We start from the raw sequence: 57,671 nt of genomic DNA, 5'->3' as shown, positions 1-57,671 counted from the left end.
AATATTCCCAGCTAATAAACGTGGTGCTGCCATGGGACTGGGTGGTCTAGTTATCGGATTAGCTCCAGCTATTGGACCTACACTTTCAGGTTTTATTATTGATAACTTCAACTGGCGTGCACTTTTTGGAATGATTATTCCAATCGTTATTTTAGTTTTGATTTTAGCATTTTTCTTCATGCGTCCAGTTATTCAGACACATCGTACTAAATTGGATGTTTTATCTTTGATTGAATCAACTGTCGGTTTTGGAGCAATCCTTTATGGATTCTCATCAGTTGGTGATGAAGGTTGGGGCTCAATGATTGTTATTGGCTCAATCGCAATCGGTGTTATTTTTATTTTATTGTTTGGTTATCGTCAACTACATATGGACAAGCCATTCTTGGAATTACGTGTTTTCAAAGAAAAGAAATTTGCCATCGCTGCCGCCTTGTCATCAGTTACTAATATGGCCATGGTTGGTGTTGAAATGGTTCTACCACTATACTTACAAATTGTTAAAGGCATGTCAGCTTTCCATTCTGGATTGACATTACTACCAGGTGCCTTGATGATTGGTGTTATGAGTCCTATCACTGGTAATGCTTTTGATAAGTATGGACCTAAAGATTTAGCTCGAATGGGAATGTTCTTATTAACTGCCGGAACAGTTCCTTTCCTATTCTTAACTAAGAGTACTCCAGTATTAGATATTGTAATTCTTTACATGATTCGTATGTTTGGTATTTCAATGGTCTTGATGCCTGTTACAACAGATGGTATGAACGCCTTACCATTCAATTTGATGAGTCACGGTACAGCTGTAAATAATACGGTTCGTCAAGTTTTCAGTTCAATGGGTACAGCTATCTTGATCAGTGTCTTGACTAACGTAACTAACAATCTAAAACCTGGTAAGTCACTCTTATCAGCTGCTCCACTTAAATATCAAGATAAGTTCTATGATGCTACCTTAAGTGGTTATCATGCAGCCTTTGCTGTAGCTATTGTCTTTTGTCTATTAGGCTTCTTCATCACATTTATGGTTAAGAATAGTTCTAAGTCAAAAGAAGTAGAATTAAAGAAGACAGAAATGGCAGGTGAAGCTTAATGATTTTAATCTCAATTTTAATTTTTGCCGGATTAGCTTATTTCTTCGCTGTCTTTTTGCAAAATAAAAAAGTTGGTTATAGTTTGTCCTTCACTTTTATTGCTTTGTTCTTAATCGCTTTGGTTATGTTGATTTCAAATGAATATAGTCATTTTGGAATGGAAAAGGTAACATCTGAAAAGACTTATCAAATCCAATCTGCTCAAAAGGGTACTAATTTGTTGCTTGAGAAAAAGCTAGGTAGCAACGGTAAAGAAAATGTCTACGTTTATCGAACACCTGAAACTGCTAAAGCTAAGAAACCTCAAACAACTAAAGCAGATTCTCATGTCAAAAATGTCGTCAAAACTGGTAATTATAAAAATGCCACATTAACGAAAAAGACAACTCGTTGGGAATATAAAAATGGTTTCTATTCATTCTTATTTGGAATCTCTGACAACAACAAAGAATTCGTTAAGCAAACAAATACCTTTAAAGTTGGAAATGATTGGTTAGTGTTGACAACAACGCAAGCTAAGCAGTTACAAAAGAAGATGAACAGTAAATCTTTCAAGGCTCAAATGAAGCAAGAGGGAGAAGCTTTTGTCAAAGCTGAAGTTACTAAAGCTATGACTCAAAACCCTGCTATGACAACTGCTCAACAAAAGCAAGTTACTAAGCAGGCTCAACAAGCTTTCCAAGCTCAAGCACAAGCTAAATTGATCCAAGAAATTAAAAATAAATAGTGATTTTTTATCACTCATAAAATTAACTAAAAAGCACAAATTCTGTTGTAGAGTTTGTGCTTTTTTTGATGTGTTCTTTTAAATTTCCATCTTAATTAATGATAAAAATCAAAATGTAAAAAAAATAATTAACCACTTTCATAAATATATTTTATATTTCATATTGATTAATAATTGTAACTATTCCATAATTATTCCTTGAAAGGGGAATGTTATGGGATTAAAGAGGAAAATGCTCTATGCCACGATTTTGGCCTCCAGTTGTTTGCTTTCAACCACAGTTGTCAAAGCCGACCAAGTCGATGCAAACCAAGAGCAAAATGTTAGTCAAAACGTTACGAACCAACCGAATAGTTCAGTAAGCGATAAGCCAATTAATAACGATTTAGACCAGACTGAAACACCAGACACAACGACTCCAAAAGAATCGACGACGATTCAAAATAAGAACCAAAATCAGAGTCAACTCAGTAATCAAAGCAATGTTCAGACCACTCAAGCCAATAGTCAAATTGCTTCTGATAAACAAATTGATGGTGTCTATACGGTAAATAATAATGGATATATTCCTTTGTATTATGCCGATGGATCAGTTGAAACTAATCGGGCTTTAGCTGCTAATAGTGCTTGGTATACAGATACTTATCATACTTTAGATAGTGGCAATAGTTATTACCGTGTTGCTACTAATGAATACGCCAGTGCTAAAGATGGTACTTATAAATCATATGTTCAACCATATTCTGGTAATGCGACAGTGGTTTATCAATCAGGTTCTAGTATTCATTCTTTCAAAGGTTATGGTAATCGTGCTGTTTATGAAGGTAATGATTTAAGTACTGGTACAAGTTGGAAAGTAAATAACCACGCCAATATTGGTGGTAAAGAATGGTATCAGATTGGTTCCGATACTTGGGTGCCACAAGATTATGTTGTCATTAATAATGGAAACTACAAAGAGGCAGATTGGATCTCAGGGGTTCCTTTGATTGCTCAAAGGCCAGAACTTCCTAATGGTTGCGAAATCACCGCGGTAACGATGATGTTGCAATACGCTGGTGCCAACGTCGATAAGATGCAAATGGCTAGAGAAATGCCACGTAGTAGTGATCCAAATTACGGTTATATTGGTCAACCTTGGGATGGAACGGGGATTACAATTTTTCCATCTGCTTTGATGAATTTGGTTGAAAAATATGCTGGTACGGCTAAGAATTTAACCGGTCAAAATTTTGATGCAATTAAATATCAAATTAATATCGGGCATCCGGTTGTTACTTGGAATACGCTTTATGGATTTCCATATCATGCATTAGTAGTTACTGGTTATGACAGCAATTACGTTTATTACAATGATTGTTGGACTGATCAGACTTTGCAAATGGGGATTACGCAATTTATCAATAATTGGAATACACAAAATAGACGTGCAATAAGTTATTAGGGGATAGAAAAATGAATAAAAAATCAAAAATGTTTTTTGTCTGTAGTTTTGCACTAGCAATGTTGGCTGTAACTACACAACAAAATGTAAAAGCTGATACAACAACTGACGCTTCAGTTGAAAATGTTCAACAACCAGTTGCTCAAGCTACACAAGAAGCAACCACACAAGCAAATTCACAAGAAGTTTTAGCACCAGAAAAGACAACACAAGCTGTTGACCAAACGCAAACAACAGATCAAAACCAAACACCAGTTGTCAATGATGCTGTAACAGAAGATGCTCAACCAGCTGCAGAAACTAAGACACAAGCTGACAGTACAGCATCCAATATTACTCAAATCAAAGGGGTCGTAACTACTGGAGACCAAATCACTTATCTTTATACACAAGATGGTCAAAAATTGACTAACCGTGCTTTAGGACCTAATACTCCTTGGTATACAGATCAAAGAATGGCTTACAATGGCGGAACATACTACCGTGTTGCTACTAACGAATTCGCTGACGGTCAAAACGTTACATTGTCATACGGAAGTGCTGCAAACGGAATCGTACGTGTTCAACCTTATGGTGCCGTAAACTATACACGTAATGACTCAGGCTTTGCTAGAAGTGGTCAACCTAACTTCGATGGAAACTCAGTTTGGAAATACAATCGTACTGATAACGCCAATGGTAAGACTTTCTATCAAATTGCCAGCAACGTTTGGGTCAACAGTGATGATGCAACAACAGCACCAGCTTACCAAAATCCAAATGGTTGGCTTCAAATTCATGATGAACAAATCAAACCCGTTGGTAATGTAGGTTATCCTTTGTACAATGGCGTTGAAGGAATCAAGACTTGGTTAGTAAGAAAGTACTTCGGTTATTCAAATGCTCACACAATCTATGATGGTAATGTTGCCAATAGTGTTAGAAGCCTTCAATCAAGAAAAGGCCTTCCTGTTACAGGTATCGTTGATTTAAATACTTGGAAAGCTATGGGCTTCACAGAAACTAGTTGGTATGGAATCGACTCATACGTTGCTCCACTAAGAACTAACATTACAAGTACTAGATCAGACCATATTGAAGCAATGATCAACGAAGCATACAGATACTTAGGACAACCTTGGATCTCAGGTGCTTCAAGTTCTCCTGACTATGGTGTTGACTGTTCTGGATTAGTTACCCAAGCACTTTATGCTTCAGGTATCGACTCAGCTCCTATTTCATCAATTCAACACGCTCAACCAGGTAACGAATGGAATTGTCAAATGTACTGGAACGACGACAGAATTCCACACGTAAACTTTAATGAACGTCAAAGAGGAGATTTGATCTTCTTTACAGACCCATCAAGTGGTATGTTATGGCACGTTGGTATCTTATTGGATGCCTCAACAATGGTTGAATCATGGCCATATGCCGTTCAAATTCACTCAATCTACTCAGGCCGTGGAAATATTGCCGGAGTAAAGCGTGTCTTTGCTTAATAGAAATGAGTTAGATTAGGATTCCGTCCTCCGTAGCAAAGAAAATTTGGCTGGAACGTAGTGGGCACGACTTGGAGCCTTTGCTAACAAAGTCTTCAAGCTCGGCCTTATTCTAAGCAACAAGTTGCTAAGAATAACTTCACTACTGAGCCAATTTTCTTTACTATTCCGGACTAAATAGTGATTTTCAATTTTTCATAGAATCAAACAAATAAGCATCTATTCAGATAATAGCCGCCATTGATCGACTATATCTGAATAGATGTTATTTTTTTAGTTTAAATTACTTGAAATAAATAATAAATGTCGTTATTCAGTCGGTAGTGGTATCTTAATCTAACTTTAGAATCAATTGCCTTACGTTAGATTTTTTTGTAAGCTAATTGCTAGTAACTAAGGGGGTTCTTAGAGATAATATTATGAGGATTGAGGTGGGATTGTGGAAAATATATTTCAAATTAAACATCTTTTTTATAAGGTTGGCGAAACAACAATTTTAAAAGATATAAATTTAGAAATTCAAAAAGGAAAATACATCACGGTCGTTGGACCGTCTGGTAGTGGGAAAAGTACTTTGATGCGCATCTTAGCTTCAATGATTAGCTCAACTTCTGGTGAAGTAATATTCAATGGCAAATCAATTGAAACTTATGATCCGATTTTATATCGTCAAAAAGTTTCATATGCTTTTCAACAGCCAACTTTATTTGGAAAAACGGTTCGGGAAAACCTAGAATTTCCATTTGAAGTACGTAAAGAAGAAATCGACGAGAATAAGATTATTGATTATTTGAAGATGGTCAACTTAGATGAGTCTTATATCGATAAGAGCGTCAACGATGTATCTGGTGGAGAAAAACAGCGAATTGCTTTGTTGCGTAATTTGCTGTTTCCACCAGAAGTGTTGATAACTGATGAAGTTACAGCTGGCTTGGATGCTGAAAATAAAGAAATTGTGCATAAAATGCTAAATCAATTTAATCAACGTGGGTTGACGATTTTGCGGGTAACTCATGATGAGACTGAAATTGAGGCAGCGGCCGATAAAATTACTATCAGAAAAGGAGAGCTAGTAAATGACTAATTTGACAGTTTCAAATTCAACTTTGGCTCTAGGTTTTGTCCTGGTTTTGGTAGCGTTAGTTATTGGTTATGTTGAAAAGCTACACATTAATAAAGATATTTTAATTGGTGTCGTGCGGGCAATTATTCAATTGTCGATTGTTGGATATATTTTGAAGTTCGTCATCAAAGCTGATGATATTTGGTTGACGGGTGCCTGTTTTATTATCATTGTAATTAATGCTTCTTGGAATGCAGGGAAACGTGGTAATGGAATTCCCAAAGCCTTTCAGTCGTCTTTATTAGCAATTTCAGTTGGGACAGTCATTACATTAGGAACGTTAGTCTGGACTGGTTCCATCAAATTCGTGCCAGAACAAATTGTGCCGGTCACAGGAATGATTGCCAGTAATATCATGGTTGCTATTGGTCTATGCTATCGCAATATGATGCAAACTTTCACTGATCGTCATCAACAAGTTTTAGAAAAATTAGCTTTAGGTGCTGATATCAAAATGGCTTGTCTAGATATTTTACGAGACAGTATTAGAAGTGGTATGCAGCCAACGATTGATTCTATTAAAACCTTAGGATTAGTCAGTTTGCCAGGCATGATGTCCGGTTTGATTTTTGCTGGGGTTGATCCAGTCAAAGCCATTAAATACCAAATTATGGTAACTTTCATGCTCCTAGCATCAACAGGTTTAGGTTCAATTATTTCTTGTTATCTAGCTTATAAGCAGTTCTTTAACGAAAGAAAACAATTGAAAGATGAACTGATTTCTTAGTAATAATTAAAATAAAAAACTCCACTAGAGTTATTCATTAAATTGGTAAAGGATAACTTTGAGTGGAGTTTTTTAGCCAATTTCTTACCTTTCTGCAATTAGACCTACTATATGGAGCAGTTTTTTTATATAATTGGTACAATGGGATGTGATGTAGATTTGAAGTTAGCAGTTATTGAAATTGGGTCTAACTCCATTAGAACATCAGTGTATAGATCTTCAAAAAAGAATCGTTTTAAAACTTTGGATCGTTGGCGTGAGCCTGTTAGACTTGGAAAATCGATCACACAGAGTCGACTTTTGACTAATGATCAGATTGAAGAAACAATTGATGTTTTAAAGAAATTTCAAGACCGAATTGAACGCTATCAAGTGGATAGAATAAGCTTGATTGCCACTGCCGCAGTAAGAATGGCCAAGAATCAGGAACAATTGATCTTTGCCGTTCTAAAAGAAACCGGATTGCAACTAGATATCATCAATGAAAAAGAAGAAGCTTATTATGACTATGTGGCTGTTAGAAGTACAATGCGCATTAAAGATGCTTTGATTGTTGATGTTGGTGGCGGTAGTAGTGAAATCAGTTTAGCCAAAAAAGGACGTCTAAAATATGGACTAAGTATTCCAATTGGCGCTATTTCAATTTCGGACTTGTATTTGGCAAGTGACCCAATAAAAGCAGAACAATTAACTAAAGCAAGACAAGATATTAGTCGGCGTTTAGAAGACTTGCATTGGATGAAAACTCCAGCCACATTTGTTGGTCTCGGTGGTACTTTGCGAGCTGTCACTAGTATTTTGAACCGTGAAGGTAAAAACAAAAAGAACTTACATAACTCTGTAATTTCCTGTGATCAGATTGATGAACTCTTCGATAAATTGATACACACTTCGTTGGAAGAGCGTAGTCAGATCAAAGAACTCAGTGATGGCAGATATGAAGTTATTTTAGGTGGGATTTTGATAATCTCAGAAATCATAAAAAAAAGCCCCTCTAAGGAAATCCGTTTTTCGAATTTCGGCGTTAGAGAAGGCTATGTTTTTAATTACTTTCACAAGATGAATCTTCAAGAAAATTAATTATGCACGACTAGGAATGGTCTTTTGAGCACTAGTTAAAATATGACCATCCATTTTGTGTAGTAGTTCATTCATCCAGAAACCATTTTCCAAATCAAGATTGTCGTCTAGAGCAAACACCTTGAGTACATAATCATGGGTTTGGTCTGGTGGATAAGGTCCGTTGTAACCCGTGGCCACATCTTTAGGACCATCGAGTAAGGGACTGGCAGAACTATTCTTACCTTGAACAACTGGAGTTGTAGCTGTTTGACTGAAATCTTCCGTGATCTCTTGATCAACAGGAATGTTAGCAGCAGTCCAGTGAATCCATTCAAAACCACAAACGGGAATTGAATCAGGATCAGTAAAAGTTAGAGCAATAGTTTTGGCATCTGCTGGTATGTCTGATAACTTAATTGGGAAACTGATAACCGGTTTCCCATTTTTTATTGCTTGAGGGTTCGCATATTTACCGTATTTGTCTGGTAATAAGTTATTTGGTAAATCAACTTTTATTTCCATGCAAAAATCTCCTTTATATGAGGTATTAATAATGAAACAAATAGATATTAATGAACTACCTGAGAATATTGTAAATCAGGTTGAAAAAATAGAACAAGATTATAATAAAAAAATCGAAATTTTTTCCGATTATACACAACAAGATTATTTAACTTTAGATCAAGCTAGTCACACGATGAAAAATGACACGATCAAAGTAATTATTACTAACGAGAAGTACGCTGATTTCGTCTTAGCACACGAATTGCATCACATTGAACTAGAACTATCTGATGAGCCAGAAATTGATTGTGCCGTTACTAGTGGTCAAAAGGATCGTGATGGACAAGTCTTGATGGTTGCTAATTCAGTATTTGAAACTTTGGAACACGTTACCGTTTTGCAACGTCAAAAAGAAGACGGTACTTATACTGATGAAATCAAACAAGAGTATCTCAAAGGAATTGACATAGCTCTTCGTCCTAAGGTGTCGATGGATATGGCTAATATGCGTTTCTACCGTACTTTAGTTATGTTTGATGGAATTATCTTCGGAGAACATCAAGAAGATGCTGACTGGAAGAATAATTTTCCTAAATCATTTAAGTATGCTAGCCAATTAGTTGATATTGCCGAGCAAAATGATTTGTCAGTTCCTTTCCAATTCCGTCGGGCATTAGTTAACTGTTTGGATGCCTACAATGAAATTATTATTTCTAACGGTTATCAGGGACTTCATTTCCATACTTTCTTGAATGTCACACCAATTATTTCTAAACGCCAATTGCGCTTGTCGCTTAACCAAGTTTATCAAATCAAACATTCCGAGTACAAAAATCGTGCTACTGGTAGAGATGGTTTTGTTTTGATTGCTATCAATGATGGTCAAGGAGTGGCAACTCTAAATCTAGATCCAAATAAAGTAACACCTGAATTTTACAAAGCATTTTACCAATATACAGTTCAAGAAGTATTTGAAAAAGAGGGTATCAAATATTTAATTAGATAGGGGTAAAATTTATGATCGATAAAATCGAAGATTTTAAAACGTTATTGGACCAAGCAAAATTCGTAACTTTTCTCACTGGTGCTGGAGTTTCCGTACCATCAGGAATTCCTGATTATCGTTCAAAAAATGGACTCTACAAACGGGAAAAGTACAATTTCCCACCAGAATACATGTTGAGTCACGATAATCTGATCAAGCATCCTGATGTTTTTCATGATTTCGTTGTCCACAATATGTATTTCCCAGACGCTAAACCAAATGTCATTCATCAAAAGATGGCTGAGATCAGTAATCAAAAAGGTGCTATCGTTACTCAAAACGTCGACAAATTGCACACTAAAGCGGGCGCAAAAAATGTCGTGGAATTTCACGGTAATTTATACGATAATATTCATTGCTTAACGTGTGGAAAACAATTTGATTATCATGATTACTTAAAAGATTTTAGACACCATGAAGATAATGGTATTATTCGTCCGGGAACGACAGTTTTATATGGCGAGAATATCAATCCTGACAACTTTCAGAATGCGGCCTTGATGGTTCAAAAAGCTGATTTGTTAGTAGTTGTTGGCACTAGTTTTAAGGTTTATCCCTTTGCAGGGTTATTAGAATACAGTTCACCCAAAGCTAAATTGGTCGTCATTAATAAAGAAGATTTAGATATCGATTCATCAATTCTGGCTATCGCTGACGATGCCACGAACGTTTTTTCACAAATATAAAATAATGCTATACTTAATATCAATTTAGAAGCGGTGGAGGTTAATATATTGACTGAAGAAAGAAAAACTTTTTACATTACAACACCCATTTATTATCCATCTGGAAAATTAACAATTGGGAATTCATATACGACGATTGCAGCGGACACATTAGCTCGTTACAAACGTAATGAAGGCTATGACGTGTTCTTCTTAACGGGAACTGACGAACATGGTCTAAAAATCGAACAAAAGGCCGAAGAAAAGCACATGCAACCACAAGAATACGTGGACATGATGGCTAAAGGCATCAAGGAACTTTGGAAGAAACTAGATATTTCCAATGACAAATTTATCCGTACAACTGATGAATATCACGTTAAAGCGGTCCAAAAGATTATTGAACGTCTAATCAAACAAGGTGATATTTACTTGGGTGAATATGCTGGTTGGTATTCAGTTGATGACGAAGAATACTTTACTGAATCACAACTTGCCGAAGTTTACCGTGATAAAGATGGTAAAGTCACAGGTGGTAAGGCTCCTTCTGGACATGAAGTTCAATTAGTCAAAGAACCTTGTTATTTCTTCAAAATGAACAAGTATGCTGACCGCTTATTGCAATACTACAAAGATAATCCAACCTTCATCCAACCAGAAATTAGAAAAAATGAAATGATCAACAATTTCATCAAACCAGGTCTTGAAGACTTGGCTATTTCACGTACTAGTTTCAATTGGGGTGTTAAAATTCCAAGTAATCCTGAACACGTTGTTTACGTTTGGGTCGACGCTTTGTTGAACTATATCACAGCTCTAGGTTACGGCAGTGACGATGACTCATTATTTAAGAGATACTGGCCTGCTAACGTCCAATTCGTTGGTAAGGAAATCGTTCGTTTCCACACAATTTACTGGCCAATTATTTTGATGGCACTAGATTTGCCACTTCCTAAGCAAGTCTTTGGTCATGGCTGGTTATTGATGAAGGACGGTAAGATGTCTAAGTCTAAGGGTAATGTTGTCTATCCAGAAATGTTAGTTTCAAGATATGGACTAGATTCATTACGTTACTACTTAATGCGTGCTATGCCATTTGGTAACGATGGCGTCTTCACTCCGGAAGATTATATCGACAAGATCAACTACGACTTGGCTAATGACCTTGGTAATTTGTTGAATAGAACTATTTCTATGATCAACAAGTATGATGACGGTAAAATCGTTACAACGACGGCCGTAACTGATTTGGATAAAGATTTAGAGAAGACTTATGCTGATACTTTGGCACAATACCGTGAACACATGAACAAATTTGAATTCCCAGAAGCTCTAGCTAGCGTTTGGGCTTTCATCAGTCGTGCTAATAAGTATATCGATGAAACACAACCTTGGGTTCTCGCTAAAGATGATACTAAGAAAGCTGAATTACAATCAGTTCTTGGTCACTTGGCTGAATCATTGCGCTTGATTGCTCTTCTAATCAGCCCAGTTATGACACAAGCTCCTGTAAAGATGTTTGCTCAATTAGGATTAGATTACGACAAAGATAAGTCACTTGAATTTGGTGAAACTGTCGTTGGTAAGACAGTTACCGCTAAACCAGAACCAATCTTCCCAAGACTTGATGCTAAAGAAGAAGTTGAATACATCAAAGGTAAGATGGCTGAAGAACAAGCTAAACACGGTGCTGGTAAGTTGAGTAAATCTGCTCAAGCCAAAGCTAAAGCTCAAAAAGAAGCTGACGATGGTTTCCCTGAAGAAATTGAATTCGATGACTTTGCCAAAGTTAAGATGGTTGTAACAGAAATTCTTGATGTTAAGCCAGTTGAAAACTCAAGCAAGTTATTACAATTCAAACTAGACGATGGTTCTGGTGTTGATCGTCAAATCCTTTCAGGTATGCACAAATTCTATCCTAACTATAAAGAATTGATTGGTAAGAAAGTTCTAGCAGTTGTTAATCTCAAACCTCGTAAGATGGTCGGCGAATGGAGTAACGGGATGTTACTTTCAACTGAAAAGGGCGACGAAGTTAAACTAGCTATCGTGGATAATTCACACAAAAATGGAGCTATTTTAGGTTAATGAAAATATTTGATACGCACACACATTTAAATGATCCAGCCTTTAGCGGCAATACGCAGCAATTTATTGATAATGCCAAAGAACTAGATGTTGATGAAATGGCTATTATTGGTTCTAACGAAGAATTCAATATCGAAGCTATTCGTTTGGCTCAAAACTATCAACCATTGCATGCAGTCATCGGTTGGCATCCTGAGTTTGCTAAAGAATACAATGAAGAACAACTCGTCAATCAAATCAAACTTCCTGAAGTAGTGGGAATTGGTGAGATTGGTTTGGACTACCATTGGGAAGAAGATCCAGAACCTAAGATTCAACAAAAGGTTTTGATTCAACAATTGGATGTAGCTAAGCAATATAATATGCCAGTTTCAATTCATTGTCGTGATGCCTTTGATGATATGTATCAGATTTTAAAGAATCATGATATGTCTAAATCAGGTATCATCATGCATAGTTTCAATGGGGATGTTGAGTGGCTCAACAAATTCTTAGATTTGGGACTTTGGATTTCATACAGTGGTGTTGTTTCGTTCAAAAATGCTCCTGAGGTTCACGAATCAGCTAAGGAAACACCGTTAGACAGATTGCTGGTTGAAACGGATGCACCTTATCTAACACCCGAACCTTATCGTGGACACACTAACCAACCAGCATACACACGTTACGTAGTTGATGCGATTGCAAAATACAAAGGTATTACACCTGATGAAGTGGCTGAACATACTTTTAACAATGCTCACCAAGTGTATAATCTATAATTATGAAAAAAATAAAAGAAATTATTGTAGTTGAAGGAAAATCTGATACGAATCGCCTAAAAGATTGTTTAGGTGATGTCGACACAATTGAAACGACTGGTTCAGCTTTGAATGAAGAAACCATTAAACAAATTAAGATTGCTCAAAAAAAACGTGGCGTTATTATTTTCACTGACCCAGATTTTAATGGCAATCGTTTGCGGACGATTATTCAAAAAGCAGTACCCGATGCTAAACAAGCCTTTTTACCTCGAGCTAAGGCAGTTCCGAAAAAGAGTGATGGTAGTTTAGGAATCGAACATGCTAGAGATGAAGATATCAAGCAAGCTTTAGCAGCCGTTTATACACATGCAGAGACTGATTTTCAAGCATATGATCATACTGATATGGTCAATTTAGGTTTAATTGGCAAACCGGATTCTCACCAAAGAAGATTGTTCGTTGGTTCAGAATTAAAAATTGGCTATACGAATGCTAAACAATTTTTGAATCGACTAAATATGTTTCAAGTGGCACCTGATGTTTTGGTAGCTGCGGTTAAAAATTTTGATGAAGGAAGTACTCATGACACAAAATAGATTAAGTATTGCTGATCCTATTCGCACGAATGATATCATGCGCAAATACAAATTACGTGCAAAGAAAAGTTTAGGACAAAATTTCTTAACCAATGAAAAAGTTTTGGACGATATCGTTGATGCTAGTGGTTTAACTCCTGATGAAATTGCAATTGAAATTGGACCTGGTATCGGTGCCTTGACTGAGAAATTAGCTCAAGTGGCAGAAAAGGTTTTTGCTTTTGAAATCGATGATAATTTGATTCCGGTCTTGGCGGATACGTTGCAGTATTACGATAATATTGAAGTTATCAATCAAGATATTTTGAAAGTTGACCTAGATAAATTTGTTAAAGAGCATGGTTTGGAAGGTAAGACTATTAAAGTCGTTGCTAACTTGCCATACTACATTACGACACCAATCATGTTGAATTTGATCAACAGTGATTATCCGTTCCAATCATTAGTTTTGATGATGCAAAAAGAAGTTGCTCAACGTATCACTGCTAAACCTGGTCATCGTGAATACGGTTCTCTAACAATTGCCGTTCAAACACAGATGAATGCACGAATCGATCGAATTGTTGGTAGCAGTTCTTTCATTCCCAGACCAAAAGTTGATTCTGCAGTAGCGGTTTTAGATCGACTACCTAAAGATCAAATTGATATCGAAGATCCAAAATTCTTCAATCAAGTAGTTCGTTCCGCTTTCATGCAAAAACGTAAGAGTTTGATGAATAATTTACTCAATTGGTTGGGCCGGACTGATGAAAACCGTGCGAAAATAAAAAAAGTTTTTGAAAATTGCGACATCGCTGAGAATGCCCGTGCAGAGCAAGTTTCCATCGAACAATTCAAAAAAATGGCATTAGAATTTAGTAAAATTTAGATTACAGGTTTATTATTTTCTTGAAATTTTCAAAGAAACGTGATAAAATTTCACTCCTAAGGAGTGATTATTATAATGCCAACATCATTGAAGACAATTAAGAGTCGATTAGATTCACACTTAGGTGAGAATTTGACAATTGTTGCACAAGCAGGTCGTAAGAAGGTTGTCCGCCGTCGCGGTACCCTATCAGAAACATTCCATTCAGTTTTTGTTGTAGATTTGGATCAAAATGAAAACTCATTTGAAAGAGTTTCATATAGTTATGCTGATTTATTGACAAAATCAATTGATATTAAGTTTGACGGTGAAGAATCAGAAGATTCAGAACCCGAAGCTGAAGTTGAATAAAATAATAAGCGTTCATTAGAATAGAGGTTTGAACAAAAATAGTTCAGACCTCTTTTTTTGTGTGGAGGCTAGGAGAGCAAAGTTTGGGGAATGACATGTTTTACTTCGAAAAAAACATGAATTGTTCATTGTTTTGCTTTATAATCTTGTAGGAAGATATGTTTTAGGAGAAAAAAAGATGAAAACACGAAGAAGCGAACGTTTAATTGATATGACTCGCTATTTGCTAGAACGACCACATACATTAATTTCATTAGCATTTTTTGCTGATCGTTACGAATCGGCTAAGTCATCAATTTCTGAGGATTTAGGAATTTTACGAAGAACTTTTATGATTAGAGGAATTGGCGTTTTGGAAACTTTGCCCGGAGCTGGTGGCGGAGTTATCTTTACACCAGGAATCTCTAAGAAAGAAGCTACGGAGTTTATCGAAGATACTTCCAAGCGTTTGGTTGAACCTAATCGAATTTTGCCTGGTGGCTACTTGTATCTAACTGATTTATTGGCAGATCCAGAATTATTGAGAACAGTGGGTCGTATGATTGCTACTCAATACTCACAAAGCTCAATTGATGTTGTCATGACAGTGGCAACTAAGGGTATACCAATCGCTCAAAGTGTGGCTAATTTCTTGAATATTCCATTTGTCATTGTCCGTCGTGACTCTAAGATTACGGAAGGTTCAACTATTAGTGTTAACTATGCATCCGGTTCATCTGACCGTGTGGAAAAAATGGAATTGTCCAAGCGCAGTTTGGATGAAGGTTCTAGAGTCTTAGTTGTCGATGACTTTATGAAAGGCGGTGGAACTATCAATGGTTTACAAAGTTTGATTTCTGAATTTAATGCCATCTTTGTTGGTGCCACTGTTTTTGCTGAAAATATCAATATCCACAGTCAATTTAGTGATGATGATATTACATCAATCTTTAAAGTAACTAAAATCGATACTAAAAACCGGATTCTTAATGTAGAACCAGGAAATTATTTAACTAATACCGATTTCAGTTATTTTGAATAAATTCTAGATTGAGCAGTCATATATAATAATGCTATTATATATAAGGATATTTGAATGACTGAAGGGAGTTTCTGATGTCGAATCGTTATGTAATAATTCTTGCTGCCGGAAAAGGTACAAGAATGAAGTCAAGATTGTACAAAGTATTGCATCCTGTTGCTGGTAGAGCCATGGTTGACCATGTTTTAACACAAGTTGAAAAAATCAAGCCAGATCAAATTGAAACTGTAATTGGTAATGGTGCCGATAAAGTTGAAGCCTTACTTGGTGACAGAACCAAATACGCTTTGCAGTCTGAACAACTAGGTACAGGTCATGCTGTATTGCAAACTGAAAAAGATTTAGGTGACAAGGATGGTATTACTTTAGTAGTTACCGGTGATACTCCTTTGTTCACTGCTCAAACTTTCGAGAATCTTTTGGACTTTCACGAAAAGGAACAAGCTAGTGCAACTATTTTAACTGCCCATGCTGACGACCCATTTGGTTATGGCCGAATCGTTCGTGATAGCAATGGCAATGTTGAAAAAATCGTTGAACAAAAAGATGCTTCACGTAGTGAACAAGAGATTCAAGAAATCAATACTGGCGTTTTGTGCTTTGATAACAAGTTGTTATTTGAGAATTTGCACAAAGTCAATAATGACAACGCCCAAGGTGAATACTACTTACCAGATGTTATTTCACTATTGAAACAACAAGGTAAGAAGGTTTCAGCTTATCAAATGGCTGATCTTAGTGAATCATTAGGTGTTAATGATCGTGTGGCTTTATCAAAAGCTGAAAAGATTATGCAAAGAAGAATCAATGAAGCACACATGCGTGATGGTGTAACAATCGTTGATCCTGATAATACTTACATTGATGTTGACGTTAAAATTGGCAATGATACTGTCATTGAACCAAACGTTAAGATTTTTGGTAAAACAACTATCGGTTCAGAATGTGTTATCGGTTCTGGTTCAAGAATTTCAGATTCTGAGATTCAAGATAACGTTGAAGTTATCAGTTCTACAATTGAAAAAGCTATTATGCACAAGGGTAGCAACATTGGTCCTAATTCGCATTTACGTCCTAAGGCTGAAATTGGTCGCGACGTTCACGTAGGAAACTTTTGTGAAATTAAAAATGCTAAGATTGGTGACAGAACTAAAGTTGGTCATTTAACTTATGTTGGTGATGCTACTTTAGGTACTGACATCAATGTTGGTTGTGGTGTGGTCTTCGTCAATTATGATGGTGTTAAGAAATTCCACAGTACTATTGGCGACCACTCATTTATCGGAAGCAATTCTAATATTGTTGCTCCAGTTGAGATGGCTGATCACTCATTCATCGCTGCCGGTTCAACGATAACAAAGGATATTCCTAAGCATGCAATGGCTATTGCACGTGAGAGACAAACAAACAAAGAAGATTTTTGGAACAGATTACCACTATCAAAAAGTGAAGAATGGAAATAAGGGTGAATAATTAAATGTCATGTCAAAATAACGAAGTACCAATGAAGATTTTTGCATTGAACTCCAATAAACCTTTGGCTGAAAAAATTGCTAAAGAGGTCGGTGTACCACTAGGAAAGTCATCAGTTACACGTTTCAGTGATGGTGAAATCCAAATCAATATTGATGAAAGTATTCGTGGTTCTGAAGTATTCTTGATTCAATCAACTTCAGCTCCAGTTAACGATAATTTGATGGAATTATTGATCATGGTTGATGCACTAAGACGTGCCTCTGCCAGTGTAATCAATGTTGTTATTCCATATTACGGTTACGCTAGACAAGATCGTAAATCACGTTCACGTGAACCTATCACAGCTAAATTAGTTGCTAACATGCTAGAACGTGCTGGTGTTGATCGTGTACTTGCACTTGATTTGCACGCTGCACAAATTCAAGGATTCTTTGATATCCCAGTTGACCATTTGATGGGTGCTCCATTGTTGGCTGACTACTTCTTATCAAATCACCTTGAAGAAGATGCTGTAGTTGTTTCACCTGACCACGGTGGTGTTACTCGTGCTAGAAAATTAGCTGAATTCTTGAAGACACCAATCGCTATCATCGATAAACGTAGACCTCGTGCTAATGTTGCCGAAGTTATGAACATTATCGGTAATGTTAAAGGCAAACGTGCCATTATCATCGATGATATGATCGATACTGCTGGTACAATTTCTCTAGCATCACAAGCTCTAATCGATGCCGGTGCTACAGAAGTTTACGCATGTTGTACACACCCAATCCTTTCAGGCCCAGCTATTGAAAGAATTGAAGCTTCACCAATCAAAACTTTAGTTGTTACTGATTCAATCAATCTTCCTAAGGAAAAAATCATCGACAAGATGGTACAAGTTTCAGTTGGACCACTTATCGGAGAAGCTATCAAACGTGTTCATGACAATGACCCAGTTAGTCCATTGTTCAACACTCGTTTTGAAAGAAAAAATAAATAATTGTTAAAATTAAAAAGACTTCGTTGGAATTGATTTCCAATGAAGTCTTTTTTTTGTGACGACAAAAATTAATATCGTCTATTGTGATCATTTCTTTGTTGATATCTCAATAAATCTCGGATTTGTTGTAAGTATTCAGTTTGTGGATCTGGTATTTCATCACCATTTTGGTCAAACTTGCTACGAGATCCATCACGACGCATACGGTTCATCATTTTAACGATTAAGAACACAACGAACATGATGATTAGGAAATTGATTATGGCATTAATTAAGTCACCAATTAAAAAGGTTGCACCTAATACTTGAAACTTCATGTCTGATAAATCAATTTGCCCAATGATGAGTCCAATTAGCGGATTCAAAAGGTAGGTAGTGATCGCTGATACTAAACTATTAAAAGCCGCACCAACGATAACACCGACAGCTAAGTCAACAACAGTACCACGGGAAATAAATTCTTGAAATTCCTTAAGCATTCTCGCTAAATCTCCTTCATTGCATTTTTTGTACAAGTTTCACTTTACTATATTTTGATAAAAATGAAAGGTTTAGCAAAATATTTATTGAATATTTAATCAGAATGAAATTTGTTAGAGATAGACTGTCGTCGTCCGTTCGGCTTTGTGGACTCTGGAACGTACCAGGCACAACTTTAAGCCAATTTCAAAACCGGGAATTATCTTCAAGATTGACCTTTCACTAAGCAATAAATTGGTTCTTGCTAAAAATTGGTTAGTGTTAATTGCCGTCTTCCACACAAGCCCTGTGATTGGCTGGAACGCTGCCGGCACTATTTTGAGCTTTTGCATGGCCCCAAAGACGCAAAATCTCAAAACTAGGCCTTACTGTAAGTGCTAAAGCACTAACAGTAATTTGGCGGCTGAGCCATCACAGGGCTTGTGTTCCAGACTAAATCCTAGTTCTATTATTCATTTTGTTTAATTCAAAAAGTAAACTTACATACAACTAATACATTGAAAATGGAACTTCTCTGCATTTTTATATAACCAAACTATGATAAGAACCGATAAATCGCTAAGTAAAATTTCAGTACTGAGCATCCACAAAGTTGTCACTCCCGACTAGATAACGACATTTATTATTTATTTCAAATAATTCAAACTAAAAAAATAGCATCTATTCAGATATAGTCGATTAACGGCTGCCATTATCTGAATAGATGCTTATTTGTTTGATCATATAAAAAATTGAAAATCACTATCTAGTCCGGAATAGCAAAGAAAATTGGCTCAGTAGTGAAATTATTCTTAGCAACTTGTTGCTTAGAATAAGGCCGAGCTTGAAGACTTTGCCCGGTTTTGGTCTTAGCAAAGGCTCCAAGTCGTGCCCACTACGTTCCAGCCAAATTTTCTTTGCTATGGAGGACGGAATACTTAACCAAATCTAATGTTCTTTTTTGTATTCCAAGTATTGCTTCTTAACTTGTTTTAGATCACTTAAATCTAGTTTTTGGTTCACTTCGTCAGTCATTTGTTGCTTAGTATCTTCATCCCAGTCATAAAACTTACTCATATAATCAATTACAGGAGTTTTGATACTCTTCATGTGAGAGATATTGAATAACATTTGACTACTGCGACGAAGTAAGTAATCGATAGGGTGCTCGACCATTTCGTGTTGCAAACCGTAATTTAACATTGCCCAGTCGATTCTTGGTAAACGAGCTTTGGTTTTAGTTTCGGGTAATAGTTCATAAACAGCACGTACATTTGAACCAAAACGTTGGACTAATTTTTCTGCATCGTCACGATCTAAATCATAATTTACAATACCTTCGTGGACTTCTTTATCGAAAAATTCCATCCAGTATTTACCACCACCGACGTCACCGCCTGATAAGGTTAAATCTTTTGTCTGAGTAGGTGAGAATTCGTACTCACTTTCGAGGTCTAGCTGTTTAGCTACACGGTCGACAATTTTCTCGGCCATTTTGCGATATCCAGTTAATTTACCGCCGGCAATTGAAAATAATCCTGACTTTGATTGGAAGATTTCATCTTTACGAGAAATTTCTGAAGGGGATTTGCCTTCTTCTTGAATCAGAGGTCTAACTCCAGACCAACCGCTTTCGACATCTTCAGGTGTTAAATATTCTGGAAGGTCAAACATTTGGTTAGCAGCGGCTAGGATATAAGTAACATCAGTTGCGGTGATATTAGGTTCTTTAGGATCTTTTGTCCAAGTGGTGTCAGTCGTTCCAATGTAAGTTTTACCTTCACGAGGGATGGCAAACATCATTCTTCCATCATGAAAAGGTGTATCGAAGTAAATTGAATTAGAAATTGGAAACTTATCATGATCGATGACTAGATGGACACCCTTGGTTAAGTGCAAATGTTTACCAATGTTAGAGTGATCCATTTCTCTGATTCCATCGACCCAAGGTCCTGTAGCATTGATGACTTTCTTGGCGTGAATTTCACCAGTTTTTTCAGTGATGAGATCTTTGAAAATGACACCACAGATTTTATCGTCAGCGTCATACAAAAGACCGGTAACTTTAACGTAATGGCGATTAGAGAACCCATGTCGTTAGCTTTTTTGAGAACTTCCAAAGTTAGTCGAGCATCATCAGTTCGGTATTCGACGTAAACACCGGAACCCTTCAATCCTTCACCCTTAATATATGGTTCACGTTCCAAAGTGTCGTGTGAGTTCAACATATACTTTCGTTCTGAGTATTTTACTTCAGCTAGACGATCATAAACGTCCAAACCAATGGCAGTGGTGAAAGGACCAAAAGTTCCGTCTTCATAGAAAGGTAACATCATTTTTAAAGGCGTCGTAACGTGTGGAGCGTTGTTATAGACAATGGCACGTTCACTACCAACTTCATGAACTTCTTTGACAGCCGCTTGTTTTAAATATCGTAATCCTCCATGGACTAATTTAGTTGAACGACTAGAAGTTCCAGAGGCAAAGTCACGCATTTCTAGCAAACCTGTTTTGAGATTACGGGACTGTGCATCAAGTGCGATTCCACTACCAGTAATACCCCCACCGATAATCAGTAAGTCTAAGACTTGATCTTGCATATTTTGTAAATTAGATGATCTAGTTTTATCTGAAAATTCTGACATGATATTCCTCCTCATTTTAAGAAAGCCTACTTAGTTAAGTACATTCTAATAAAATTCAGAACAAGTTGAAAGCGATTTACATGATGATTTTGTCATTATGAATGTGTTTTTGAAATTCAAGATAATAATTATTGAACAAATCGTCAGTCTGTTTTAGAAGCATTGATTTAGGAAAGTAGAAACGTTGATCTCCAAGAATCTTTCCTGTTAAAGCATTGACTAGTCGGCTGACGGTTGAAAGTTCAATTAAGGAGCCGTCGTCTTGCATAATTTCAATTTGGGTCCGACTCTTGTTGGAATTAGGATTGTAAACATCGTAAGGCAAATCAAAACTAGAATTAGTGGCTGTGTAGTATTTTTTATCGAAACCAGCATTCTCGACCATTTGAGCTAATTCTGGTAAGAAATGTTTAGTCTTGTTGTCATATTCTGAAGATTTGAATGGTTTACGAGATAGAAAACGATAGGCCAAGTCTTTGAGGATTTCATCAGGGTAACTTTGCCAAAGCGTGAAGTAAGTATTGAGGATGCCGTCATCTAATAGTAAGTAGTCATCAATCGTCACTTTGTCTTCAAAAAATGGCACTAATAAACTGGGCATCTCAAAATCACGCATGTGGTTGTGTTCATAGAGATCTTTAGCTCGTTGCAATAATTTTGTCAAAACAACTTCCATACCACGAGAAACTGGGTGGAAATAAATTTGTTGATACATTTGAAAACGGCAGAGTACGTAATCTTCAACAGCGTGCATTCCGTCATTGTCAAAGGCAATTCCACCTTTATAAGGACGCATAACACGTAAGATTCTGGTCAAATCAAACATTCCATATTTAGTACCGGTGAAGTAAGCATCACGCAACAAGTAATCCATACGATCGGCATCAATTTGACTAGAAATCATTTGAACGACTTGAGGGTTAGGGTAAGTGTGAGCAATGACGCTGGCTACCTTTTCGGGAAAGTCGTCGCTGACTTGTCGAAGTACTTGATTGATTTCGGTTTCTTTAGAAGTGATGATTTTTTGAGTCCACATTTCGTGGTCAGTATTGAAAATGTGTTCAAAAGTATGTGAATAAGCGCCATGACCAACATCATGTAACAAAGCGGCACATAGGGCAACTAGGCGTTCATCGTCATTCCACAATCCATCCCCAGGAGTTTTAGAAGGATAGTTTCTTTGAAAATTATCACAGATTTGACGAGTGATCTCATAGACACCCATACAATGAGTAAAACGAGAATGTTCAGCGCCTTGGAAAGTAAATGAAGAAGTACCTAATTGTTTGATACGACGTAAGCGTTGAAATTCCTTAGTATTGATCAAATCTAAGATGACTTGGTGTTGAACGTGGATATAGTTGTGAATAGGATCTCGGAAAACCTTTTCTCGTGGTAACATTTTGATATTATCTGCCATTATTTTTCCTCCAAAATAATTTTATTTCGCTTGATCAAGCTATTTAGAGTTTGGTTAAAAGCGTTTTGATACGGTTGTGAGTTTTGAACAATAAAAAATTCTTTTTGTGAAATTTGGTAATCAGCTGTTAAAGCGTTGAGGATTCTTTTTTTAGCTTCATCCACAGATAAGTCAGTGTGTAACAAGCTATCAAGATTTTCCATCGCGTGAATATCAATATCAGGATAGTCGAATTGTTGACTCTTAGGAAAATCGCCAACTTCATAAAAATCCTTCATCAATTGGCTACGTTTTTTTTGGTCGCCATTGATACTTATATAGGCCATCACTGCCACAGCATTACCTACTCGACGTTGAGAAATCCCGGCAAATTTTTGCGTATCAATGCTGAGATCGAACGTTCCTGGACAATAAGATTGAGTGATTTCACCAGTTTGAATCTTGTTACTAAAAGCTTTTTTTAGTAAAATGTACATTTTGTTATAGGCATCATCGATTAGAAGATTATCTTTATCCGGTAAAAAAATCGTACAATTTAAAATGCCATCATCAGAAACTACGCCTAAACCACCGGAATTGCGTAAATAAAATAAATAGTTTTTAGATGACAAAAAATCGAGTCCACTTTGAAAATTATTGAGTCGTTTGTCTTGCATGCCTAGAATTACAGTCGGTGGCGTGGTCCAAAAGTGAATGACTGGTTGACTAGTTTCGGAAACGAATTTTAAAATAGCACCGGTATCGGAAAAGGGTACGAGTAAATCTTTGGTTGAGCTAATTTGTTGGTCGTATAATATAATAGTATTGTTCACTTAATCACTTCTTTTAATTAATTAATATAATTTTATCATGTAGAGGCGGGAGTTATTGGAAAATAATAGTTTTGACATAAATGTCGAATTAAATATAGAAACTTTGCAATCGGGAGAACTGACCCATACAAAGATTTCTGAACCAGGTAAATTTATTCAAATTGGTGATTCGATTTATTTACGGTTCAATGAAAGTCTAGATAATAATGACAAAGCGTCGATCTTAGTTAAAGTGACTGAGAGTGGCGAAATTCATGTTAAACGTGTCGCTAAGTCAACTAATTTAGCATCATTGTTGTATTTTACACATCAAAAGCACAATACTGGTCATTTGGAAACAGAATATGGAGTCTTGCCATTAGCAACTTATACCAAAGATTCTCAAGTTGAAATTGTTAATAATCCACTTTCTGGTAAAATAAACATTGATTATGACTTGATTTACGATGATAATGTGATAGGTAATTATAAGTTTAGATTGATTTTTAGTGCTTAGGTCTATATCATTATAAGTAAGACGCTGCGAAAGGACGTGTACACGTTTGAAGTTTGATAAATTCAAGGATCAAAATAAAGACGAGCTCTCATTGATTGAGGTTGCCTATGAGATTCTCAACAACAATAATAAAGAAGTAATGAATTTCTCAGATATCGTTAACGAAATGCAAGACTATTTAGGTAAGTCTGACGAAGATATCAAGAGAGCACTTCCACAATTCTATACAGATTTGAATAATGATGGAAGTTTTCTTTCACTCGGCGAAAATGTTTGGGGTCTACGTAAGTGGTATCCATATGATTCAGTCGACGAAGAAGTAAATCACCCAGAGGATAATGGTACTGAAAATACTCATAAAGCTGCTCAAAAGGTTAATGCCTTCTTGAGTGAAGATGATGACGACGATGATGTTGTCGATTATGATGATGACAGTGACCTAAATGTATCTGATATGGATGATGACGATGACAGTGATGGCTCATCAAACAATGGACCAGACTTGTCTAAGTTCACTAATTCAGATTTAACATCAGTTGATGGTGACGACGACGATGAACATGACGATTCATTGGAAGACGGTATTGAGGGACAATTATCAGAATTCGATGCTGATGATGACGACGAAGATATCGACTTGTCTGACCAAGATGATGACGACGATGACGATGAAGAATAGTTAAAAAATAATAGTTAAATTTTCGAATTAAAAGTTTGACGACTCGAACATATCACGGTATTATATAGTTCGGGCTCTATTAGATAGACAAATTCAAGTTCCCTGTTCATGTTGAATAGGGGACTTTTTTATTTTTGCGAGTAAGAAATCCCTAGAATTAGTATGTGGAGGAAGTTATGACTAAATACATTTTTATTACAGGTGGAGTTGTTTCATCATTAGGTAAGGGAATTGTTGCCGCATCCCTTGGTAGACTATTAAAAAATCGCGGCCTTAAGGTAACAATGCAAAAATTCGATCCTTATATTAACGTGGACCCTGGTACTATGAGTCCATACCAACACGGTGAAGTTTTTGTTACTAACGATGGTACAGAAACTGATCTTGACCTTGGACATTATGAAAGATTCATTGATAATGATTTGAACAAATATTCAAACGTTACTACTGGTAAGATTTATTCCGAAGTAATTCGTCGCGAACGTCGTGGTGATTACAACGGTGCAACTGTGCAAGTTATTCCACATATTACAGATATGATTAAACAAAAGATTATGCGTGCTGCTACAACTACTGATTCAGATGTTATCATTACTGAAGTTGGTGGTACTGTTGGTGATATCGAATCACAACCATACCTAGAAGCATTACGTCAAATGAAGGCTGAAGTTGGTTCAGAAAATGTTGTTTACATTCATACATCACTAGTTCCTTACTTGAAGGCTGCTGGCGAAATGAAGACAAAGCCAACACAACACAGTGTTAAAGAATTACGTGGAATTGGTATTCAACCTAATATCTTGGTAGTTAGAACAGAAATGCCAATGCCACAAAGTATGAAAGATAAGATTGCTTCATTCTGTGATGTTGATTCAGAAGCTGTAATCGAATCACTTGATGCAAGCTCACTTTACGATGTTCCTTTGAACCTACAAGCTCAAAACTTCGATGATATCGTATGTCGTTACTTGCACTTAGAAACAAAACCTGCTGACATGGAACAATGGAACAAATTGGTTAACCGTGTCCACAACTTGAAGCATAAGACAAAGATCACAATGGTTGGTAAGTATACAAAATTACAAGATGCTTACATTTCAGTTACAGAAGCACTCCGTTCAGCCGGATACGCTTATAATTCAGAAATAGAGATTGAAAAAATCTCAGCTGATTTGATCAATGATGATAATGTTGCTGACTATTTGAAGGATTCAGATGGTATCCTAGTACCTGGTGGTTTTGGTAGCCGTGGACTAGAAGGTATGATTGCTGCTATTAAATATGCTCGTGAAAACGACGTACCATATCTTGGACTATGTCTAGGTATGCAAATGGCAAGTATTGAATTCGCTAGAGACGTCGCTGGTATCAAAGATGCAACAACTGGTGAAATTGATGAAAATGCTGCTCATAAGATTATTGACATTATGGCAGACAAAAAAGATGTTGAAGATCGTGGTGGTACTTTACGTTTGGGTGCATATCCATGTAAACTAAAACCTGGTACTAAAACAGCTGCTGCTTACGATAATCAATCAGTTATCCAAGAAAGACATCGTCACAGATATGAATTCAACAACGAATACCGTAAACAATTTGAAGATCTTGGTTTAGTATTCTCAGGTGTTTCACCAGACAACCACTTGGTTGAAGTAATTGAAATCCCTGAAAACAAGTTCTTCGTTGCTGCTCAATACCATCCAGAATTCTTGTCAAGACCAACTAAACCAGAAGGACTATTCAAAGCCTTCATCGGTGCAGCTTCTGGCCTTGAAGAAGACGAAATTTAGTCTTCCTTAGTAGTCAAATATAGTTAGGAAAAAGCTTATGCAAAAACTTGTAATCAACGGTGGAAAGAAATTGTCGGGTGAGGTGACAATTGGTGGTGCCAAAAATAGTACCGTAGCTTTGATACCAGCAGCCATTTTATCCGATACACCTGTAGTATTAGATTCTGTTCCACAAATTAGAGATGTAAAAAATTTACGTTCTATTTTGAAAGATATGAACGTTACTTCAGAAATGAATAATGATGTATTGCGAATTGATCCGACAAAGATCCAATTTGCTGAATTACCAAGTGGTAAAGTTAGCAGTTTGCGAGCCTCATATTATTTTATGGGTGCGATGCTGGGACGATTCGGTAAGGCTGTAGTCGGATTTCCCGGTGGTGACGATATTGGACCGCGTCCTATTGATCAACATATCAAGGGATTTGAAGCATTAGGTGCACACGTTGAGAACAAACATGGGCAAATCATTATCACAACTCCTGAAGAAGGTCTGAAGGGAGCTAAAATCTTTTTAGATATGGTTTCAGTAGGAGCAACAATCAATGTTATCTTGGCGGCTGTCAAAGCTAAGGGAACAACTGTGATTGAAAATGCTGCAAAAGAGCCAGAAATTATTGATTTGGCAACCTTCTTAAATAACATGGGTGCTGTCATCCGTGGTGTCGGAACGGAAACTATCCGTATCGAAGGTGTGGATACATTACGTTCTAACAATGCTCATACAATTATTCCCGATCGAATTGAAGCTGGAACTTATTTGAGTTTAGCCGCTGCTTGTGGTGGTGGTATTTTGGTTAAGAATATCATTAGTGAACATTTGGATGCCTTTTTGGCAAAACTTGATGAAATGGGCGTTAATTTAGAAGTTGGCGAAGACAGTATTTATGTCAAACCTTCTCCTGAATTAAAAGCTGTAAACATCAAAACGATGCCATATCCAGGTTTTGCGACTGATTTGCAACAACCAATCACGCCTTTATTAATGCAAGCTAATGGCGATGCAATGATTATCGACACGATTTATCCTAAGCGAGTAAAACATATTGCTCAATTAACGAAAATGGGTGCCAATATCACTAGTGAAAATGATTTGATTTTCGTTCACGGTGGTGCCAAGTTAAAAGGTGCTAACGTGTCCGCTGATGAAATCAGAGCTGGTGCTTGTTTAATGATTGCTGGCCTATTAGCTCAAGGTCAAACAGTGATCGACCATGCAGAAAATATCTTGCGTGGTTATGACCAAGTAGTTTGGAAGTTGCATTGTTTAGGCGCTGACGTTAAATTGATTGGTGAAGATGATTTAGTAGAATCTTGACATTAATGAACTAGCCTGATAAATTTATTTATATCAAATACAGAGAGGAAGTGCGCCGTTGAGAAACTAAGCTAGAGTTTTAAATTATACAAATATAGAAATATATGGTGTAGTTTAGCTCGGCTTAAATTCTCAACAGTGCTTCCTGTAAAAAGGGAGGACGCTGTTTAGCGTTCTTTTTTTGTGCGCCTAAGTCGACTAATCGACACCTTGTGAGGTGTTGTTTTATGGGAACAATTCAAATAGAAAATGTTAGTTTTAAGTATGATCAAATGATGGACAACTTGTTTGATTCTTTAAATTTAAAAATTGATGAAAGTTGGAAACTCGGACTAATTGGTCGTAATGGTCGTGGCAAGACAACATTGTTAAAAATGTTATTAGGTCAGTTGAAATATAGTGGACAAATAGTTTCCAATTTGAATTTTTATTATTATCCACAGACGGTTGTCAACAAAGATTTATTGACTGTTGACGTAGTGAAAGAAATTGCACAATTAGAAGACTATGAACTTTGGAAAATAGAGGTCGAGTTAGACAAATTAAAAGTCGACCAGAATGTTCTTCAGCAACAGTTTTCAACGTTAAGTCCTGGAGAAAGGACTAAAGTTTTATTAGCAATTTTATTCACCGATGAGTCAGGATTTCAGTTGATCGATGAACCGACTAATCACTTAGATATTGAAGGTCGTCAAATTGTAGCCGATTATTTAAAGAGTAAGAAAGGTTTTATCGTTATTTCGCATGACAAGAGCTTCTTAAATCCAGTGATTGATCACGTTATTTCTATTGACCGCAGTGATGTTTCGGTATACAAAGGAAACTTTGATACGTGGCAAGAACAATGGGAATTACAAAATCAACATGAAGCGGACGAAAAGGAACAATTACAAAAAGATATCAATCGTCTGCATGAAACTGCTGTTAAGCGGGAAAACTGGTCACGTCAGACAGAGGCGCATAAGAATCGCAAGCAATATCATGAAAAAGTTCATCTTGATAAAGGTTTTATTGGGACTAAAGCTGCCAAAATGATGAAAAAAGCTAAGGCGGCTGAGAATCGAGTTAATTCCGCAATCGATGAAAAGAAGAAGTTGTTGAAAAATATCGAAATCGAAGCACCAATCCGACTAAACTATGAACAAAGAAATCATCCCGACTTTTTTGTCCAAGTAGAGAATTTAACATTAAAGCACGATCTTATCGTGACACCAAAAGTGAGTTTTAAAGTCAAACGTAACCAGGTCGTAGCAATCGTTGGACCGAATGGTATTGGCAAAACGACTATTTTTAGACAAATTCTTGGTCTGCCACAGCCTTTTGCACAGACAGGTAGTATTCGAGTAGCAAATAATTTGAAAATTTCTTATTTGCGACAAGATAATGAATTAAAAGGGACGATTAAACAGTTATCAGAGCAAAAACAAATTGAATCAGAATTAGTTTTTTCCAATTTGCGAAAATTAGGCTTTGAACGTCATCTCTTTGAACAGCCAATCGAACAAATGAGCCAAGGTCAAAAGCGAAAAGTTGCTTTAGCAATTAGTCTTTCTGAAGAAGCTAATTTGTATTTCTGGGATGAACCACTGAATTATTTGGATGTTATTACTCGTCAACAAATTATCGAAGCCATCCAAAAACAGCGTCCCACTATGCTTTTGATTGACCACGACCAAGATTTGATAGATGCAGTTTCCAGTGTAAAAGTCAATTTACATCACTAGAATTGTGTTGAATAATTAGCTAACTCATGATATTATTAGACACTGTTAGTAATTTAATCTATATTTCTGTAAAAGATTTATGGCAAAGGAGCGACATAGAATGAAACAAGGAATTCATCCAGAGTACCGCCAAGTTGTATTTATGGATTCATCAACAGGTAAGAAGTTCTTAGCTGGTTCAACAATGAACTCACAAGAAACAACTGACTATGAAGGTACAGAATACCCATTAATTCGTGTTGAAATCTCATCAGATTCACATCCTTTCTATACTGGTAAACAAAAGTTTGCTCAAGCAGATGGACGTATCGATCGTTTCAACAAGAAATATGGCTTGCAAAACAAGTAAAAAAAAGTCATCCAAAGTGGATGGCTTATTTTTTTGCGCTTATATTCTTTTTTCTTGATTTCAAATGGGTAAAGACCCAAGTAAAATTGATCAATGCTAAGAAACTAGTACTCAAGAACACGGCTGAATAACTAAGAACACTGGATATTGATGAACCTAACAATGGTCCACATACGTTACCAACTGACTGGAAGGACTGGTTATAACCGAAGACTCTTCCGGTATATTTGGCATCAGTATATTTAGCCAAAATCGTTTGGACTTGTGGAACTAGACAAGCATCAGAGATACCGACTAAAAATCTTAAGATGGCTAGTTGCCAGACATTAGTTACAAACGCTTGTGGGATGTAGACTAAGACGGCGAAAATCAAACCACCGATCAAGATTTTTCCGGTACCGATTTTATCGCCCAAAGCTCCAAATCTAGGAGCGGCGATAATATTAGCAATCCCCGGCATTGCCGCTACAACTCCGGCTACCAAAGTAACTTGACTAGAGTCGTGCATCAATTGTTTGACGTACAAACTGATGATAGGATTGATTGAATTATTTGAAGTTTGGATAATCATCGTAGTGACGAACATTGCCAAAATCAAATTAGGATTTTTCAACTTGTGGAAAATTTCTTTAGTTGATTCTTCGTCTTCTTTAGAAACTGGTTTGAAATCTTCCTTAATAAAGATCGTGACTAAGATAAATGCTATGAATAGCAATGAACCGGTTATCATAAATGGAATTCGATAACCGAGGTATTGAGCAATAACACCACCAACCAACGGACCTAATAAAGTACCAGAAATAACTCCGGTATTTAAGGTTCCTAAGGCTTTTCCACTTTCAGATCTAGGAGCTGTGGAGGCAATTAAGGTGTTGGAGTTACTAACGAATCCGGAAAAGACACCTTGTAGGAGTCTTAAGACAACTAATTGCCAAGGGGCAGTTACGAAGGCCTGTAGGAAAATAACAATGGCCATACCAAGCGATGCACGAATCAACATCAACTTACGACCTTTTCGGTCAGCTATCTTACCCCAAATAGGGGAGATGATCGCCATGACGAGAAATGTCGATGAAAAGGCGATACCATTCCAAATAACGAGCTGACTTTTTGTGAAATTACCTAACTGGTTAATGTATAATGGCATAAAGGGTGTTATCATACTAAAGCCAATACCTGATACAAAGGTACTGAACCAGAGAACAATTAGATTTTTCTTCCAATAATTATTCGGCTGCTCAGAATCATTCGTATTAGATGACATATACATCAAATCCTTTCTAAGTATCTTAGTATACTCTTTTTAGTAGAATCATATAAAATTATTTTTTTAAAATTGGGGAAGTCTATTCATGAAGATGAAGTTAAGAGAAGTTTACTCCGCATTAAAAATAGAAGCTGACAATATCAAAGATGTTGAAATCACAGGAGTTTGCTTCGACAGCCGTAAAGCTAAAAAAGGTGATTTATTCTTTCCATTGCAAGGACAACGCGATGGACATGAGTTTATTAATAGTGCCATTGAAAATGGAGTTAGTGCTACTATCTGGCAAAGTGACCACAAGATTCCAAATGACGATATTGCCTATGTAGTAGTTGAAAATGTTTCAGAAGCTTTTGAGACATTAGCTAAATATTATTTGAACAAGGTAAATCCTAAGGTTATTGCTGTTACTGGTAGCAATGGTAAAACGACAACCAAAGATATGATTGCCAAAGTTTTGAGTACAAGTAACAACGTCGCTAAGACACCACAAAACTTTAATAATGAAATTGGAGTTCCTTTTACAATTTTGAATATGCCAATCAATACTGAAGTATTAGTGGTAGAAATGGGTATGGATCGTCCTGGCCAAATCGATCATTTGAGTAATATTGCTAATCCTGATATTTCTGTCATTACAATGATTGGTGAAGCACATATTGAATTTTTCGGTACACGTGACAAAATTGCCGATGCTAAGATGGAGATTACAAATCATCTACAAGAAGACGGAACTTTTGTCTACAACGGGGATGAACCTTTATTATTGAAACGAGCTGAGCAAGTCGAACAAGACCAATTGACCTTTGGAAGTCACGATTCTAATGATTTGTACGCTACAAAGATTATTCCGGGTAAAACTACTACAAAGTTTTACACAAACAAGTGGCCTGATTTAGAATTTGAGATTCCTATGATGGGTGAATACAATGTTAATAATGCTTTAGCAGCCTTGTTAGTTGGACGTGCTTCTCACATTAAACCTAACGCTATGCAAAAGGCATTGCAGGACTTATTTGTGACTGAAAATCGTACCGAATGGCTCAAAGCTAAAAATGGTGCTGACATTTTGAGTGATGTGTATAACTCAAATCCAACAGCTGCAATTGAAGTTTTGCACAGCTTAAAAGAAATTCCCACAGGTCGCAAATTGATTGTTTTAGGTGACATGTTGGAACTTGGCGATGCAGCGAAGAGATTACATGAATCGTTAGCAGATCACATCGATCCTAAGGATTTTGAAAAAGTTTATTTAGTCGGTCCAGAAATGAAATATTTACGTGATAAATTAAGCACAAAATATTCAGCTGACAATTTACTTTGGTATAGCCAAGATCAATTGGCCGATTTGACGAAAGATTTACAAAAAGAAATGACACCAGATGACACTGTCTTGTTAAAGGCTAGTCATGGAATTCACTTAGAAAACGTTTTACATGATTTAATGTAGTAGTTGTCATTTGAGTTTGTGTAAAAAACGTGGTAAAGTAGTCAAATTGTTATTTATCGTGTTTTAAAAAATGGAGGACATTTGTGAAATTTAAAGAATTAGATTTAGATCCCAGATTATTGAGTGCCGTAGACGAAGCCGGTTTTGAAGAAACTACACCTATTCAAGCTCAAACTATTCCACTAGTTATGACTGGCGCTGACGTTATCGGTCAAGCTCAAACTGGTACAGGTAAGACGGCAGCCTTTGGCTTACCATTGCTAAATGCCGTTGATACTCAATCTAGCGATATTCAAGCATTGATTATCTCACCAACTAGAGAATTAGCTATCCAAACACAAGAAGAATTGTATCGTTTGGGTAAAGAAAAAAAAGTTAAGGTTCAAAGTGTTTACGGTGGTTCTGATATCAGACGTCAAATCCGTGCATTGAAGAATCATCCTCAAATTGTTGTCGGAACACCGGGTAGAATGCTCGATCATATCAACCGTCATACTTTGAAGTTGCACAACGTTAAGACAGTTGTTCTTGATGAAGCTGATGAAATGCTAGATATGGGATTCGTTGAAGATATCGAAAGTATTCTTTCTAACGTTCCTAACAAGCATCAAACATTGTTATTCTCAGCTACAATGCCAAAGCCTATCATGAAGATTGCTGATAAGTTTATGAGCGAACCTAAGGTAGTTAAGATCAAGTCAAAAGAATTAACTGCTGATAAGATCGAACAATACTTTGTTAAAGCTAAAGATTATGAAAAATTCGACTTGATGACTCGTTTATTCGATGTTCAAGCTCCAGAATTAGCTTTAATCTTTGGTCGTACTAAGAGACGTGTTGATGAATTAACTCGTGGCTTGCAAGCTCGTGGTTACAACGCTGAAGGTATTCACGGTGACTTGTCACAAGACAAACGTACTAGTGTATTACGTAAGTTCAAGGCTGGTAAGTTAGACTTCTTAGTTGCTACTGATGTGGCTGCTAGAGGTTTGGATATTTCAGGTGTATCACACGTTTACAACTATGATATTCCTCAAGATCCTGATAGTTATGTTCACCGTATTGGACGTACAGGACGTGCCGGACATTCTGGTGTGTCAGTAACATTTGTTACACCTAACGAAATGGGTTACTTACGTACAATCGAAAACTTAACTAAGAAACGTATGGAACCACTTGCTCCACCTACTGATAAAGAAGTTCTTAAGGGACAACTTGAATCAGTTAAGCAAGATATCAAGGATACTTTGGAACATGACAAGCATCTTGATCGTTTCGATTCAGCTGTTCAAGAATTACTTGCTGAATACTCACCAGAAGACATTGCTCGTATTTTCTTGAGTGAATCAATTAAGGATGCCGAGACAGTTCCTGTTAAGATTGCTCCTGAAAGACCACTTCCATCAAGAAAAGTTAGTCACAGTCGTTCTGGCCATGGTCGTCGTGGTAGATATAACGGTCACCGTGGTGGTAACAATGATCACCGTCGTCGTCGCAACAATGACCGTCGTGATGACAAGAAGGGTGGCAAGCGCCGCGAAAATGACAACAGACGTCATGGTCGCAGCAAGAAGTCATTCAAGATCAGAACTAATCTAGAAAAATAATTAATTAAATAAATAAAGACAAGGTAAATTATTTTACTTTGTCTTTTTTTGTACAGTAAAATGAGTCTAAGGGATTTGTAGATAATTGTTAGGACTTGTAAAGTAAGTTAATAATGCTATGATTTAGGCTTAAGGTTACACGAGTCAGTAATTTGTCGCACTTTTTTGTTAATTTGAACTGCAAAAAAATTATTTTCATGAAATAATTGTGCTGTTCTTGAAAAAATGGAAGGAAGGTTACGTATGATCAAAGGATTAGGTATCGATATTGCTGAAATTAGTCGAGTTAAGCAAATTTATGGTCGTCATCCCAGATTCTTGGAAAAGATTTTAAATGCTGATGAAATTGAAGTTTTCAATTCTCTCAATACCGAAAAAGCTAAGATGACTTATTTAACAGGTCGTTTTTCTGTAAAGGAAGCTTTCACTAAAGCTATGGGGACCGGTTTAGTCGGCATCGGTTTTCATGATTTAAGCGTTTTGAATCATTCATCTGGTCAACCATTTATTAAGACAGAGCTCTTCAAAGGTAATATTCACGTCTCAATTTCAGATACAGACGAACTAGTAATAACAGAGGTTATTCTAGAGGAGGAAGAAAAATAATGTTGCCATCAATTCATCGTCCCGCTTACGTTGAAGTGGATTTGGGGAAATTAAAGACAAATCTCCAAAATGAATTACATTCAGTACCAGAAGGTACCAAAGTATTTGCCGTCGTGAAAGCCAATGCTTATGGGCATGGTCTAGTTAAAGTTGCCAAAAGTGAAATTGAATTTGGTGCAAGTGGATTATGCGTTGCCACTTTGGATGAAGCTCTAGAAATCCGTAATAGTGGCGTAGAAGCTCCTATTTTAGTTCTAGGTATAATTCCTGTCGAATATGCTAAAGTCGCCGCACAGGCTAATATTTCGGTTACTGTGGGTGATTTAGACTGGTTAAAGGTTGCCGTACAATTAAGAACTGCTAATTTACGTGTCCATCTAGGAATTGACAGTGGTATGGGTCGAATCGGTTTTCAGACTAAAGACGACTTAATTGCCGCTTGCAATTTCTTAAATGATCATCAAGAAGCCTTCATTCCAGAAGGATTGTTTACCCATTTTGCCACAGCTGATAGCCCTGATGAAAACTATTTTGAAAAACAAGTCCAACGTTTCAAGGAAATGTCGACAGATTTGCCAACAAAATTCACTTACGTTCACTGTGCTAATTCAGCTACAGCCTTGTGGCACAAAGATCTAGCTATCAATATGGTTAGATATGGAATTGCCTTGTATGGCTTGAATCCATCTCAAACTGATATCACTTCATTGCCATACAAACTAGAACCAGCTCTTAGCTTGTATTCAGAGTTAGTCTTCGTTAAGAAAATTAAGGCTGGTCAAAGTGTCGGTTATGGCGCAACTTATACTGCCAAAGAAGACGAATGGATTGGAACAGTTCCAATCGGCTACGCTGATGGTTGGTTGAGAAGAATGCAAGGCAGCGACGTTTTGATCAATGGTCAACGTTGTCAAAATGTTGGTCGAATTTGTATGGATCAATTCATGGTCAGATTGCCAAAAGAATTGCCAGTCGGAACTAAAGTAACCATTTTAGGCAAAGACGGCGATCAAGAAATTACCGCAACCGATGCCGCTAAATACGCTGGTACAATTAATTACGAAATACTTTGCAGCTTGAGTGAAAGGTTACCTCGAGTTTATAAGAAATAATCGTGCGATGCTGCCGTCGTCCGTTCGACCTGGAAAATTTTACAACTGAGAATTTTCCAGAATTGAACTTCTGAGACTGGATAGTAGTTTCTATCTTTATATAAAATACTTCAGAAATTAATAGAGGATATTATTAGAATTGTAGTATATTGCTGCATTCTAATGATGTCCTTTTTGTTTTATATATAAAGAATAAAGAAATAGAGCCGTTCTTTAGAAAGTATGTGTCTGATTCTATTCAAATAGAAATTGAAATCTAGTCGGGAGTGAAAATCCTGTGGCGGCTCAATGGCTAAATTTCTCTTGGCAATTTATTGCCTAGTGAAAGACCGAGTTTTGAGATTTTGCGTCTTTGGGGCCATGCAAAAGCTCAAAATCGTGTCAGCCATGTTCCAGCCAGCCACAGGATTTTCACGGACGACGGAAGTTTTCCATCTATTGTCAAATTTGAGAACGTTTTCAGACTATGATATGATATATTATATTGCTAATAAATTCACAATAAGGAGGATTCATATTTTATGAAAGTTGGTATACCAAAAGAACTCAAAAACCAAGAGGAACGTGTTGGTTCTACTCCCGATGGAGTAGTAGGACTGGTCAAAGCTGGACATACTGTTTTGGTGGAGAAAAATGCGGGTATCGGTTCGGGATATACTGACCAACAATACATTGATGCCGGAGCTACAATTGCTGATGTAGCAGACGTTTGGGACTCTGACATGATTATTAAGGTTAAAGAACCAATTGAAACAGAGTACAAGTATTTCAAGGAAGGCCAAATAATTTATACTTACTTGCATTTAGCTGCCAATAAGAAATTGACAGATGCGTTGCTAGCAAGTAAAACAACCGGAATTGCTTATGAAACAATGGTCGGACCAAATGGCGGTTTGCCATTGCTTTTCCCAATGAGTGAAATTGCAGGACGTATGGCAGTTCAAGTTGGAGCCCATTTCTTGGAAGAGCCACATCAAGGTAAAGGTTTATTATTGAGTGGTGTACCAGGAGTTAAGAAAGGTAAAGTTACGATTATCGGTGGTGGTACCGTTGGTGTCAATGCGGCTAAAATCGCTATCGGTATGGGTGCTGAAGTAACGCTTTTGGACATTAATCCGCAACGTTTAGTAGAGATTGAGGATATTTTCGATGGCAAGATTCAAACTTTGATGTCGAATACTCAAAATATTGCCAAATGCGTTAAGGAATCTGATTTGGTAGTTGGGGCGGTTTTGATTCCCGGTGCTGCTACGCCAAAATTAGTAACTGAAGAAATGATTGCTTCGATGGAGCCGGGTTCAGTAGTTGTCGATATTCCTATCGATCAAGGTGGATTATTTGAAACTAGTGTTAAAGCTACGACTCACGAGGACCCTGTTTACATGTCTCACGGCGTAGTTCATTACACAGTTGCAAATATTCCTGGGGCTGTGCCAAAAACGGCTACACAAGCTTTATCTGGCGTTACAATGCCATATGCAGTTGAGATTGCTAGTCAAGGTATTGCAGCAATTGAAAATAAGACTATTAAAACTGGTGTTAATACTTACCAGGGTAATTTAACCGAAAAGGCTGTCGCTGACAGTTTAGACATGAAATATGTTTCATTAGATGATTTAGTAAAAGTTGAAGCTTAAAAATAAAAAATCCTTACTAGCTGTGTGGTTGACAGTTAGTAAGGATTTTTGGTTTTGTTTTGGAAACGGTTTTGCTTTAGAAACATTTTATATTTGTATTTCCCAAAACGGCTTACCGTGGTGGATTAGATTGATGAACTGTTTGCTGCGTAAACAATTAAAAATTAAATCAACTTCGGTAAGCAACACTATTATTATAATGTATTTTTGTCGAGAATTTTACCTGATTTTAAATCATCGATTTCAGAAACTACAAAACTCTTCTTTTCAAGGCGTTTAATAATTTCCTTTAGTGTTTCGATGTCAGTTCCAGATGGTAATGTGAAAAGTGTTCTGCGGACTACTTCATTCGATTTGGCATCCAAAGTCATACAAGCAGCTACAGAGACGTATTTAGCAAAAATCTTTGACATTTTTTCAAGATCGCCACGGTCGCCAGAAGAACTGACGGTTAAAACATAACTACTGATATCAAGGTTCCAAGCATCTGACAACATGCTCAAAAGTCTTGAGTGAGTCAAGATACCGTAGAAGAGATTATTTTCATCTAGAACAGCAATGTAAGGAAGATCCTTGATGTTGAAGAAAACTTTGAAGAATGGTGAATCTACGCTAATAGTTTTAGTAGCGTTCTTCATCAAAGTAGTTACAGGCAAGTTCATGTCGCCACCACGTGACTTGTGACGATAGATGTGCATCTTGTAAATATTACCCCTGAATATTTGTCCACTCTCATCCAAAATTGGCACACAACGGAAACCAGAGTCTTCTAGGACTTTCAAGGCTTCTTCTAGTGTAACTGTTTCTTTAACAGTAGTGAGTTTATCCTTTTTTAGTACAAGTGATTTAACTAACATATATATTCACATCCAATCTAACTATAATTGAATTAATAATACAGTAATTCGGGATAAAAAAAAAGCTGGAAACAAATTATTCATTTGTCTCAAGCTTTTTTTAAGCGGTAATCAATAGATTATTGACGACCCTTGATACCAGTTGCTTCGAAACCATCTTTAAGGATCTTTTCAAGTTCTGCAGCTGATTTCTTCATTTGTGCTGATTCTTCATCGTTCAATGGAACTTCAACGATTTGTTTTAGACCTTTACGGTTAACGATTGCAGGTGAACCGATGTAAATGTCTGAAACGCCATATTGACCAGTCATCATGTTTGATAATGGCAATACTGTGTTTTCGTCAGCAAGCAATGCTTTACAGATTCTAGCAAGAGCAGTACCGATACCGTAGAATGTAGCACCCTTAGTATTGATAATGTCGTAAGCTGCGTTAACAGTCTTCTTGTAGATCTTGTCTAGAGTATCTTTTGTGATTTCTGGGTGGCTTTCCATCCATTCTGCCATTGTAACGCCACCAACAGTTAAGTGTGACCAAGCAGCGAATTCTGAGTCACCGTGTTCACCCATGATGTAACCATGAACTGAGCGAGGGTCAACTTCTAATTCTTCACCAACGAATTTTTGTAGTCTAGCAGTATCTAGTGATGTACCTGAACCAATTACACGTTCCTTAGGGAAGCCTGAAAGTTTCCAAGTAGCGTATGTCAAGATATCAACTGGGTTAGCAGCAACTACGAAGATACCATTGAATCCTGATTCAACGATAGGATCAACGATAGTCTTCAAGATGTTCAAGTTCTTGTTAACTAGGTCAAGTCTTGTTTCACCTGGTTTTTGTGGAGCGCCGGCTGTGATAACTACGATATCAGCATCCTTAGCATCTGAATATTCACCAGCGTGAATGTTCTTTGGATATGAGAATGGAATTGCATCAGCAAGATCCATTGCATCACCCTTGATCTTATCTTTAGCGATATCACAGATAACAAGTTCTTGTGCAATACCTTGAAGTGTCATGGCGTAAGCAAATGTTGAACCTACGGCACCGTCACCAACTAGAAGTACTTTTTGATGGTTCTTTTCGTTTGTTGGAGTTGTCATTATAAAATATCATCCCTTCGAAAATAATATGTTCCTGACCCATTATACAAATAATTTAGGTAAATAAACAAGCCGATTGTGAAAAAAGTGAAAATTTAGTATTTTTTAAATGATATAATGTAAGTTCGAAATGAGGTATTAATAATATGAAACTAATTGTTGGCTTAGGTAATCCAGGTAAGAAATATGATCGTACAAAACATAATATGGGTTTTATGACCATTGATAGATTAATGAATGAATACGGTCAAACACAAATGAAAAAAGATTTTGAAGCTGAATACTGTAAATTTAAAGTTGATGGCGAAACAGTTTTTCTTGTTAAACCTTTAACTTTCATGAATGAATCCGGTCGAGCCGTGAAATTTTTGATGGGCTACTACCAGATTAGAACTGATGAATTGATGGTCATTCAAGACGACCTCGATATGCCAATCGGTAAAGTTCGTTTAAGAACGAAGGGTTCTGCTGGTGGTCACAATGGTATTAAGAGTATAATCTCAGCTGTAGGTACCAAAGACTTCGATCGCATTAAAATTGGTATACAGCATCCTGATAAACAAACTGTCGTCAACTGGGTTTTGACACCATTTTCTAAAGATCAAGAGCCAGTAGCTTTGTCTGGAATTGATCAAGCGGTTGACATGGTTAAGGATTGGGTCAGTGGCAGTACTGCTGATCAATTAATGAATAAATACAATTAGAACTACTTAAAAAGGGGGCAAAAATTGAATTTAATAAATTTCATAACAGATAAGCTCGACCTTGGGGAATTTATTAATCAAGTTAAGCCAGAGACAAAAAATGTCTTAACCGGTTTGACGGGATCAACAATTTCCCTTTTTGCATTGGAAGCATTAAGGAAAACGGGTAAAAAATTATTGATTGTGGAAAATACTAATTTCCATGCCAATAAAATTTATGATGATTTGAATTTGTTAGACAGCGATATTGTCCATATTTTTCCAGTTGAAGAATCGATTTCAACTGAATTAGCTACTAGTTCACCAGATGAATTGAGTCAGAGAATTGGTTCTTTGAGTTTTTTGATCAGCGATGAACCAGGGATTTTAGTGACATCGGTATCTGGTTTGGAATATGAATTATCAACGCCAGAATTGTTCGAATCAGCACAACTAAAAATTAAAGTTGATGAAGAATATGATTTGGAAGATTTGAATCAAGAATTTGTCCAAATGGGTTATGTTAAAGAAAAATTAGTTGCTAAACCTGGGGATTTTGCTATCCGTGGGGATATTGTCGACATTTATCCTTTGACAGTAGATAATCCAGTTCGAATCGACTTTTTCGGCAATCAAGTAGAAAAAATTAAATTTTTCGATACTGAAACGCAACGCAGTATGGATACTTTAGAAAAAATTGAAGTACTGCCTGCTAAAGACCGAATCGTAACAGATGAACAAGTCATTAAAGCTTTGGATAAGTTGCAAAAGAGCTATCAAAAACAATTAGCCTCGACTGATGATAAAGATATCAAAGACAATTTGGAAATTTCTTTTGGACAGACGATAGCTGAGTTGTCTGAAGGGATGCGTCCAGAAAATATTGGCCGAATTGCCGATTACGTTTTTGAAAAACCAGATAGTCTCTTGGATTATTTGCAAACTGATGATTTAGTGATTTTTGATGAGTACAATCGTTTGATTGAACAATCTAACGACAATCGAGCTGAAAACGAATCATGGCTAGCCAGTCAACTGGAGTTTGGTAAGGCTCTACCTGAACAAAAGATTCGTCAGGACTTCGTGGAAAACATTAAAGAAGACCTTCATGGACAAATCTATTTGTCAGCTTTTCAACAAGGAATGGGACGGATGCGTCTGAATCAGTTGCAAGATGTTTCAGTTCGTTCAATGCAACAGTTCTTCAGTCAGATGCCTCTTTTAAAATCTGAAGTAGAACGTTGGCAAAAACAAGAATATACGGTGGTTTTAGCCATAAGCAACGAAAAAAGAATCGATGCTATCAACAATACTTTGACCGACTTTGGCATCAAAGCTACGTTGACAACTGAAGATAAAGTAATTACAGGTCAAACACAAATTATGAATGCTAGTTTGAGTTCTGGTTTTGAAATGCCAGAGGAAAAATTAGCAGTAATTACAGAAAAAGAATTGTTTAACCGTCAACCTAAGAAGCGTCGGCATCAAACTTTAGCTAATGCCGAGAGATTGAAGAGTTACAACGAACTAAAACCAGGCGACTACGTTGTTCACGTCAACCATGGTATTGGTAAATTCATCGGTATGCAGACGATGGAAGTTGATGGTAAGCACCAAGATTATATTACGATTGAGTATCGTGACGATGGGCGCTTATTCATCCCCGTTACCCAATTGGATATGGTCCAAAAGTACGTTTCTGCTGAAGGTAAATCACCTAAGATCAATAAATTGGGTGGTAACGAATGGCAAAAGACTAAACGTAAAGTTCAATCTAATATTGAAGATATCGCTGATGATTTGATTGACTTGTATGCTAAACGTGAGGCTGAAAAAGGTTTTGCTTTTCCTAAAGATGATTCGATGCAGCATGATTTTGACAATGCCTTTCCTTATCCAGAGACGCCAGATCAATTGCGTTCAATTGACGAAATCAAGCGTGACATGGAAAAACCTCATCCGATGGATCGCTTGTTAGTCGGGGATGTTGGTTTTGGTAAGACTGAAGTGGCTTTAAGAGCTGCTTTTAAAGCTGTTGAGGCCGGCAAACAAGTTGTTTTCTTAGCGCCAACAACTTTATTAGTTCAACAACATTACGAAACTATGAAGGAACGTTTTGAAGGTTTTCCTGTCAACATCGGTATTTTGTCACGTTTTCAAACAAGAAAACAAAGTAAAGAAACAATCGAGCAATTGGCTGATGGTCAGTTAGATATTATTGTTGGAACACATCGTTTATTGTCAAAAGATGTTAAGTTCAGCGATATTGGGCTTTTAATTATTGATGAGGAACAACGGTTTGGTGTTAAACACAAGGAAAAAATCAAGCAGCTAAAGGCTAATGTCGATGTCCTAACTTTAACAGCTACACCAATTCCTAGAACTTTGAACATGTCGATGTTAGGTGTGCGTGATCTTTCTTTGATTGAAACGGCTCCTAGCAATCGGTATCCGGTTCAAACTTACGTGATGGAACAAAATTATGAAGTTATCGCTGGTGCTATCAAACGAGAGATGGCACGTGGTGGACAAGTCTTTTATTTGCACAACCGAGTTGAAGATATGGATCAAGTGGCCGAACAATTACAAGCTTTAGTACCCGATGCTAGAATTGCGACCGCTCATGGACGAATGAATGAAACTCAAATGGAAGGCGTAATCGCTGACTATTTGAACGGTGAATATGATGTTTTAGTAACAACTACCATCATTGAAACTGGTGTTGATATGCCAAATACCAACACTTTGATCGTTGAAAATGCGGATCGTTATGGTTTGTCACAACTTTATCAAATTAGAGGTCGAGTAGGTCGTTCAAGTCGAGTAGCTTATGCATACTTGATGTATCGTCCAAATAAAGTTTTAACTGAAGTCGGCGAACAACGTCTTGAGGCTATTAAGAACTTTACCGAACTAGGTTCTGGATTCAAAATTGCCATGCGTGATTTGTCGATTCGTGGCGCTGGTAATTTACTCGGTAAACAACAACACGGCTTTATTGATTCAGTCGGATTTGATTTGTACACGCAAATGCTAAATGATGCTGTTGCCAAAAAACGTGGTCATACGAAAGCTGAAAAGACCAATTCTGAAGTTAATTTGGCTGTGGAAGCTTATTTACCAAATGATTACATCAGTGATCAACGTCAAAAAGTTGAATTATACAAGCGAATTAGACAAATTGATTCTCTGGAAAATTACCAAGAAGTTAAGTCCGAATTATTAGATCGCTTTGGTAAGTATCCTCAAGAAGTTGCTAATTTGTTAGATATCAGTCTATTGAAGAATTCATTCGATGAATCATTAGTTAAGAGTGTCGTTATGAGAGATAGTTTCATTACGATTAAATTCGATAAAAAGGCTAATGATTACTTAACTGGTGATTTAGTCTTTAAGTTTTTGAGCAATACGACAATGAAGGCTAAAGTCAGTGACAAGAATGATGAATTTAAGATGACTTTGGATTCAAAGAGTGTTGATAAATCTGAATGGTTCCAACAACTTGAAACTTTTGCCCAAAAGATGGCTGAAGGTTTCGACAAATTAAAGAAAGAAAAAATTAAAAATTAATTATGCAAAAAGAAGTGTCTAGGGCTATTAAGGGGACCTGGATTCTGACTATTGCCTCATTGTTCTCTGAGCTATTGAGTGCCATTTATCGGATTCCATTGCAGAATATTGTTGGGGATCGTGGTTATTTTATTTATCAACAAGTTTATCCAATTTATGGGATATTCTCAGTTTTAGCTTTATCCGGTTTGCCGGTGGTTATTTCAAAAACCATTGCTCAACAAGATTCGCTGACTGCTAAACACAATTTATTAAAAAAAACCTTTGTGATTTTATCGGTTAGTTGTGTCGTTGTTACTGGATTGTTATGGATGTCTTCCAGATATTTAGCTTTTTTGATGGGAGATCCACAACTTTATTTGGAAGTGAGAATGGTCGCTTTGACGTTCTTATTAGTACCTTTTGAAGCCAGTTTGCGCGGTTATTTTCAAAGTGATTTATTGATGACACCAAGTGCGATTTCACAAGTCAGTGAACAATTTTTGCGGATCGTAGTCATTATTACGAGTGCAATTTTGTTTGGACATGGGATTTTGAATGTTTATCAAATGGGATCGATTGCTAATGCCGGAGCGTTTATCGGTGGAATTTTAGCAGTGATTATTTTGGTGAAAACTTTTCAAAAGCATCATCGAATCGAAGAAGCCGCTAGTGATGGAAAAATCAAACTTGAACATGGACTAGCTTTGGAAATATTGTTGATTATCGTCTTTACCGGAATTACGATTTTTTATCAATTTATTGACTCCTTTTCAATGCTGCGATTATTAATGCATTCGGGAATCTCGTTGACACAAGCGGAAATTCAAAAAGGGATTTTTGATCGTGGACAACCATTGTTGCAGTTAGGAATCGTTATTTCATTGTCGTTTGTTTCTACAATCATGCCGCAGTTAAAGGAAACTAATAGAGTAAAACAAAATCAAGCGACGATTCAAAAGATGGTCCGAGTTTGTTTGTGGCTTTCAGTGGCAGAAACAGCTGGATTGATTGCCTTAATGCCTCAGATCAATACGATGTTGTTTACTGATATGAATGGCTCGAAAACTTTGGGCATTTATATGCTGTCGATTTTGATCGTGTCGTTGATCAATTTGTTGATTGCAATAACTAGTAGTGATGATGAAAAAAACATTCACAAATTAGTGTTGTTTGGAATGTCGTTAGTAGCTAAGGCAGCTTTGAATGTTATTTTGATTCCTAAATATGGAATTGCTGGTGGAGCTATGGCAACCGTTTTGAGTGAATGCGTGATTTTATTTGGAATCTTAATTATTTATGATTTCAATCGTGAATTTTTATCTTTAGACAAACGATTTATCTTTAATCTGATCAAGGCGGGACTAGTAATGGCCGTCATTGTCAAGATTATTGTCAGTTTGTTTGCTGTTGGTACAACGATGACTCGAGTTCACAGTGTGATTTTAAATATTATTGCCATTCCTATTGGGGCATTAGTTTATTTAAAATTGTCCAAACATTGGAGAATGTTGACTAAAGAAGAATGGGAAATTTTACCAATGGGTAAATATCTCACCAAATTTATGAAAATTGAGGATTAATTATGAGACTAGATAAGTTTTTAAAAGTAAGCCGTATTATTAAGAGAAGAACTGTTGCTAAGGAGTTTGCCGATAACGGTCGTGCTACTATCAACGATCGTGTAGCCAAATCGTCTACTGATGTTGGTGTCGGGGATGTATTAGAATTACACTTTGGAGAAAGAACTATGAAAATTAGAATTCTCAATACCAAAGATACAACTAAGAAAAATGAATCAGCTGATATGTACGAAGAAGTCTAATCAAAAATTAGAAATAGATTAAAATTAACCATTTTATTATTCAAATAATTGCTTAAACTTGTTATACTCAAGGTAATCATTTCTAGGGGAGTAGTGGTATGGAAGTACGTAAATTAAATTCCAACGTTTCAGTCTTACAGCCAAAGAAATCTCAAACTCCTAATCATCGTAAAAATTACGTCAAGAAAGTTCATCGTCGGCGTATTTTGATGATAGGCATTATTTTTGTGATTATTTTGACTGTCTTTGGCGTTCAAATTTTTAATGCGCACCGAACTTACACTAATACAATGGAACAGATTGAAGTTAGCAAGCAAAAGCTAGACAAGCAAAAATCCACACAACAGGATTTAAAGCTCGAAGTGAGCCAGCTTCATAACACGAATTATTTGGAAAAATACATTCGTGAGAAGTACATGTATAGCAAACCGGGCGAACAAATTTATAATTTGCCAGATGATGTAAAAACCACTACGATTCAAAAATAGGGAAAGGAATTTTTTTTAATTAGATGACAGTTGAAGTAGGAGCTAAAACAGAAGGCAAAGTTACTGGAATTACAAATTTTGGGGCATTCGTTGACCTAGGAGAAGGACAAAGCGGAATGGTGCACATCAGTGAAATTGCCGATGGATACGTTAAAGATATCCATGATGTGCTAAGCATTGGCGATACAGTGAAAGTTTTAGTTCTTGGTGAAAGAAATCATAAAATTGCACTTTCAATTAAGCAAGCGTCAGACAAACCTAAGCCAAAGTATCATTCACATCGTTCACACGAGCGTAATGAAAGGAAACCACAACGTAAGCAAGAAAGCTTTGACGATATGATGTCAGGCTTCATGAAAGAAAGTGAAGAACGACTAAGTATCTTAAAGAAAAACACTGAAGGCAAACGTGGTGGTCGTGGCGGACGCCGTAGCTAATAATTTTATATGGTTGGGACTTGGTCTCAACCTTTTTTATTTCAGTGGAGGCAAGTATGGAATTAGACAATAAATTATTAGGAACCTTGCGCCAAAAACTCCAACGCTATCAAGCTAAGAAAGTTTTAGTGGCCGTATCCGGTGGCGTGGATTCGATGGTCTTATTACACGTTGTTGGCAGAGTTTTAGATCCAGACAATTTTGCGGTAGTTGACGTTGACCACGATTTGAGACCGGAAAGTGCCGACGAAGTAAAATTTGTCAAAAAGTATTGTGTTGAAAATGGTTATCAATTCTTTACTACCAAGTGGCGCAAAAAGCCTAAGGATGTTGGAATGGAAGCTGCAGCTAGGAGTTTTCGCTATGATTTCTTTAAGAAAGTTATGGCAAAAGGTAATTTTGATACGTTGCTGACGGCCCACCATAATAATGATTTGGCAGAAAACATTTTGATGAAAATGATTCGATCAGGCAATGCTTATGAGGTTGTCAGCTTAAAGGAACAACGTCCTTTTGGAACTGGTCAAATAGTCCGACCATTATTGGATTTTTCTAAACGCCAATTAGCTGAATATGCAGATATCCATGATATAAATCATGTCCAGGATGAAACTAATTTTGATAACATAACCATGCGTAACCGTTTGAGAAACAATATTTTCCCAGAATTACAAAAAGAAAACGGACAGTTGTTGAGTCATTTTCGCTTTTTTGACCAACAGCTGACAGCATTGATCAATTTGGCTAAAAAACAATTCATTTCGATTGAAAAAGCAATGGATTTAAGAGAAAATTCGCAGCAAATTATCGGACGAATAAAGCCAGTTTTACAATTGGATAAAGGCCAACAGACCTTGTTTTGGGGAAATTTCTTTACGAAGCGAAAATTAGATATTTCCATCAGTAATCGTCAAATCGATCAGATCATTGAAGTTTTAACTGGTGATCAAAGTAATGCTGCGGTTGATTTAGAAGATTCATGGCGTTTTATTCGTACTTACAATCAGTTTGTTATAAAAAAAGCTACACCGACTAATTTTGAAACAATTGATGTTAAACTAAATCAGACTATTACTTTTAATGGAAAAAAAATAAAAATTACGAATGATGACTCAGGTACGTTAGTTGTTGACAAAATCCCCCAGACAATCACGTTAAGAACGCGTCGTGATGGGGATAAGTTGCTTCTTTCTAATGGAAAACATCAAAAATTGAGTAAACGATTTATTAATGAAAAAATACCTGAATATGAACGTAAAAATTATTTAGTTTTATTATTTGATAATCAGATAGTTTGGGTTGAAAAAATTTATAATATGAGTGATTATTTAAAAAAAGGTAATAAACATTACAAAATTAACTTTGTTGAGGTAAAAGAATGAATTCAGATATCGAAAAGATTTTGGTTTCGAAAGAAGAGATCCAAAAGGCTAATGCTCGTTTAGGAAAAGAATTAACTGAGGAGTATCGTGGTAAGAATCCGTTGTTTGTTTGTATCTTGCGTGGTGCAGCAATGTTTATGATGGATTTGGTTAAGAATATCGATATTAAAATGGAATACGATTTTATGGATGTTTCTAGTTATGGTGGCGAAAATACGATGTCAACTGGTGACGTTAGAATCATTAAAGATTTGGATACGTCATTACGTGGACGTGATGTAGTCATTGTTGAAGATATTATCGATACTGGTTATACATTGGATAGATTGACTGAGTTGTTTAATGCCAGACATGCTAACTCAATTAAAATTGTTTCCTTTTTAGATAAACCTGCTCGAAGAATCAAACATGTTGACGTCGATTACATTGGTGTACAAATTCCAGATGAATTCGTTGTTGGTTATGGAATGGATTATAATGAGCAATATCGTAATTTACCTTATGTTGGGGTTTTAAAACCAGACGTATATAGTACAAAATAATTTAGATAGAGTTACAATTATTATTGTGTTAATGTTCACCAATGTTACAATATGTAACGTCTAAGTAATTAGGAGGAAATGTATGAAAAATAATCGAAATAGGTTAATTAACAATAGCCTGTTTTACATCTTGCTCTTTGTTGTTTTGGTTCTTGCAGCAAGTTGGTTTGCTGGTGGTCAATCCTCAGACCAATCAAAGACATTAAGCCAAGACCAATTCATCACACAATTGAAGCAAGGCAAAGTGAAGAGTTTCAAATTGGAACCTATCGGAGGGGCTTATCAAGTTACTGGTGAATACAAGAAAGCTCAAAAGGCTGATACTACACGTTCCGTGTCATTATTTAGCCGTTCTCAAAGCACTGGTTCTAGTGAAGTAACTTCATTTAGTTCAACTGTTTTGCCTAATAATGATACGTTAAAGAGAATCAATAACGCTGCGACTGCCAAGGGAGTTAAGACGACTGCGGCTCCTAAATCACAGTCCGGTCAATGGATTTCTTTGATTTTGACGGTGATTGTTCCGTTTGCATTATTCTTCTTTATAATCTTTGCAATGATGGGTCGAGGAGGCCAAGGTGGCGGTGCTAACCGTGTAATGAACTTCGGTAAATCCAAGGTTAAACCTCAAGATCCAAAGAAAAATAAAGTTAGATTTTCTGATGTTGCCGGTGCTGAAGAAGAAAAACAAGAACTTGTTGAAGTTGTTGAATTTCTAAAAGACCCAAGGAAATTTGTTTCTTTGGGTGCCAGAATCCCATCAGGTGTTCTTCTTGAGGGTCCTCCCGGGACTGGTAAAACTTTACTAGCTAAGGCTGTTGCTGGTGAAGCCAAAGTTCCGTTTTATTCAATCTCTGGTTCAGACTTCGTTGAAATGTTCGTTGGTGTTGGTGCATCACGTGTTCGTGACTTGTTTGAAAACGCCAAAAAAGATGCTCCATCAATCATCTTTATCGATGAAATTGATGCCGTTGGTCGTCAACGTGGTTCCGGTACCGGTGGTGGTAACGATGAACGTGAACAAACGCTTAACCAATTATTGATTGAAATGGATGGATTTACTGGTAACGAAGGTGTCATCGTTATGGCTGCTACTAACCGTTCCGATGTGCTTGATCCAGCGTTACTACGTCCAGGTCGTTTCGATAGAAAGATCCTTGTTGGTCGTCCAGACGTCAAGGGTCGTGAAGCTATTCTTAAAGTTCATGCTAAGAATAAGCCATTCACAGACGATGTTGATTTGAAAGCTATTGCTCAACAAACTCCAGGTTTTGCTGGTGCTGATCTTGAAAACTTACTTAACGAAGCTGCTCTAGTTGCTGCAAGACGTGGTAAGCAAAAGATTGATCCAACTGATCTTGATGAAGCTGAAGACCGTGTTATCGCTGGTCCTGCTAAGAGAAACCGTGTTGTTCCTGAAAAAGAACGTCATACGGTTGCTTATCACGAAGCTGGACATGCTTTGATTGGTTTGGTCTTGAGTGATTCTCGAGTAGTTAGAAAGGTTACGATTGTTCCTCGTGGACGTGCTGGCGGTTACGCTATCATGCTTCCTAAGGATGATCAAAACCTTGCTACTAAGAAAGAATTAAATGAACAAATTACTGGTTTGCTTGGTGGACGTACGGCTGAAGAGTTAATCGTTGGTCAACCATCATCCGGTGCTTCAAATGACTTTGAGCAAGCTACTCAAATTGCTCGTACTATGGTTACTGAATATGGTATGACAGACAAGCTTGGTACTGTTCAACTTGAAAAGAATGGACAACCATTCAGTGGTGGTAACTATCGTCAATTGCCTTCATACTCTGAAGACACTGCCAAAGCTATCGACCAAGAAGTTAAACGCATTATCGATGAAGATCACGAACGTGCTCGAGAAATTCTTGAAACACATCGTGAACAACATAAGATTATTGCCGAGGCCTTGTTGAAGTACGAAACACTTGATGAAAAGGAAATCTTGAGCTTGTACAAGACAGGTAAGATGCCTGCTAATGATGCTAACCAAGAATTCCCAAGTGAAAGTGCTGCTACTTTTGAAGAAGCTAAGAAAGCTGCTGAAGCAAAAGATGCTGCCAAACAAAAAGCTGAAGAATCAAACAAAGAGGAAAATGCCAAGTCAGAAACAACTGCTGATGACACTACATTCCCTTCTGAAAAAGATGATCAACCAAAGAATGATTCATCTGATACAAACGATTCAACAGAAAATTCTGATAGTAATTCAGATAGCAATAAAGATAATAATAGTGATAATTAATAATATAAGAAAAAGCGACTCTTATGGAGTCGCTTTTTTGAACGGAGGAAATAAATATGACAGATACATTAACAAAAGCTGTTTCAACTAACGGTAAGTTTAGAGCTTACGTTGTTAATGCCACACAAACCGTTCAAGAAGCTCAAAAAAGACACGACACTTGGAGAAATTCTAGTGCTGCTCTTGGAAGAACTTTGATTGGTTCAATGCTTGTTGCAACGTCAACTTTGAAAGAAGACGAAGTATTAACAACTCGTATTCAAGGCAATGGCCCAGTTGGTGCAATTGTGGTCGATGCTAACGCTAAAGGTTATGTCAAAGGTTATATTACTAACCCACATATCAGTTTGAAGGCTAGAGAAGACGGTCATATTAATGTCAAGGCAGCTGTTGGAACAGACGGTACTTTGAGCATTACTAAAGACTTACATCTAAAAGCTCCTTTTACTGGTTCAGTTCCTTTGGTTTCAGGAGAAATCGGTATGGACTTTGCTTACTATATGGCCAAATCTGAACAAATTCCTTCAGCAATTGGTGTTTCAGTTTTTGTGACACCTAATGAAACTGTTGGTGCAGCTGGTGGCTTCTTGGTCCAAACACTTCCTGGTGCAAGTGATAAAGATATTGCCAAAATTGAAGCTAATCTGAAGACTATTCCTAATTTGTCAACATTGCTGAATGAAGGTTTGAGCAACAAGGACATCATGGAAAAAGTCATGAATGGTATTGAAATGAAGTATTTGGAAGAAATGCCAGTTGGATTCAAATGCGATTGTTCTAAAGAAAGATTTTCTAAATCATTAGCAACCTTACAAAAATCAGAATTAGAGAATATGATCAAAGAAAATCATGGTGCTGAAGCAGTTTGCAAATTCTGTGGTAACAAATATCAATTTAGTGAAGCCGATCTAAAAGAAATTATTGCCCAACAAGGTTAATCATATTTGCCATGTCAATAGATAATTTGTTATTATTTGACGTTGTAGTTGAATGATCAGAGGTAAACGTATGGAATGGAAAATAGGCAATGTGACGATACCAAACCAAATCGTCGTTGCCCCAATGGCGGGTGTTACTAATTCAGCCTTTCGGGTGACAGCAAGAGAATTTGGCGCCGGTCTGGTCGTTTGTGAAATGATCAGTGGCGAAGGTATCAAATATCATAATGCTAAAACTTTAGGCATGCTTTTCGTCGATCCCAAGGAACATCCCGTAAGCATTCAAGTTTTTGGAGGCAATACAGAAACCTTAGTCAATGCGGCTAGATTTGTGGCTGAGAATACTGGTGCTGATATTATTGATATTAATATGGGATGTCCGGTCAAGAAAGTTACTAAAACAGGTGCTGGTTCTACATGGTTACAAGATCCTGACAAGTTATACAAGGCAGTTAAAGCAGTCAGTTCAGCAATTGACAAGCCGTTGACCGTAAAAATGCGCACTGGCTGGGATAGTGATCATATCTTAGCTGTTGAAAATGCTTTGGCGGCTCAAGAAGCTGGTGCCAGTGCTATTGCCATGCATGGTCGAACCAAAGCTCAAATGTATTCTGGACATTCTGATTGGGAACTTCTACATGAAGTAGCCCAACGAATTTCAATCCCTTTTATGGGAAATGGTGATGTTAAAACGCCACAAGATGCTAAATACATGTTAGATCAAGTTGGAGCCGATGCAGTGATGGTTGGACGAGCAGTCTTGGGTAACTTGTGGAGATTGAATGCTATGAACCACTATTTGGAAACTGGCGAGCTTTTGCCAGAACCAACTGTGGCAGAAAAAATTAATATAGCTAAACTTCAACTCCAACGTCTGGTAGACTTAAAAGGTGAGCATGTTGGTGTTCCAGAATTTCGTCAACAAGCAGCATATTATCTAAAGGGGATTCCCCGTGCAGTTAGAACTCGTGCTAAAGTAATGGAAGAAGACTCCATGCAAGCAGTGTTCGATACGCTAGATCAATTTGTTGAAAGTTATGAAGCAAGAGAAGCGAAATCTACAAAAAATCAGTAGACAGGGGGAAAAATTTTGAGTAACGAAAATAACAAGAAGCAACCAACAAAAGAAGAGATCAAGAAGAAGAGAGTCATGAATGACCAACTAAGGGTCAGACGTGAAAAACTTCAAGAACTTTATGATGAAGGTGTCGATCCATTTGGTTCTAGATTTGAAAGAACTGCTTTGGCACAAGAAATTCATGACAAGTACGGTGATGAAGACAAGGAAGTTCTTGAAGAACAAGATTTGCCTTGCGTAATTGCTGGTCGTATGATGTCAAAACGTGGTAAAGGTAAAGTTGGTTTTGCTGATCTACGTGATAGAAGTGGAAAAATTCAAATTTATGTTAGAAAAGATGTTGTCGGTGAAGAAAACTACCACATCTTCAAACGTGCTGATATCGGTGATCATCTAGGTATTCATGGTGAAATCATGAAGACAGATATGGGTGAATTAACTGTAAAGGCTACACACGTTACAATGTTAGCCAAGTCATTGCGTCCATTGCCTGATAAATTCCATGGTTTAACTAATGTTGAACAAATTTATCGTCAAAGGTACTTGGACTTGATCGCCAACCAAGATAGTTTTGATCGTTTCAAGAAACGTACTAAGATTATCTCAGCTGTTCGTGAATATTTGGATAACGAAGGCTTCTTATCAGTTGAAACTCCTGTTCTAAATACTCAAGCTGGTGGTGCCAGTGCACGTCCATTTATCACACACCACAATGCTTTGGATATGCAAATGTATCTTCGTATCGCTTTGGAATTGCCATTGAAGAGATTAATCGTTGGTGGTTTCGAACGTGTTTATGAAATCGGTAGAGCTTTCCGTAATGAAGGTTTGGATACACAACATAACCCTGAATTTACATCATTGGAAACATATGCTGCATACTGGGATATGACTGATGTTATGAAAGAAGTCGAAGGAATCTTTAGACATGCCGCTCAAAAAGCTAATGGTACACAAATCGTTAGTTACCAAGGTGAAGAAATTGATTTGAGCAAGCCTTTCAGACGTCTCAAGATGGTTGATGCTATCAAGGAACAAACTGGAGTAGACTTCAGTCAAGATATGACTCTAGAAGATGCTAGAAAGATAGCTGATGAAAAAGGCGTTCACTACGAAAACTTCTGGGGTGTTGGTCACATCATCGCTGAATTCTTCGAAGAATTTGTTGAAGATACTTTGAAAGAACCAACATTCATTTATGAATATCCACTTGAAGTTTCACCTTTGGCTAAGAAGAACAAGGAAAATCCTAATTTCACTGATCGTTTTGAAGTTTACATTCTCGGTCATGAATATGGAAATGCCTTTACAGAATTGAATGATCCAATCGACCAAAAACAACGTTTTGAAGCACAAGCTAAAGAACGTGAAAATGGTAATGACGAAGCCGAACACATCGATAACGATTACGTTGAAGCCATGGAATATGGTATGCCACCAACTGGTGGACTAGGTATCGGTATTGATAGATTGGTTATGTTGTTAACTGATGCACCATCAATTCGTGATGTCATCTTGTTCCCAACTATGAGACCTGAAGACAATACTAATAATGAAGAATAATTAAACTAAAGCTAGGCCGTTGGTCTGGCTTTTTTTGTACCCTCATAGTCTAGGTAAAAAAATACAAAATTTTCGTTGACAACTTTTATAGGCAAAAGGTATACTAATATAGTTGTTTCAAACGAGAAACACTATGGAGGATTAGCTCAGCTGGGAGAGCATCTGCCTTACAAGCAGGAGGTCACAGGTTCGATCCCTGTATCCTCCATTAAGCAAAATGCTTAGTGGATTTATTAAGTTTTTTGCGGGTGTGGCGGAATTGGCAGACGCGCTAGATTTAGGTTCTAGTGTCCTTTGGACATGAAGGTTCAAGTCCTTTCACCCGTATTAAATTAGTCTTGCAAAAAGATTGATTTATGTGTATTATGTTAAATGTTGTTTGGCATAATGCCGACTTAGCTCAGTTGGCAGAGCATCTGTCTTGTAAACAGGGGGTCGGAGGTTCGAATCCTCTAGTCGGCATTTACATAATGCGGAAGTAGTTCAGTGGTAGAACATCACCTTGCCATGGTGGGGGTCGCGGGTTCGAATCCCGTCTTCCGCTTCAGAGAATTTGAAAGTAAAAAAGGGTAATTAATTCTGATAAAGAATTGATTACCTTTTTTCGTTCTCTAAGAATTGTTCAAAAAGGCAATCTAAAATTCCTATATTAACTTCAGGAATGTGTTAGGATTCTAATTGAGAACAATTATTAGTAAGGTAATTGAATATTATTATTAATTTGAAGTGAATAAGTTAAATTAATTGCTTTTTTTGAAAACACAATTATACTTTCTAAACAGACACTTAAAAAGTAGAGGTAACGTTAATGGACAAAGTATTTACCGAAAGCGCCAAGAATGCACTTGTTTTAGCTCAAGAACGTGCTAAAGCATTTCATCACAATGCTGTTGGAACTGAGCATATTTTACTTGGTCTAACAATGGAAAATGATGGTATTGCCGGTATTACTTTGAGAGATCTAGCTGTAAGTGATCGAGATGTTGAAGAGGAGATTGAACATCTGACAGGTTATGGGGATGTCTCATCTAATACTGCTAAAGGAATTTACCTACCATATTCTCCTAAGGGACAATTGATTTTAAGTGCAGCCCAAGAAGTTTCTGACGTATACAAGTCAAATCGTGTCGGAACAGAACACATTTTGTTAGCAATTCTTGATGACGCTGATAATTTAGCGAATAGAATTTTGGTTAACTTAGGACTTAGTTTGGCTAAAACCAAATCATTGCTTCTTTCTAAGATGGGAATGTCCAACAAGGCAGCTCGTCGTGGTTTTGCAGCCAATTTATCCGATAAACAAAGAAAGACTCAAGGACAAGCTAAGGGCAAAGGTGGTACACCAACACTTGATTCCTTAGCTCGTGACTTGACGAAGATGGCTAAAGACAATCAAATCGATCCTGTCATTGGTCGTCAAAAAGAAGTTGAAAGAACTATCCAAATCCTTAGTCGTCGTACTAAGAATAATCCTGTTTTAGTAGGTGAACCTGGTGTTGGTAAAACTGCTATCGCTGAAGGGTTAGCTATTAGCATTGTCAAAAAGGAAGTTCCTTTTGATATGCAAAACAAACGTATCATGATGCTTGATATGGGTTCATTAGTTGCCGGTACTAAGTATCGTGGTGAGTTTGAAGATCGACTTAAAAAAATTATTCAAGAAATTTATGAAGATAAGCACGTAATTTTATTCATTGATGAATTGCATACCTTGATTGGTGCCGGTGGTGCTGAAGGTGCTATTGATGCTTCTAATATTTTGAAGCCAGCATTAGCTCGTGGTGAATTGCAATTGATTGGTGCCACAACTTCAAATGAATATCAAAAATACATTGAAAAAGATACTGCCTTGGAACGTCGTTTTGCTAAGGTTTATGTTGAAGAACCTAGTGCTAAGGATTCTGTTAAGATTCTAGAAGGCTTACGTCCTAGATATGAACAACATCATGGTTTAACTATTTCTGACGAAGCAGTTGAAGCAGCTGTTCGTCTCTCAACTCGTTATCTAACAAATCGTTTCTTGCCTGATAAGGCCATTGACTTGATGGATGAAGCTTCTGCTAAAGTTAGAATCCACAATGTATCTAAGAATAATAAGTTAGAAGAATTGACTGATCAATCCATGCAATTGATCAACGATAAGAACAATGCTATCTTAGATCAAGACTTTGAGAAGGCTGCTAAGATTCGTGAAGAAGAACAAAACGTTCAAGCACAACTTGCTAAACTCAAGAATAAGAAATCTACTAGCAAGAAACCAGTAGTTACAGCTGACGACATTGCCGAAGTAATCGCTGAGTGGACTGGAGTTCCAGTTAAACAAATTACTCGTAAGGAAAGTGAGAAATTACTTAACCTTGAAAAAGAACTCCACAAGCGTGTTATTGGTCAAGATACTGCTATCAGTGCCGTATCTCGTGCTATTCGTCGTGCTAGAAGTGGTATGAAAGATCCAAATCGTCCAATCGGTTCATTTATGTTCTTAGGACCTACTGGTGTAGGTAAGACTGAATTGGCTAAGTCAATCGCCGAAGTTATGTTTGGTTCAGAAGACAATATGATTCGTGTTGATATGTCTGAATACATGGAACAGTACAGTACTTCTAAATTGATTGGTTCAGCTCCAGGCTACGTTGGTTTCGATGAAGGTGGACAATTGACTGAGAAGGTTAGAAATGAACCTTATTCAGTTGTTTTACTAGATGAAGTTGAAAAAGCTCATCCTGACGTCTTCAATATCTTATTGCAAGTCCTCGATGACGGTATCTTAACTGATGCCAAGGGACGTAAAGTCGACTTTAGAAATACAATTATCATTATGACTTCTAACTTAGGTGCTAGAGCCTTGAATGAAGAAAAAGAAGTTGGCTTTGGTGCTAAAGACGTTCACGATGACTTCAAAGAAATGCAAGAACGTATCGATGCTGAAATGAAGAAGTTCTTCCGTCCAGAATTCTTGAACCGTGTTGATGAAACAATCGTCTTCAAGGCTTTGAACAAAGAACAACTTAAAGCAATTGCTAAGATTATGAGTAGCAATCTTGAAAAACGCTTGGCCGAAAGAGATATCAAGCTAGTAATTTCTCCAACAGCTTACAGTGATTTAGTTAAAGATGGCTACAATCCAGAATATGGTGCTCGTCCAATGAGAAGAACCATCCAAAGAGAAATTGAAGATCCAGTCAGTGAACAACTCTTAATGGGTAAAGTTAATGCTGGTGATACGATCAAGGTTGGTTCTAAGAAGGGCAAGCTAACAATCAATATTGCTAAACCAGAAAATAAAAAAACTCTAACTCATCAAAAATAATTTCCAACTATTGACAAGATGAGACTGTCAGAGTATTATGTTTTTTGAGATTCAAAGTTCAAATCGCATATCACGATCTATTGTCCGTGGTTATGCTAAATAAAAAACGCAAAAATAGATTTTTTGATTCTATTTTTGGTTTTTTTTTGCCTAAAAATAGGTTAAAAAACCGTTTTCAAGCAAATTGTAATCAAATTGTAATATTTGAGATGTGATTTGAACAAATTAAATGTTGAGGTGAAAAATTTGACTTATCATAACGTTAATTATGGTGCACACCGTGTTCGT

The 57,671-nt window shown here is 36.9% G+C and carries 50 protein-coding genes, 4 tRNA genes and 1 pseudogene (2 of these 55 running past the window's edge); 46 read left to right on the top strand and 9 right to left on the bottom strand.

All coding sequences use genetic code 11. The features are described 5' to 3' along the window. From G6534_RS08715 to G6534_RS08685, 7 genes are all read left to right on the top strand, one after another. Positions 1 to 1,093, top strand: partial view of an MDR family MFS transporter gene (locus tag G6534_RS08715; RefSeq protein WP_059073637.1) — the 3' portion only. The gene continues 401 nt to the left of window position 1, outside the view; the window shows 1,093 of its 1,494 coding nt (coding positions 402-1,494); the start codon falls outside the window, past its left edge; it ends in the stop codon at positions 1,091 to 1,093. Next, the gene (locus G6534_RS08710; RefSeq protein ID WP_059073638.1) at positions 1,093 to 1,821 is read left to right on the top strand and encodes a DUF4811 domain-containing protein; all 729 of its coding nucleotides are present in this window, start codon (positions 1,093 to 1,095) and stop codon (positions 1,819 to 1,821) included. The genes G6534_RS08715 and G6534_RS08710 overlap by 1 nt, the downstream gene beginning before the upstream one ends. 214 nt (positions 1,822 to 2,035) lie before the next feature. Beyond that, on the top strand, positions 2,036 to 3,265 hold the full coding sequence (locus tag G6534_RS08705; RefSeq protein WP_059073639.1) for a C39 family peptidase: 1,230 nt from the start codon (positions 2,036 to 2,038) through the stop codon (positions 3,263 to 3,265). Between the two features lie 11 nt (positions 3,266 to 3,276). Then, the gene (locus G6534_RS08700) at positions 3,277 to 4,746 is read left to right on the top strand and encodes a peptidoglycan-binding protein (RefSeq protein ID WP_059073640.1); all 1,470 of its coding nucleotides are present in this window, start codon (positions 3,277 to 3,279) and stop codon (positions 4,744 to 4,746) included. A 439-nt stretch (positions 4,747 to 5,185) separates the two neighbouring features. Beyond that, positions 5,186 to 5,830, top strand: coding sequence for an ABC transporter ATP-binding protein (locus G6534_RS08695; protein ID WP_059073641.1), 645 nt, complete (start codon positions 5,186 to 5,188; stop codon positions 5,828 to 5,830). After that, positions 5,823 to 6,596: an ABC transporter permease gene (locus G6534_RS08690; protein WP_059073642.1), complete on the top strand. Its 774-nt coding sequence runs from the start codon at positions 5,823 to 5,825 to the stop codon at positions 6,594 to 6,596. The genes G6534_RS08695 and G6534_RS08690 overlap by 8 nt, the downstream gene beginning before the upstream one ends. 159 nt (positions 6,597 to 6,755) lie before the next feature. After that, positions 6,756 to 7,676: a Ppx/GppA phosphatase family protein gene (locus tag G6534_RS08685; RefSeq protein ID WP_182082595.1), complete on the top strand. Its 921-nt coding sequence runs from the start codon at positions 6,756 to 6,758 to the stop codon at positions 7,674 to 7,676. Here G6534_RS08685 and G6534_RS08680 read toward each other — a convergent pair whose 3' ends face one another. Continuing rightward, positions 7,677 to 8,180: a YbhB/YbcL family Raf kinase inhibitor-like protein gene (locus G6534_RS08680; RefSeq protein WP_182082594.1), complete on the bottom strand. Its 504-nt coding sequence runs from the start codon at positions 8,178 to 8,180 to the stop codon at positions 7,677 to 7,679. It abuts the gene before it with no gap. A gap of 31 nt (positions 8,181 to 8,211) precedes the next feature. On the opposite strand from G6534_RS08680, the gene G6534_RS08675 reads away from it, so the two are divergent. The 10 genes from G6534_RS08675 (at position 8,212) to G6534_RS08630 (ending at position 17,997) form a co-directional block, all read left to right on the top strand. Continuing rightward, the gene (locus tag G6534_RS08675; RefSeq protein WP_059073643.1) at positions 8,212 to 9,168 is read left to right on the top strand and encodes a hypothetical protein; all 957 of its coding nucleotides are present in this window, start codon (positions 8,212 to 8,214) and stop codon (positions 9,166 to 9,168) included. 23 nt (positions 9,169 to 9,191) lie between these two features. Then, positions 9,192 to 9,893 carry an NAD-dependent protein deacylase gene (locus G6534_RS08670; protein ID WP_182083290.1) on the top strand — a complete coding sequence of 234 codons (702 nt, stop codon included), beginning with the start codon at positions 9,192 to 9,194 and terminating at the stop codon, positions 9,891 to 9,893. A 48-nt stretch (positions 9,894 to 9,941) separates the two neighbouring features. After that, positions 9,942 to 11,960, top strand: a complete 2,019-nt coding sequence (metG, locus tag G6534_RS08665; RefSeq protein ID WP_059073644.1) for a methionine--tRNA ligase — start codon at positions 9,942 to 9,944, stop codon at positions 11,958 to 11,960. Further along, the gene (locus G6534_RS08660) at positions 11,960 to 12,721 is read left to right on the top strand and encodes a TatD family hydrolase (RefSeq protein WP_059073645.1); all 762 of its coding nucleotides are present in this window, start codon (positions 11,960 to 11,962) and stop codon (positions 12,719 to 12,721) included. Before metG ends, G6534_RS08660 begins: the two co-directional genes overlap by 1 nt. Before the next feature lie 2 nt (positions 12,722 to 12,723). After that, entirely contained in the window at positions 12,724 to 13,299 is a 576-nt protein-coding gene (rnmV, locus tag G6534_RS08655) for a ribonuclease M5 (RefSeq protein WP_082666892.1), read from the top strand. Then, entirely contained in the window at positions 13,286 to 14,167 is an 882-nt protein-coding gene (gene rsmA, locus G6534_RS08650) for a 16S rRNA (adenine(1518)-N(6)/adenine(1519)-N(6))-dimethyltransferase RsmA (RefSeq protein WP_059073647.1), read from the top strand. The genes rnmV and rsmA overlap by 14 nt, the downstream gene beginning before the upstream one ends. 75 nt (positions 14,168 to 14,242) lie before the next feature. Then, positions 14,243 to 14,518, top strand: a complete 276-nt coding sequence (locus G6534_RS08645; RefSeq protein WP_010018461.1) for a Veg family protein — start codon at positions 14,243 to 14,245, stop codon at positions 14,516 to 14,518. A gap of 178 nt (positions 14,519 to 14,696) precedes the next feature. Next, on the top strand, positions 14,697 to 15,539 hold the full coding sequence (purR, locus tag G6534_RS08640; protein ID WP_010018463.1) for a pur operon repressor: 843 nt from the start codon (positions 14,697 to 14,699) through the stop codon (positions 15,537 to 15,539). A 74-nt stretch (positions 15,540 to 15,613) separates the two neighbouring features. After that, positions 15,614 to 17,002, top strand: coding sequence for a bifunctional UDP-N-acetylglucosamine diphosphorylase/glucosamine-1-phosphate N-acetyltransferase GlmU (glmU, locus tag G6534_RS08635; RefSeq protein ID WP_059073648.1), 1,389 nt, complete (start codon positions 15,614 to 15,616; stop codon positions 17,000 to 17,002). A gap of 14 nt (positions 17,003 to 17,016) precedes the next feature. Then, positions 17,017 to 17,997, top strand: a complete 981-nt coding sequence (locus G6534_RS08630) for a ribose-phosphate diphosphokinase (RefSeq protein WP_119317282.1) — start codon at positions 17,017 to 17,019, stop codon at positions 17,995 to 17,997. 68 nt (positions 17,998 to 18,065) lie between these two features. On the opposite strand, the gene mscL is transcribed toward G6534_RS08630, so the two are convergent. From mscL to G6534_RS08610, 5 genes and pseudogenes are all read right to left on the bottom strand, one after another. Next, positions 18,066 to 18,476: a large conductance mechanosensitive channel protein MscL gene (gene mscL, locus G6534_RS08625; protein WP_010018466.1), complete on the bottom strand. Its 411-nt coding sequence runs from the start codon at positions 18,474 to 18,476 to the stop codon at positions 18,066 to 18,068. Between the two features lie 928 nt (positions 18,477 to 19,404). Beyond that, positions 19,405 to 20,508 (bottom strand): glycerol-3-phosphate dehydrogenase/oxidase, encoded by a 1,104-nt coding sequence (locus tag G6534_RS12305; protein ID WP_275266772.1) that lies wholly within the window; start codon positions 20,506 to 20,508, stop codon positions 19,405 to 19,407. A 95-nt stretch (positions 20,509 to 20,603) separates the two neighbouring features. Then, positions 20,604 to 21,056: pseudogene (locus G6534_RS12300) on the bottom strand (FAD-dependent oxidoreductase); the annotation flags it as partial. Between the two features lie 121 nt (positions 21,057 to 21,177). Then, positions 21,178 to 22,521, bottom strand: coding sequence for an HD domain-containing protein (locus G6534_RS08615; protein WP_182082593.1), 1,344 nt, complete (start codon positions 22,519 to 22,521; stop codon positions 21,178 to 21,180). Then, positions 22,521 to 23,333 carry a lipoate--protein ligase family protein gene (locus tag G6534_RS08610; protein WP_182082592.1) on the bottom strand — a complete coding sequence of 271 codons (813 nt, stop codon included), beginning with the start codon at positions 23,331 to 23,333 and terminating at the stop codon, positions 22,521 to 22,523. Before G6534_RS08610 ends, G6534_RS08615 begins: the two co-directional genes overlap by 1 nt. 55 nt (positions 23,334 to 23,388) lie before the next feature. On the opposite strand from G6534_RS08610, the gene G6534_RS08605 reads away from it, so the two are divergent. From G6534_RS08605 to G6534_RS08580, 6 genes are all read left to right on the top strand, one after another. Continuing rightward, entirely contained in the window at positions 23,389 to 23,829 is a 441-nt protein-coding gene (locus tag G6534_RS08605) for a YwiB family protein (protein WP_059073653.1), read from the top strand. 46 nt (positions 23,830 to 23,875) lie between these two features. Next, on the top strand, positions 23,876 to 24,508 hold the full coding sequence (rpoE, locus tag G6534_RS08600) for a DNA-directed RNA polymerase subunit delta (protein WP_182082591.1): 633 nt from the start codon (positions 23,876 to 23,878) through the stop codon (positions 24,506 to 24,508). 176 nt (positions 24,509 to 24,684) lie between these two features. Further along, a complete protein-coding gene (locus G6534_RS08595) occupies positions 24,685 to 26,298 on the top strand; it encodes a CTP synthase (RefSeq protein ID WP_059073655.1) in 1,614 nt (537 codons plus the stop codon). Between the two features lie 37 nt (positions 26,299 to 26,335). Further along, on the top strand, positions 26,336 to 27,616 hold the full coding sequence (locus G6534_RS08590; RefSeq protein ID WP_010018475.1) for a UDP-N-acetylglucosamine 1-carboxyvinyltransferase: 1,281 nt from the start codon (positions 26,336 to 26,338) through the stop codon (positions 27,614 to 27,616). A 227-nt stretch (positions 27,617 to 27,843) separates the two neighbouring features. Then, positions 27,844 to 29,340 (top strand): ribosomal protection-like ABC-F family protein, encoded by a 1,497-nt coding sequence (abc-f, locus tag G6534_RS08585; RefSeq protein WP_182082590.1) that lies wholly within the window; start codon positions 27,844 to 27,846, stop codon positions 29,338 to 29,340. A gap of 100 nt (positions 29,341 to 29,440) precedes the next feature. Then, complete coding sequence (locus tag G6534_RS08580; RefSeq protein ID WP_059073656.1) at positions 29,441 to 29,689, top strand: type B 50S ribosomal protein L31; 249 nt, start codon at positions 29,441 to 29,443, stop codon at positions 29,687 to 29,689. Between the two features lie 25 nt (positions 29,690 to 29,714). On the opposite strand, the gene G6534_RS08575 is transcribed toward G6534_RS08580, so the two are convergent. Beyond that, positions 29,715 to 30,953, bottom strand: coding sequence for a multidrug efflux MFS transporter (locus G6534_RS08575; protein ID WP_082666898.1), 1,239 nt, complete (start codon positions 30,951 to 30,953; stop codon positions 29,715 to 29,717). 88 nt (positions 30,954 to 31,041) lie between these two features. Between G6534_RS08575 and G6534_RS08570 the strand changes: the two genes are divergently transcribed. The 5 genes from G6534_RS08570 (at position 31,042) to ald (ending at position 37,365) form a co-directional block, all read left to right on the top strand. Continuing rightward, complete coding sequence (locus tag G6534_RS08570; RefSeq protein WP_059073658.1) at positions 31,042 to 32,403, top strand: UDP-N-acetylmuramoyl-tripeptide--D-alanyl-D-alanine ligase; 1,362 nt, start codon at positions 31,042 to 31,044, stop codon at positions 32,401 to 32,403. An 83-nt stretch (positions 32,404 to 32,486) separates the two neighbouring features. Next, a complete protein-coding gene (gene cshA, locus G6534_RS08565; RefSeq protein ID WP_059073659.1) occupies positions 32,487 to 34,010 on the top strand; it encodes a degradosome RNA helicase CshA in 1,524 nt (507 codons plus the stop codon). A 243-nt stretch (positions 34,011 to 34,253) separates the two neighbouring features. Next, positions 34,254 to 34,616 (top strand): holo-ACP synthase, encoded by a 363-nt coding sequence (gene acpS / locus G6534_RS08560; protein WP_059073660.1) that lies wholly within the window; start codon positions 34,254 to 34,256, stop codon positions 34,614 to 34,616. Beyond that, positions 34,616 to 35,728, top strand: coding sequence for an alanine racemase (alr, locus tag G6534_RS08555; RefSeq protein WP_059073661.1), 1,113 nt, complete (start codon positions 34,616 to 34,618; stop codon positions 35,726 to 35,728). Before acpS ends, alr begins: the two co-directional genes overlap by 1 nt. A gap of 521 nt (positions 35,729 to 36,249) precedes the next feature. After that, positions 36,250 to 37,365: an alanine dehydrogenase gene (ald, locus tag G6534_RS08550; protein WP_059073662.1), complete on the top strand. Its 1,116-nt coding sequence runs from the start codon at positions 36,250 to 36,252 to the stop codon at positions 37,363 to 37,365. Between the two features lie 194 nt (positions 37,366 to 37,559). On the opposite strand, the gene cbpA is transcribed toward ald, so the two are convergent. Together cbpA and G6534_RS08540 are read right to left on the bottom strand one after the other, a co-directional pair. Then, on the bottom strand, positions 37,560 to 38,222 hold the full coding sequence (cbpA, locus tag G6534_RS08545; RefSeq protein WP_059073663.1) for a cyclic di-AMP binding protein CbpA: 663 nt from the start codon (positions 38,220 to 38,222) through the stop codon (positions 37,560 to 37,562). Positions 38,223 to 38,341: 119 nt separating this feature from the next. Further along, on the bottom strand, positions 38,342 to 39,325 hold the full coding sequence (locus tag G6534_RS08540; RefSeq protein WP_059073664.1) for an L-lactate dehydrogenase: 984 nt from the start codon (positions 39,323 to 39,325) through the stop codon (positions 38,342 to 38,344). A 146-nt stretch (positions 39,326 to 39,471) separates the two neighbouring features. Here G6534_RS08540 and pth point away from each other — a divergent pair, with 146 nt between their 5' ends. The 18 genes from pth to rpoB form a co-directional block, all read left to right on the top strand. Beyond that, positions 39,472 to 40,029, top strand: coding sequence for an aminoacyl-tRNA hydrolase (gene pth, locus G6534_RS08535; RefSeq protein WP_059073665.1), 558 nt, complete (start codon positions 39,472 to 39,474; stop codon positions 40,027 to 40,029). Between the two features lie 24 nt (positions 40,030 to 40,053). After that, positions 40,054 to 43,578, top strand: a complete 3,525-nt coding sequence (gene mfd / locus G6534_RS08530) for a transcription-repair coupling factor (RefSeq protein WP_182082589.1) — start codon at positions 40,054 to 40,056, stop codon at positions 43,576 to 43,578. A 2-nt stretch (positions 43,579 to 43,580) separates the two neighbouring features. Then, a complete protein-coding gene (locus tag G6534_RS08525) occupies positions 43,581 to 45,140 on the top strand; it encodes a putative polysaccharide biosynthesis protein (RefSeq protein ID WP_059073666.1) in 1,560 nt (519 codons plus the stop codon). Positions 45,141 to 45,142: 2 nt separating this feature from the next. Next, the gene (locus tag G6534_RS08520; protein ID WP_119317300.1) at positions 45,143 to 45,382 is read left to right on the top strand and encodes an RNA-binding S4 domain-containing protein; all 240 of its coding nucleotides are present in this window, start codon (positions 45,143 to 45,145) and stop codon (positions 45,380 to 45,382) included. Positions 45,383 to 45,480: 98 nt separating this feature from the next. Beyond that, positions 45,481 to 45,870, top strand: coding sequence for an FtsB family cell division protein (locus G6534_RS08515; protein WP_059073668.1), 390 nt, complete (start codon positions 45,481 to 45,483; stop codon positions 45,868 to 45,870). Between the two features lie 23 nt (positions 45,871 to 45,893). Then, positions 45,894 to 46,307 (top strand): S1 domain-containing RNA-binding protein, encoded by a 414-nt coding sequence (locus tag G6534_RS08510; RefSeq protein WP_010018495.1) that lies wholly within the window; start codon positions 45,894 to 45,896, stop codon positions 46,305 to 46,307. A 56-nt stretch (positions 46,308 to 46,363) separates the two neighbouring features. Continuing rightward, on the top strand, positions 46,364 to 47,689 hold the full coding sequence (gene tilS, locus G6534_RS08505; RefSeq protein ID WP_182082588.1) for a tRNA lysidine(34) synthetase TilS: 1,326 nt from the start codon (positions 46,364 to 46,366) through the stop codon (positions 47,687 to 47,689). Then, entirely contained in the window at positions 47,686 to 48,231 is a 546-nt protein-coding gene (gene hpt, locus G6534_RS08500) for a hypoxanthine phosphoribosyltransferase (RefSeq protein ID WP_059073669.1), read from the top strand. Before tilS ends, hpt begins: the two co-directional genes overlap by 4 nt. Positions 48,232 to 48,313: 82 nt before the next feature. Next, complete coding sequence (ftsH, locus tag G6534_RS08495; protein ID WP_059073670.1) at positions 48,314 to 50,494, top strand: ATP-dependent zinc metalloprotease FtsH; 2,181 nt, start codon at positions 48,314 to 48,316, stop codon at positions 50,492 to 50,494. Between the two features lie 56 nt (positions 50,495 to 50,550). Further along, entirely contained in the window at positions 50,551 to 51,432 is an 882-nt protein-coding gene (hslO, locus tag G6534_RS08490; RefSeq protein ID WP_059073671.1) for an Hsp33 family molecular chaperone HslO, read from the top strand. A 70-nt stretch (positions 51,433 to 51,502) separates the two neighbouring features. Next, entirely contained in the window at positions 51,503 to 52,507 is a 1,005-nt protein-coding gene (gene dusB, locus G6534_RS08485) for a tRNA dihydrouridine synthase DusB (RefSeq protein ID WP_059073672.1), read from the top strand. A 75-nt stretch (positions 52,508 to 52,582) separates the two neighbouring features. Further along, on the top strand, positions 52,583 to 54,073 hold the full coding sequence (gene lysS, locus G6534_RS08480; RefSeq protein WP_059073765.1) for a lysine--tRNA ligase: 1,491 nt from the start codon (positions 52,583 to 52,585) through the stop codon (positions 54,071 to 54,073). Between the two features lie 135 nt (positions 54,074 to 54,208). Next, a tRNA-Val gene (locus G6534_RS08475) sits at positions 54,209 to 54,281 on the top strand. A 36-nt stretch (positions 54,282 to 54,317) separates the two neighbouring features. Next, positions 54,318 to 54,400 (top strand) — tRNA-Leu (locus tag G6534_RS08470). A 62-nt stretch (positions 54,401 to 54,462) separates the two neighbouring features. After that, positions 54,463 to 54,535 (top strand) — tRNA-Thr (locus tag G6534_RS08465). Positions 54,536 to 54,545: 10 nt separating this feature from the next. Next, positions 54,546 to 54,617: transfer RNA gene (locus G6534_RS08460), tRNA-Gly, on the top strand. Positions 54,618 to 54,881: 264 nt separating this feature from the next. Further along, on the top strand, positions 54,882 to 57,383 hold the full coding sequence (locus G6534_RS08455) for an ATP-dependent Clp protease ATP-binding subunit (RefSeq protein ID WP_059073673.1): 2,502 nt from the start codon (positions 54,882 to 54,884) through the stop codon (positions 57,381 to 57,383). A gap of 246 nt (positions 57,384 to 57,629) precedes the next feature. Continuing rightward, positions 57,630 to 57,671, top strand: partial view of a DNA-directed RNA polymerase subunit beta gene (rpoB, locus tag G6534_RS08450; RefSeq protein WP_059073674.1) — the 5' end (the start) only. Its footprint extends 3,567 nt past the window's final position; 42 of the gene's 3,609 nt are visible here — the first part of the coding sequence; it begins with the start codon at positions 57,630 to 57,632; its stop codon lies off the right edge, out of view.

The organism is Companilactobacillus pabuli, from assembly GCF_014058425.1.
In the GTDB taxonomy this organism is placed as follows: domain Bacteria; phylum Bacillota; class Bacilli; order Lactobacillales; family Lactobacillaceae; genus Companilactobacillus; species Companilactobacillus pabuli.
The sequence above is the reverse complement of the archived record's forward strand: the minus strand, read 5'-3'. Positions and strand labels throughout refer to the sequence as shown.

Bases quoted from the DNA above. Each gene is read 5' to 3' on its own strand.
- G6534_RS08570 (WP_059073658.1), top strand. From the start codon at position 31,042: ATGAAGATGAAGTTAAGAGAAGTTTACTCCGCATTAAAAATAGAAGCT.
- hslO (WP_059073671.1), top strand. From the start codon at position 50,551: ATGACAGATACATTAACAAAAGCTGTTTCAACTAACGGTAAGTTTAGA.
- G6534_RS08615 (WP_182082593.1), bottom strand. From the start codon at position 22,521: ATGGCAGATAATATCAAAATGTTACCACGAGAAAAGGTTTTCCGAGAT.
- G6534_RS08710 (WP_059073638.1), top strand. From the start codon at position 1,093: ATGATTTTAATCTCAATTTTAATTTTTGCCGGATTAGCTTATTTCTTC.
- G6534_RS08595 (WP_059073655.1), top strand. From the start codon at position 24,685: ATGACTAAATACATTTTTATTACAGGTGGAGTTGTTTCATCATTAGGT.
- glmU (WP_059073648.1), top strand. From the start codon at position 15,614: ATGTCGAATCGTTATGTAATAATTCTTGCTGCCGGAAAAGGTACAAGA.
- G6534_RS08590 (WP_010018475.1), top strand. From the start codon at position 26,336: ATGCAAAAACTTGTAATCAACGGTGGAAAGAAATTGTCGGGTGAGGTG.
- G6534_RS08520 (WP_119317300.1), top strand. From the start codon at position 45,143: ATGAGACTAGATAAGTTTTTAAAAGTAAGCCGTATTATTAAGAGAAGA.
- G6534_RS08455 (WP_059073673.1), top strand. From the start codon at position 54,882: ATGGACAAAGTATTTACCGAAAGCGCCAAGAATGCACTTGTTTTAGCT.
- G6534_RS08675 (WP_059073643.1), top strand. From the start codon at position 8,212: ATGAAACAAATAGATATTAATGAACTACCTGAGAATATTGTAAATCAG.
- G6534_RS08510 (WP_010018495.1), top strand. From the start codon at position 45,894: ATGACAGTTGAAGTAGGAGCTAAAACAGAAGGCAAAGTTACTGGAATT.
- G6534_RS08645 (WP_010018461.1), top strand. From the start codon at position 14,243: ATGCCAACATCATTGAAGACAATTAAGAGTCGATTAGATTCACACTTA.
- rsmA (WP_059073647.1), top strand. From the start codon at position 13,286: ATGACACAAAATAGATTAAGTATTGCTGATCCTATTCGCACGAATGAT.
- G6534_RS08700 (WP_059073640.1), top strand. From the start codon at position 3,277: ATGAATAAAAAATCAAAAATGTTTTTTGTCTGTAGTTTTGCACTAGCA.
- G6534_RS08580 (WP_059073656.1), top strand. From the start codon at position 29,441: ATGAAACAAGGAATTCATCCAGAGTACCGCCAAGTTGTATTTATGGAT.
- mscL (WP_010018466.1), bottom strand. From the start codon at position 18,476: ATGCTTAAGGAATTTCAAGAATTTATTTCCCGTGGTACTGTTGTTGAC.
- G6534_RS08515 (WP_059073668.1), top strand. From the start codon at position 45,481: ATGGAAGTACGTAAATTAAATTCCAACGTTTCAGTCTTACAGCCAAAG.
- G6534_RS08575 (WP_082666898.1), bottom strand. From the start codon at position 30,953: ATGTCATCTAATACGAATGATTCTGAGCAGCCGAATAATTATTGGAAG.
- abc-f (WP_182082590.1), top strand. From the start codon at position 27,844: ATGGGAACAATTCAAATAGAAAATGTTAGTTTTAAGTATGATCAAATG.
- tilS (WP_182082588.1), top strand. From the start codon at position 46,364: ATGGAATTAGACAATAAATTATTAGGAACCTTGCGCCAAAAACTCCAA.
- purR (WP_010018463.1), top strand. From the start codon at position 14,697: ATGAAAACACGAAGAAGCGAACGTTTAATTGATATGACTCGCTATTTG.
- acpS (WP_059073660.1), top strand. From the start codon at position 34,254: ATGATCAAAGGATTAGGTATCGATATTGCTGAAATTAGTCGAGTTAAG.
- G6534_RS08525 (WP_059073666.1), top strand. From the start codon at position 43,581: ATGCAAAAAGAAGTGTCTAGGGCTATTAAGGGGACCTGGATTCTGACT.
- G6534_RS08705 (WP_059073639.1), top strand. From the start codon at position 2,036: ATGGGATTAAAGAGGAAAATGCTCTATGCCACGATTTTGGCCTCCAGT.
- dusB (WP_059073672.1), top strand. From the start codon at position 51,503: ATGGAATGGAAAATAGGCAATGTGACGATACCAAACCAAATCGTCGTT.
- G6534_RS08680 (WP_182082594.1), bottom strand. From the start codon at position 8,180: ATGGAAATAAAAGTTGATTTACCAAATAACTTATTACCAGACAAATAC.
- ald (WP_059073662.1), top strand. From the start codon at position 36,250: ATGAAAGTTGGTATACCAAAAGAACTCAAAAACCAAGAGGAACGTGTT.
- G6534_RS08690 (WP_059073642.1), top strand. From the start codon at position 5,823: ATGACTAATTTGACAGTTTCAAATTCAACTTTGGCTCTAGGTTTTGTC.
- G6534_RS08630 (WP_119317282.1), top strand. From the start codon at position 17,017: ATGTCATGTCAAAATAACGAAGTACCAATGAAGATTTTTGCATTGAAC.
- alr (WP_059073661.1), top strand. From the start codon at position 34,616: ATGTTGCCATCAATTCATCGTCCCGCTTACGTTGAAGTGGATTTGGGG.
- lysS (WP_059073765.1), top strand. From the start codon at position 52,583: ATGAATGACCAACTAAGGGTCAGACGTGAAAAACTTCAAGAACTTTAT.
- cbpA (WP_059073663.1), bottom strand. From the start codon at position 38,222: ATGTTAGTTAAATCACTTGTACTAAAAAAGGATAAACTCACTACTGTT.
- hpt (WP_059073669.1), top strand. From the start codon at position 47,686: ATGAATTCAGATATCGAAAAGATTTTGGTTTCGAAAGAAGAGATCCAA.
- rnmV (WP_082666892.1), top strand. From the start codon at position 12,724: ATGAAAAAAATAAAAGAAATTATTGTAGTTGAAGGAAAATCTGATACG.
- G6534_RS08540 (WP_059073664.1), bottom strand. From the start codon at position 39,325: ATGACAACTCCAACAAACGAAAAGAACCATCAAAAAGTACTTCTAGTT.
- ftsH (WP_059073670.1), top strand. From the start codon at position 48,314: ATGAAAAATAATCGAAATAGGTTAATTAACAATAGCCTGTTTTACATC.
- G6534_RS08660 (WP_059073645.1), top strand. From the start codon at position 11,960: ATGAAAATATTTGATACGCACACACATTTAAATGATCCAGCCTTTAGC.
- pth (WP_059073665.1), top strand. From the start codon at position 39,472: ATGAAACTAATTGTTGGCTTAGGTAATCCAGGTAAGAAATATGATCGT.